At 72.2% G+C, this 54,751-nt stretch carries 55 protein-coding genes and 5 pseudogenes (1 of these 60 cut by a window edge); 34 read left to right on the plus strand and 26 right to left on the minus strand.

All coding sequences use genetic code 11. The features are described 5' to 3' along the window. Window positions 1-567 precede the first annotated feature (567 nt). The 5 genes from ABZX90_RS13120 (at window position 568) to ABZX90_RS13140 (ending at window position 6,031) form a co-directional block, all read left to right on the plus strand. Window positions 568-1,479, plus strand: coding sequence for a hypothetical protein (locus ABZX90_RS13120; protein WP_355204348.1), 912 nt, complete (start codon window positions 568-570; stop codon window positions 1,477-1,479). Window positions 1,480-1,589: 110 nt separating this feature from the next. Beyond that, on the plus strand, window positions 1,590-2,366 hold the full coding sequence (locus ABZX90_RS13125) for a calcium-binding protein (protein ID WP_355204351.1): 777 nt from the start codon (window positions 1,590-1,592) through the stop codon (window positions 2,364-2,366). A 125-nt stretch (window positions 2,367-2,491) separates the two neighbouring features. Next, on the plus strand, window positions 2,492-3,130 hold the full coding sequence (locus ABZX90_RS13130; RefSeq protein WP_351123867.1) for an SIMPL domain-containing protein: 639 nt from the start codon (window positions 2,492-2,494) through the stop codon (window positions 3,128-3,130). A gap of 358 nt (window positions 3,131-3,488) precedes the next feature. Then, on the plus strand, window positions 3,489-4,211 hold the full coding sequence (locus ABZX90_RS13135; RefSeq protein ID WP_351123869.1) for a DUF4142 domain-containing protein: 723 nt from the start codon (window positions 3,489-3,491) through the stop codon (window positions 4,209-4,211). Between the two features lie 581 nt (window positions 4,212-4,792). Then, on the plus strand, window positions 4,793-6,031 hold the full coding sequence (locus ABZX90_RS13140) for an alpha/beta fold hydrolase (protein WP_355204355.1): 1,239 nt from the start codon (window positions 4,793-4,795) through the stop codon (window positions 6,029-6,031). A gap of 19 nt (window positions 6,032-6,050) precedes the next feature. On the opposite strand, the gene ABZX90_RS13145 is transcribed toward ABZX90_RS13140, so the two are convergent. Continuing rightward, window positions 6,051-6,692 (minus strand): hypothetical protein, encoded by a 642-nt coding sequence (locus tag ABZX90_RS13145; protein ID WP_355204358.1) that lies wholly within the window; start codon window positions 6,690-6,692, stop codon window positions 6,051-6,053. A gap of 701 nt (window positions 6,693-7,393) precedes the next feature. On the opposite strand from ABZX90_RS13145, the gene ABZX90_RS13150 reads away from it, so the two are divergent. From ABZX90_RS13150 to ABZX90_RS13165, 4 genes are all read left to right on the plus strand, one after another. Beyond that, a complete protein-coding gene (locus ABZX90_RS13150) occupies window positions 7,394-7,597 on the plus strand; it encodes a cold-shock protein (RefSeq protein WP_351123878.1) in 204 nt (67 codons plus the stop codon). 490 nt (window positions 7,598-8,087) lie between these two features. Continuing rightward, window positions 8,088-9,587, plus strand: a complete 1,500-nt coding sequence (locus ABZX90_RS13155) for a DEAD/DEAH box helicase (RefSeq protein WP_351123880.1) — start codon at window positions 8,088-8,090, stop codon at window positions 9,585-9,587. A gap of 171 nt (window positions 9,588-9,758) precedes the next feature. Continuing rightward, complete coding sequence (locus ABZX90_RS13160; RefSeq protein ID WP_351123883.1) at window positions 9,759-10,061, plus strand: CBS domain-containing protein; 303 nt, start codon at window positions 9,759-9,761, stop codon at window positions 10,059-10,061. Between the two features lie 64 nt (window positions 10,062-10,125). Continuing rightward, complete coding sequence (locus ABZX90_RS13165) at window positions 10,126-10,440, plus strand: SCO5918 family protein (protein WP_351123885.1); 315 nt, start codon at window positions 10,126-10,128, stop codon at window positions 10,438-10,440. A 71-nt stretch (window positions 10,441-10,511) separates the two neighbouring features. On the opposite strand, the gene ABZX90_RS13170 is transcribed toward ABZX90_RS13165, so the two are convergent. Then, a complete protein-coding gene (locus ABZX90_RS13170; protein WP_351123888.1) occupies window positions 10,512-10,883 on the minus strand; it encodes a hypothetical protein in 372 nt (123 codons plus the stop codon). Between the two features lie 441 nt (window positions 10,884-11,324). Between ABZX90_RS13170 and ABZX90_RS13175 the strand changes: the two genes are divergently transcribed. From ABZX90_RS13175 to ABZX90_RS13185, 3 genes are all read left to right on the plus strand, one after another. Continuing rightward, on the plus strand, window positions 11,325-11,669 hold the full coding sequence (locus ABZX90_RS13175) for a MerR family transcriptional regulator (protein ID WP_351123890.1): 345 nt from the start codon (window positions 11,325-11,327) through the stop codon (window positions 11,667-11,669). A 362-nt stretch (window positions 11,670-12,031) separates the two neighbouring features. Further along, window positions 12,032-12,379 carry a hypothetical protein gene (locus ABZX90_RS13180; protein ID WP_351123892.1) on the plus strand — a complete coding sequence of 116 codons (348 nt, stop codon included), beginning with the start codon at window positions 12,032-12,034 and terminating at the stop codon, window positions 12,377-12,379. Window positions 12,380-12,467: 88 nt separating this feature from the next. Next, the gene (locus tag ABZX90_RS13185) at window positions 12,468-13,553 is read left to right on the plus strand and encodes an NAD-dependent epimerase/dehydratase family protein (RefSeq protein ID WP_355204366.1); all 1,086 of its coding nucleotides are present in this window, start codon (window positions 12,468-12,470) and stop codon (window positions 13,551-13,553) included. On the opposite strand, the gene ABZX90_RS13190 is transcribed toward ABZX90_RS13185, so the two are convergent. Both ABZX90_RS13190 and ABZX90_RS13195 read right to left on the minus strand, forming a co-directional pair. After that, window positions 13,528-14,640, minus strand: coding sequence for a HAMP domain-containing sensor histidine kinase (locus tag ABZX90_RS13190; protein ID WP_355204369.1), 1,113 nt, complete (start codon window positions 14,638-14,640; stop codon window positions 13,528-13,530). The genes ABZX90_RS13185 and ABZX90_RS13190 overlap by 26 nt on opposite strands. Continuing rightward, the gene (locus ABZX90_RS13195; RefSeq protein ID WP_355204372.1) at window positions 14,637-15,488 is read right to left on the minus strand and encodes a response regulator transcription factor; all 852 of its coding nucleotides are present in this window, start codon (window positions 15,486-15,488) and stop codon (window positions 14,637-14,639) included. Before ABZX90_RS13195 ends, ABZX90_RS13190 begins: the two co-directional genes overlap by 4 nt. A 103-nt stretch (window positions 15,489-15,591) precedes the next feature. Between ABZX90_RS13195 and ABZX90_RS13200 the strand changes: the two are divergent. The 3 genes and pseudogenes from ABZX90_RS13200 to ABZX90_RS13210 form a co-directional block, all read left to right on the plus strand. Then, window positions 15,592-16,278: pseudogene (locus ABZX90_RS13200) on the plus strand (glycosyltransferase family 2 protein); the annotation flags it as partial. Between the two features lie 224 nt (window positions 16,279-16,502). Further along, window positions 16,503-17,108 (plus strand): annotated as a pseudogene (locus ABZX90_RS13205) (DUF2064 domain-containing protein); the annotation flags it as partial. A gap of 299 nt (window positions 17,109-17,407) precedes the next feature. Further along, the gene (locus ABZX90_RS13210) at window positions 17,408-18,328 is read left to right on the plus strand and encodes a class I SAM-dependent methyltransferase (protein ID WP_355204375.1); all 921 of its coding nucleotides are present in this window, start codon (window positions 17,408-17,410) and stop codon (window positions 18,326-18,328) included. Here ABZX90_RS13210 and ABZX90_RS13215 read toward each other — a convergent pair. Next, a pseudogene (locus ABZX90_RS13215) lies at window positions 18,226-18,753 on the minus strand (hypothetical protein); the annotation flags it as partial. The gene ABZX90_RS13210 and the pseudogene ABZX90_RS13215 overlap by 103 nt on opposite strands. Then, window positions 18,720-20,003, minus strand: coding sequence for a molybdopterin-dependent oxidoreductase (locus ABZX90_RS13220; protein WP_351123905.1), 1,284 nt, complete (start codon window positions 20,001-20,003; stop codon window positions 18,720-18,722). The gene ABZX90_RS13220 and the pseudogene ABZX90_RS13215, both read right to left, overlap by 34 nt. Window positions 20,004-20,293: 290 nt before the next feature. On the opposite strand from ABZX90_RS13220, the gene ABZX90_RS13225 reads away from it, so the two are divergent. Then, window positions 20,294-21,712 carry a hypothetical protein gene (locus ABZX90_RS13225; RefSeq protein WP_355204605.1) on the plus strand — a complete coding sequence of 473 codons (1,419 nt, stop codon included), beginning with the start codon at window positions 20,294-20,296 and terminating at the stop codon, window positions 21,710-21,712. Between the two features lie 70 nt (window positions 21,713-21,782). Here the strand turns inward: ABZX90_RS13225 and ABZX90_RS13230 are convergent, their stop codons facing one another. Next, on the minus strand, window positions 21,783-22,238 hold the full coding sequence (locus tag ABZX90_RS13230; RefSeq protein WP_355204378.1) for a (2Fe-2S)-binding protein: 456 nt from the start codon (window positions 22,236-22,238) through the stop codon (window positions 21,783-21,785). 39 nt (window positions 22,239-22,277) lie between these two features. After that, entirely contained in the window at window positions 22,278-24,362 is a 2,085-nt protein-coding gene (locus ABZX90_RS13235) for a molybdopterin cofactor-binding domain-containing protein (protein WP_351124298.1), read from the minus strand. A 162-nt stretch (window positions 24,363-24,524) separates the two neighbouring features. On the opposite strand from ABZX90_RS13235, the gene ABZX90_RS13240 reads away from it, so the two are divergent. Together ABZX90_RS13240 and ABZX90_RS13245 are read left to right on the plus strand one after the other, a co-directional pair. Further along, window positions 24,525-25,118 (plus strand): hypothetical protein, encoded by a 594-nt coding sequence (locus tag ABZX90_RS13240; protein WP_355204381.1) that lies wholly within the window; start codon window positions 24,525-24,527, stop codon window positions 25,116-25,118. A gap of 107 nt (window positions 25,119-25,225) precedes the next feature. Next, window positions 25,226-25,621 (plus strand): helix-turn-helix transcriptional regulator, encoded by a 396-nt coding sequence (locus ABZX90_RS13245; protein ID WP_351123912.1) that lies wholly within the window; start codon window positions 25,226-25,228, stop codon window positions 25,619-25,621. A 48-nt stretch (window positions 25,622-25,669) separates the two neighbouring features. Here ABZX90_RS13245 and ABZX90_RS13250 read toward each other — a convergent pair. The 3 genes and pseudogenes from ABZX90_RS13250 to ABZX90_RS13260 all read right to left on the minus strand — a co-directional run. After that, window positions 25,670-26,350 (minus strand): annotated as a pseudogene (locus ABZX90_RS13250) (NAD-dependent formate dehydrogenase); the annotation flags it as partial. Window positions 26,351-26,361: 11 nt separating this feature from the next. After that, a pseudogene (locus ABZX90_RS13255) lies at window positions 26,362-26,712 on the minus strand (LysR family transcriptional regulator); the annotation flags it as partial. A gap of 123 nt (window positions 26,713-26,835) precedes the next feature. Continuing rightward, window positions 26,836-27,309, minus strand: coding sequence for a molybdopterin-dependent oxidoreductase (locus tag ABZX90_RS13260; protein ID WP_351124300.1), 474 nt, complete (start codon window positions 27,307-27,309; stop codon window positions 26,836-26,838). 244 nt (window positions 27,310-27,553) lie between these two features. On the opposite strand from ABZX90_RS13260, the gene modA reads away from it, so the two are divergent. The 3 genes from modA (at window position 27,554) to ABZX90_RS13275 (ending at window position 30,500) form a co-directional block, all read left to right on the plus strand. Continuing rightward, on the plus strand, window positions 27,554-28,396 hold the full coding sequence (gene modA / locus ABZX90_RS13265; RefSeq protein ID WP_351123915.1) for a molybdate ABC transporter substrate-binding protein: 843 nt from the start codon (window positions 27,554-27,556) through the stop codon (window positions 28,394-28,396). An 88-nt stretch (window positions 28,397-28,484) separates the two neighbouring features. Beyond that, window positions 28,485-29,378, plus strand: coding sequence for a molybdate ABC transporter permease subunit (modB, locus tag ABZX90_RS13270; RefSeq protein ID WP_355204385.1), 894 nt, complete (start codon window positions 28,485-28,487; stop codon window positions 29,376-29,378). A 33-nt stretch (window positions 29,379-29,411) separates the two neighbouring features. Continuing rightward, on the plus strand, window positions 29,412-30,500 hold the full coding sequence (locus ABZX90_RS13275; RefSeq protein WP_351123921.1) for an ATP-binding cassette domain-containing protein: 1,089 nt from the start codon (window positions 29,412-29,414) through the stop codon (window positions 30,498-30,500). A gap of 31 nt (window positions 30,501-30,531) precedes the next feature. Here ABZX90_RS13275 and ABZX90_RS13280 read toward each other — a convergent pair whose 3' ends face one another. Next, window positions 30,532-31,464 (minus strand): FkbM family methyltransferase, encoded by a 933-nt coding sequence (locus ABZX90_RS13280; protein ID WP_355204388.1) that lies wholly within the window; start codon window positions 31,462-31,464, stop codon window positions 30,532-30,534. 81 nt (window positions 31,465-31,545) lie between these two features. Here ABZX90_RS13280 and ABZX90_RS13285 point away from each other — a divergent pair, with 81 nt between their 5' ends. Together ABZX90_RS13285 and ABZX90_RS13290 are read left to right on the plus strand one after the other, a co-directional pair. Continuing rightward, window positions 31,546-32,004, plus strand: a complete 459-nt coding sequence (locus ABZX90_RS13285) for a cupin domain-containing protein (protein ID WP_351123927.1) — start codon at window positions 31,546-31,548, stop codon at window positions 32,002-32,004. A 237-nt stretch (window positions 32,005-32,241) separates the two neighbouring features. Further along, entirely contained in the window at window positions 32,242-32,661 is a 420-nt protein-coding gene (locus tag ABZX90_RS13290) for an ATP-binding protein (RefSeq protein ID WP_351123930.1), read from the plus strand. Window positions 32,662-32,816: 155 nt separating this feature from the next. Here ABZX90_RS13290 and ABZX90_RS13295 read toward each other — a convergent pair whose 3' ends face one another. Beyond that, complete coding sequence (locus ABZX90_RS13295; protein WP_020871138.1) at window positions 32,817-33,020, minus strand: cold-shock protein; 204 nt, start codon at window positions 33,018-33,020, stop codon at window positions 32,817-32,819. A 283-nt stretch (window positions 33,021-33,303) separates the two neighbouring features. Further along, window positions 33,304-33,618, minus strand: a complete 315-nt coding sequence (locus tag ABZX90_RS13300; RefSeq protein WP_351123935.1) for a MerR family transcriptional regulator — start codon at window positions 33,616-33,618, stop codon at window positions 33,304-33,306. 198 nt (window positions 33,619-33,816) lie between these two features. Here ABZX90_RS13300 and ABZX90_RS13305 point away from each other — a divergent pair, with 198 nt between their 5' ends. Both ABZX90_RS13305 and ABZX90_RS13310 read left to right on the plus strand, forming a co-directional pair. After that, complete coding sequence (locus ABZX90_RS13305) at window positions 33,817-34,662, plus strand: hypothetical protein (RefSeq protein ID WP_355204395.1); 846 nt, start codon at window positions 33,817-33,819, stop codon at window positions 34,660-34,662. Window positions 34,663-34,891: 229 nt separating this feature from the next. Further along, entirely contained in the window at window positions 34,892-36,919 is a 2,028-nt protein-coding gene (locus ABZX90_RS13310) for a TerD family protein (RefSeq protein WP_355204398.1), read from the plus strand. 39 nt (window positions 36,920-36,958) lie between these two features. Here ABZX90_RS13310 and ABZX90_RS13315 read toward each other — a convergent pair whose 3' ends face one another. The 5 genes from ABZX90_RS13315 to ABZX90_RS13335 form a co-directional block, all read right to left on the minus strand. Next, window positions 36,959-37,180 carry a hypothetical protein gene (locus tag ABZX90_RS13315; RefSeq protein ID WP_037614735.1) on the minus strand — a complete coding sequence of 74 codons (222 nt, stop codon included), beginning with the start codon at window positions 37,178-37,180 and terminating at the stop codon, window positions 36,959-36,961. Window positions 37,181-37,472: 292 nt separating this feature from the next. After that, complete coding sequence (locus ABZX90_RS13320) at window positions 37,473-39,314, minus strand: transglycosylase domain-containing protein (protein WP_355204403.1); 1,842 nt, start codon at window positions 39,312-39,314, stop codon at window positions 37,473-37,475. Continuing rightward, a complete protein-coding gene (locus ABZX90_RS13325; protein WP_351123945.1) occupies window positions 39,311-40,048 on the minus strand; it encodes a hypothetical protein in 738 nt (245 codons plus the stop codon). Before ABZX90_RS13325 ends, ABZX90_RS13320 begins: the two co-directional genes overlap by 4 nt. Further along, on the minus strand, window positions 40,045-40,596 hold the full coding sequence (locus ABZX90_RS13330; protein ID WP_351123948.1) for a SigE family RNA polymerase sigma factor: 552 nt from the start codon (window positions 40,594-40,596) through the stop codon (window positions 40,045-40,047). The genes ABZX90_RS13325 and ABZX90_RS13330 overlap by 4 nt, the downstream gene beginning before the upstream one ends. 328 nt (window positions 40,597-40,924) lie before the next feature. After that, window positions 40,925-41,881, minus strand: a complete 957-nt coding sequence (locus tag ABZX90_RS13335) for a L,D-transpeptidase (RefSeq protein WP_351123950.1) — start codon at window positions 41,879-41,881, stop codon at window positions 40,925-40,927. A gap of 111 nt (window positions 41,882-41,992) precedes the next feature. Here ABZX90_RS13335 and ABZX90_RS13340 point away from each other — a divergent pair, with 111 nt between their 5' ends. Then, a complete protein-coding gene (locus ABZX90_RS13340; protein ID WP_355204408.1) occupies window positions 41,993-42,550 on the plus strand; it encodes a SigE family RNA polymerase sigma factor in 558 nt (185 codons plus the stop codon). Further along, complete coding sequence (locus ABZX90_RS13345) at window positions 42,540-43,253, plus strand: L,D-transpeptidase (RefSeq protein ID WP_355204411.1); 714 nt, start codon at window positions 42,540-42,542, stop codon at window positions 43,251-43,253. Before ABZX90_RS13340 ends, ABZX90_RS13345 begins: the two co-directional genes overlap by 11 nt. On the opposite strand, the gene ABZX90_RS13350 is transcribed toward ABZX90_RS13345, so the two are convergent. Further along, window positions 43,250-44,131, minus strand: coding sequence for an alpha/beta fold hydrolase (locus tag ABZX90_RS13350; RefSeq protein ID WP_355204414.1), 882 nt, complete (start codon window positions 44,129-44,131; stop codon window positions 43,250-43,252). The genes ABZX90_RS13345 and ABZX90_RS13350 overlap by 4 nt on opposite strands. A 62-nt stretch (window positions 44,132-44,193) precedes the next feature. On the opposite strand from ABZX90_RS13350, the gene ABZX90_RS13355 reads away from it, so the two are divergent. Continuing rightward, window positions 44,194-44,676, plus strand: a complete 483-nt coding sequence (locus tag ABZX90_RS13355; RefSeq protein ID WP_351123961.1) for a MarR family winged helix-turn-helix transcriptional regulator — start codon at window positions 44,194-44,196, stop codon at window positions 44,674-44,676. A gap of 11 nt (window positions 44,677-44,687) precedes the next feature. Next, window positions 44,688-44,966 carry a ribosomal protein L7/L12 gene (locus ABZX90_RS13360; protein WP_355204609.1) on the plus strand — a complete coding sequence of 93 codons (279 nt, stop codon included), beginning with the start codon at window positions 44,688-44,690 and terminating at the stop codon, window positions 44,964-44,966. A gap of 12 nt (window positions 44,967-44,978) precedes the next feature. Here ABZX90_RS13360 and ABZX90_RS13365 read toward each other — a convergent pair whose 3' ends face one another. The 3 genes from ABZX90_RS13365 to ABZX90_RS13375 form a co-directional block, all read right to left on the minus strand. Further along, complete coding sequence (locus ABZX90_RS13365) at window positions 44,979-46,322, minus strand: helix-turn-helix domain-containing protein (RefSeq protein ID WP_351123964.1); 1,344 nt, start codon at window positions 46,320-46,322, stop codon at window positions 44,979-44,981. A 355-nt stretch (window positions 46,323-46,677) separates the two neighbouring features. Further along, on the minus strand, window positions 46,678-46,881 hold the full coding sequence (locus tag ABZX90_RS13370; RefSeq protein ID WP_355204418.1) for a DUF397 domain-containing protein: 204 nt from the start codon (window positions 46,879-46,881) through the stop codon (window positions 46,678-46,680). After that, on the minus strand, window positions 46,841-47,689 hold the full coding sequence (locus ABZX90_RS13375) for a helix-turn-helix transcriptional regulator (RefSeq protein ID WP_355204421.1): 849 nt from the start codon (window positions 47,687-47,689) through the stop codon (window positions 46,841-46,843). The genes ABZX90_RS13370 and ABZX90_RS13375 overlap by 41 nt, the downstream gene beginning before the upstream one ends. A gap of 85 nt (window positions 47,690-47,774) precedes the next feature. Between ABZX90_RS13375 and ABZX90_RS13380 the strand changes: the two genes are divergently transcribed. Further along, window positions 47,775-48,194, plus strand: coding sequence for an ATP-binding protein (locus ABZX90_RS13380; protein WP_355204424.1), 420 nt, complete (start codon window positions 47,775-47,777; stop codon window positions 48,192-48,194). 195 nt (window positions 48,195-48,389) lie between these two features. After that, a complete protein-coding gene (locus ABZX90_RS13385; RefSeq protein WP_355204427.1) occupies window positions 48,390-49,637 on the plus strand; it encodes an amidohydrolase in 1,248 nt (415 codons plus the stop codon). A gap of 37 nt (window positions 49,638-49,674) precedes the next feature. Here ABZX90_RS13385 and ABZX90_RS13390 read toward each other — a convergent pair whose 3' ends face one another. Both ABZX90_RS13390 and ABZX90_RS13395 read right to left on the minus strand, forming a co-directional pair. Next, on the minus strand, window positions 49,675-51,045 hold the full coding sequence (locus tag ABZX90_RS13390) for a hypothetical protein (RefSeq protein WP_355204430.1): 1,371 nt from the start codon (window positions 51,043-51,045) through the stop codon (window positions 49,675-49,677). A gap of 171 nt (window positions 51,046-51,216) precedes the next feature. After that, the gene (locus tag ABZX90_RS13395) at window positions 51,217-51,855 is read right to left on the minus strand and encodes an NAD(P)H-binding protein (protein ID WP_351123981.1); all 639 of its coding nucleotides are present in this window, start codon (window positions 51,853-51,855) and stop codon (window positions 51,217-51,219) included. Window positions 51,856-52,075: 220 nt separating this feature from the next. Between ABZX90_RS13395 and ABZX90_RS13400 the strand changes: the two genes are divergently transcribed. Beyond that, window positions 52,076-52,510, plus strand: a complete 435-nt coding sequence (locus ABZX90_RS13400; RefSeq protein ID WP_351123984.1) for a hypothetical protein — start codon at window positions 52,076-52,078, stop codon at window positions 52,508-52,510. Between the two features lie 115 nt (window positions 52,511-52,625). On the opposite strand, the gene ABZX90_RS13405 is transcribed toward ABZX90_RS13400, so the two are convergent. Further along, a complete protein-coding gene (locus ABZX90_RS13405) occupies window positions 52,626-53,183 on the minus strand; it encodes an SH3 domain-containing protein (RefSeq protein ID WP_355204434.1) in 558 nt (185 codons plus the stop codon). 257 nt (window positions 53,184-53,440) lie between these two features. Here ABZX90_RS13405 and ABZX90_RS13410 point away from each other — a divergent pair, with 257 nt between their 5' ends. Together ABZX90_RS13410 and ABZX90_RS13415 are read left to right on the plus strand one after the other, a co-directional pair. Next, window positions 53,441-54,343: a hypothetical protein gene (locus ABZX90_RS13410; RefSeq protein WP_355204437.1), complete on the plus strand. Its 903-nt coding sequence runs from the start codon at window positions 53,441-53,443 to the stop codon at window positions 54,341-54,343. 150 nt (window positions 54,344-54,493) lie between these two features. After that, window positions 54,494-54,751 carry the 5' portion of an endonuclease/exonuclease/phosphatase family protein gene (locus tag ABZX90_RS13415; protein WP_351123992.1) on the plus strand. It continues 729 nt past the right edge of the window, so 258 of the gene's 987 nt are visible here — the first part of the coding sequence; its start codon is at window positions 54,494-54,496; the stop codon falls past the right edge of the window.

Genomic DNA, 54,751 nt, shown 5'->3' on the forward strand with positions numbered 1-54,751 from the left:
CTTTTTCTGGTCCGTGTGTGGTTGCTCTGGGCCGGTTCTGGCTTTGGTGCCGAAAGCGCCTGGCGACTTGGCCGCCACCTCCGCCGCGTCCGATTCGAGGCCGCACCTCGGTGCTCGGGCACAGAGGCGCCCCGGTACACAGGCGCAGGGTGGGTGTCGTTGCGATGCTGCTGCCGGGGCAGTTGTTCCGCCTCGGCCGGTGCGACACCCAGAGCTTCGAGGACGCCGGGGATCCACGACAACGGCTGCCGCCACACCTGCAACGGTGGAACCGTCCCACCCCTGCTGAACTGCGGAAACAGGGAGTGCCTAGGATGCTCCCCTGGGATGCGGAGACGACTCGTGGCGGTCGGCAGGCCAGACCGGCACGGTGTACGAGGCATGTGGCGAGCGGGACTTCTGAGGTCACTGTGATGTTTGCCAGAGCGTCTGCGCTCCTCCAGTGAGGCTCGACGGCCTCACCAATGGTCATGTTTCATCCGACTTGGTCCTCCATGACGCATGAGTCGCGCGTCTGATCGGCCAAGATCGGAATACTCCCTTGGGGCAACCTTGACGAGAAGTGTCATGCCGAAACGCGTACTGGCCCGGACAGTGGGAGCTGTCGCGGCGATGACGGTCGCGCTCACAGCCGCACCCCTGGCGGACACTGCGCAGGCCTACAGCTCGACGTCGGGAACGCTGAGCTTCAGCGGCGATGCGGGTGAGCCCGTTTCAGGCGGTCAGTCGTATGCGTACACGGCCGGAGCGATCCAGATGTTCGACGTCCAGGGCAGCACGGACCAGAACGGTCTCACCGTTGCGATAGACGCGGAAGAGGGAACGCTCTGGCGTCTCATCGTCGCCGCGCCCGATGGTCAGAAGCTGACCGAGGGCACCACGTACACCGGGGCGAAGCAATGGCCCAACGCCGGGCCGGGGGATCCGGAACTGGTGTTCAGCGGGATCGACAACGGGACCGAGAAGGGCTGCAACACCAACTCCGGCTCCTTCACCATCGAGCACATCGCGTTCGGCCCCTACGGCTACGTCCATGAGCTCGACGCAACCTTCGAGCAGTACTGCAACGGATCGACGGTGCCTCTCCGCGGTGCGGTTCACGCGGTCATGCCCGAACCTCCGGTCGAGCTCGCGATGGGGATGAACGTCGCCCCCGAGGGCACGGTGGACGTCCCCGAGGGCCAGATCGCCGTCGGTGGCACCGTGACGTGCAACAAGCCCGCGAGCGTCTCGCTCGTCGGCCAGGTCTTCCAGATCCAGAAGAAGGGGACGCCGGCCGCGACCTATCAGACGACCGTGGCCTGCACCCCGGGCGCGCCCGTGCCCTGGTCTGTCAGCCTCACCAGCCAGGAACCCGGCACCTCCTTCCAGCCCGGCCCCGCGACGATGCGCAGCAGGGCGCGGGCAGACGACAGGGACTACCCGGTGACCGCCGACACCGGACAGCAGGAGTCCGAGGTCACGCTCTCCAAGTCCTGACCCAGGACGACCGCGGGATCAGCTGACTTCGCTGGTTCGCGATCGGCCCCTCATCCCGCCCGCCGTGTCATGTGTCCGGCGGACCCACCCTCTTCACTCCGGGGAGACTCATGCGCAGACGCGCGACCTTCACCGTGCTCGCCGCCGCCTCCGTGCTGGCCGGACTCACCGGCCCCGCCGCGTACGCGGACGAGACCGTCGGCGACATCCAGATCACCGCCCTCTCCGTCAACGGCGGTAAGAGCATCGCTGTCGGCCTCACCGACAAGACGGTCACGGTTTCGGTGACCGCCGCCGATCCCTCGGGCATCTGGGACGCGGACTTCTACCTGTGGCGCGGAACGGATCCCGACAACCCCGACGGCTACATCACGCCGAACGAGGACACCACACCCGCGGACTGCGTGGCCTCCAGCGCCACCACATCCACCTGCTCGAAGACCTTCACCTTCGAACCGGACTGGTGGCTCACCAACGCCGACGCCGGGACCTGGAAGGTCGGAGTCGACGTATGGGCCAACGACGACAGCTGGACCCAGCGGGACGCCTATACGACCACCCGCCTCCAGCGGTACTCGAAGCTGACCGTCAACGCCGGCCCGGAACCGATTGCCAAGGGCAAGACCCTCAAGGTCACCGGCAAGCTCACCCGGGCGAACTGGGACACCGACGTCTACGCGGGCTACACCGCACAGCCGGTCAAGCTCCAGTTCCGCAAGGCGGGCACCAGCACCTACACCACCGTCAAGACGGTGAACACCTCCAGCACGGGTGACCTGCAGACCACGACCACCGCGTCCGTGGACGGCTACTGGCGCTGGAACTTCGCCGGTACCTCGACCACTCCGGCCGTTTCGGCGACCGGCGACTACGTCGACGTGCAGTAGCACTCGACGGCCAGGCAGAGGGAGGAGCCGGTCCGGCCTTGTGCCGGGCCGTCTCCGTTTCCACCCCACCTTTCCCGGGCTTCAAGTCCGTTGTGGCGGCGGGGTGTTGCTGGTTCGATCTTCGTATGGCAGAGATCAAGGAGCCCTGGGGGCTCAGCGTGATGGGTACGGGGCACGTGTCGGCGGAGCCGCGGCTCGCCCAGGTGAAGCTCGCCGTCGAACTCCTGGCACCGACGCCCAAGGAGGCCTTCGACCAGGCCGGCGCGGCGGTTGTCAGGCTCCGGACCGTGCTGCGGGAGCACGGCATACCCGACTCCGAGGTGTCCGCGTCGCGGCTCGCCCTCCAGTCGGCGTTCAACGGCTACGGCGCCGAGCGGGTGTTCTCCGGCTATCGCTGCGAGGCGGCGTACACCGTGCAGACCGGCGCTCTCGATCGGCTTGAGCTCCTCATCGAGGACGCCGTCCAGGCCGGCGCGAACCGGGTCGACGAGGTGCACTTCGACGTGCTCGACAAGCCCGCGCTCCGGGACGAGGCCCGCCGCAAGGCGGTCGCGGCCGCACGGCGTAAGGCAGAGGTGTACGCGGAGGCCTGCGGTGTGCGGCTCGGCCCCGTGGTGCACATCCAGGACGTCGACCCGGAATCGGTCGGGCTGCGCAGTCATGGGAGTCGTATCGGGGGCGATCCCGAGTCCGACGGTGCCTTCGCTCCGGGAACGGTGCGCGTCGACGCCGCCGTACTGCTCGGTTTCGGCCTGCTCGCCTGAGCGGGACCAACGCCCTGATCAGGCACGTTCGATTCTCGTCGCCCGCTCCGTGACGAAGGCCCGGGTCATCGGCCCGGGCCTTCCCGCGACCTCGGAGGATCGGTACGTCCCGGCACGCGGTGAACGCTCCGGCGTCCGTCCGGCCCTGGCACGCGGGGCCGTTCGGCCCTATCCGGGCCGGCCCGCGCGGTGATCTTCTGGCCCGGCGGCCGGGTGCTCCGCCTCGGCAACTCCCGTTCCCCCGTACGGGAATGGGGTTGGAGCACTCGGCACGCGCCATGAACGGCTCTGACCGACGCCGGGCGATACCGGAGACCTCCAGGTTTCCACCGATCAGTCGGTCATCAGGGAGGCTCAGTTGCGGCGTAGCTTCGGCACGATCTTCATGGTGTTGGCGATCGCCGGCACGATCGGCTCACTCGCGTACCCGGTGTTCTACTCCTATCCGCACCGCTTCGACGCCGCGAAGGCCGACGCGCCCGCCCCCGCCGACACGGTGAACACCCGCTGGGGACCGCTGACCGCCGCCGACCGCGACTTCGTGGTGCGGGTGCGGCTCGCCGGGCTGTGGGAGATACCCGCGGGTCAGCAGGCGATCGAACGCGCCCCCACGAAGGCGATCAAGGAGGCGGGCGACCATCTGGTGGCCGGCCACACCGACCTCGACAAGCGCGTCCGCGTCGTCGCGGCCGACCTCGGCATCGCACTGCCGTCCCAGCCGAACGCCCGGCAGCAGGGCTGGCTCCAGGAGCTGTCGGTGGCCCAGGGCGAGGACTACGACCGGAAGTTCGCGAATCTGCTGCGCTCCGCGCACGGCAAGGTCTTCCAATTGCTCGCGCAGGTGCGCAGCACCACCGGCAACTCACTGGTACGGCAACTCGCCTCGGACGCCGATCGGACCGTGCTCGACCACATCACGGTGCTGGAGAAGACCGGTTACGTCGACTTCGACGCGATCGCGAACGCGGCGGCTGCCGCTCTGACCGTCGGCCCGACCGGGCCTCCACCGCCGTCGCCGGGAGGGTCGGCGCCCTCGGCGCGGCCCGTGCGGCCGACCGGCGGCCTCGTTCCGCCGCGTTAGGCCCGGGCCCGGCGCATCCCTCGGCGCTTCGCTTGCTGCAGCCCTGGCGCAGCCCGCCAGGTGCGGCCGGTCACCTGTTCAGCCTTGGCGCGTTGCCCGTGGTCCGGGCGGCCTGTCGGATGAGCAGTGCGCTCGGCTGTGCCGATGTCCGACGCGCCGTCACCATCCGGAAGGTTCGCTCATGCCGGCAGTCACGATGAAGTGGAGGCGTCGCGGCGTCCTGTGCGCCGCGGGGTCCGTACTGCTCTCCGGTGTCGTGACCGGCAGCGTCGCGGCGGACCCGCTTCGCGAAGCCCCGGTCGGCGGTCCGGGTCCGGCGTCGGGCCTGGGCTGGCGGCCCTGCACCGGCGAGGCGCAGCGGGGCTTCGAATGCGCCACCGAACGAGTGCCGCTGGACTACTCCGACCGTGGCAAGGGCCCCACCATCGAGCTCGCGGTGATCAGGGCCCGGGCGACCGTTCCGGGGCGCCGTATCGGGTCGTTGTTCTTCAACCCCGGCGGGCCGGGAGGCGCCGGAACCGTGGGGCTTCCGGCGCAGTACGACAAGTTCCCCGAGACACTGCGGCAGCGCCTTCGACATCGTGAGCTGGGACCCCCGCGGTATCGGAGAGAGCACCGCGGTGCGGTGCTTCGCCGACACCGCGGAAGCCGAGCGCCGGCACGCCGATGTCCCGCCGTTCCCCGTCGGCAGGCGACAGCGCGAGGAGTTCATCGCCGCCTATGCCGACCTCGGGCGCCGCTGCGAGCGCCGGGTGCCGGAGCTGCTGCGCCATGTCTCGACGGCCGACACCGCGCGTGACCTCGACCGGCTGCGGCGGGCCGTCGGCGAGAGGCAGTTGCGCTACTGGGGTGTCTCGTACGGCACCTTCCTGGGCGCCACGTACGCGAACCTGTTCCCGTCCCGGGCCGGACGCCTGCTCCTGGACGGCAACGTCGACCCCGAGGCCTGGGCGGCCGACGGTTCACGGAAGGAACCGAAGCTCAGCACGTTCCTCCGCCTGGAGTCGGATCTCGGCTCGTCCGCGACGCTGGGACAGTTCCTGGATCTGTGCGGGCGCGCACCGACGAGCCGTTGTGGCTTCTCCGCCGGCGGCGCGGCGAGGACCCGCGCCAAGTTCGAGGAACTGATGCGGCGCCTGGCACGGCAGCCCCAGGGAACGTGGACCTACGCGAAGACCGTGAGCGAGGTCCGCGGCGGGCTCTACACCGTTCACCCCGGCTGGAACGAGACCGCCGACACGCTGCAGGCACTGTGGGAGCGCCGCACCCCCGAGGTGCCGGAGGCGCCGCCCGGGCCCCCGCCGTACCCCGGCTTCGAGCAGCCCCTCGCGGTGCTCTGCGCGGAGAGCCCCAACCCGCGCGATCCGCGGCGCTACACCGAGCTCGACCGGTTCAGCACCCGGCGTGCCGGGGACCTCGGGCACTGGTGGGCCTGGGCCAACGAGCCCTGCTCGACCTGGCCGGCCGAGGCGGCCGACAAGTACCTCGGGCCCTGGAACAGGCCCACCGCGCATCCGGTCCTCGTGGTCAACCCGACCTACGACCCCGCCACTCCCTATCAGGGAGGCGTGGCCATGGCGAGAGAGCTGGCCGACGCGCGACTGCTCACCCTGAAGGGATACGGCCACACCGCGCTGGACAATCCGAGCGGCTGCGTCGGCGACCACGCGGTCCGCTACTTCCTCAGCGGGGCGCTCCCGCCCGTCGGCGCCACCTGCGAACAGGACACCCCGCCCTTCGCCGCGCCGAAGGCTACGACGCCTACGACGGTCACGCCGACCCGGACCAGCGCGGCCCCCGCGATCCCCGGGCGCCTGTAGCGACGGCCGCACGGGCTGCTCAGTGCGCGACCGAGCAGCCTCCCCAGGCGGCGGCCAGAGCCTCGGGAACCGCCGGGATGTCACCGCACCCGTGCGGCCCGGCGGGGAAGCCGTCGGTTCCGACGTAGACCCAGCCGCCGCCGGAGGAGCGGAAGTACTTGGTGGCGCTGCCCTCGTCCTGCATGCCCACGAGTTCCTCCTGCGTGGCACCTGCGGAGAGCCCGAAACGGGTGGCGGCGTACCTGACGGTGCCGCACTGCCCGTAGAAGAAGCCGTGCGGCACCGGGTCGATGTGCGTGAAGTGGACCCGATTCCGGTACGCCCGGGTCACGGCGGCCTTCACCTCGTCGCCGGCGGCCAGGTTGCGGCAGCCGGGGACGGCCGTGGCCGGATGACCCGTCGGGGCGGAAGCGGCGTCCGTGGCCCGCTCCGGGTCCCGGGTGGCGGAGACATGCGACGGCGTGGGCGTGCCGACGGGAGGCGACGGGGCCGGCGTGACCGAATCCGAGACGTCCGACCGTACGGCTGCCGCGGCGGTGGTGTCCGGAGAGGAACCGGTGGTGCCCACGGCGGAACCGGCGCCCGCCGAGTCCTGGCACCCCGTCAGCAGCATGATCCCGCCTGCCAGCGCTATCACCGACGTACGTCTGAGACCGGGCATGGCCCATCCTTTTCTCGACCGACGAAGTCACCGTCACGACCTGTGTGACCACGGCGAACGGCCGTCGCGCACCAGCCCGCGAGCTCTTGCCCCACAGGACAGCACGGGACCGCCCGGCAGTTGCAGGGAAGGGAACGCGGGACGGTCTCGATTGCGTATACATGCCACACCGTTCCCGACCGGGTCGCTCACGGCACCGGTGGGGACGCCGCTCCCCGACGCGGACAGGTCGGTCCGGCCCGTCGACCTCGACAGGAACGGCGGGGCCGACCTCGTCACCGGCGCCGGGTACGAGAACGGGTACGGTGCCGTCACCGTGCCGCGCGCGCCCCTGGCCGGGCGCCGTGGGCGCGGGTTCGATTTTCGTCACATATTCTGAATCCGCCGCACGGTCCCGGGGCAGAAACGCTGCGACCCGGGCGAGCCAATATCTGTGGCGGCGACGTAAGAAATCGACGCCAGGCGCGATGAGAATTTCTTGATCGACAGGCGGAGTGACCTATTCGACCGCACGCTATCGATCGTCCCGTGCTACTGTCGATAGCAGTTGCAGTTGTGGTTCCCAAAAACTTGTGAGCATCCACCCTGTTCTTGCAGGGTGGTGTTCTTTTGTATCCGGTCATTTCCGGCGGGGTAATCATCACGGCGACGCGGAGTCCGCACAGTGCGGATCCCGAGCACCGTCCCGAAGGAGATTTGACATGGCTACAGGCACCGTGAAGTGGTTCAACGCCGAAAAGGGTTTCGGCTTCATCGAGCAGGACGGCGGCGGCGCTGACGTCTTCGCCCACTACTCGAACATCGCCGCGCAGGGCTTCCGTGAGCTTCAGGAAGGCCAGAAGGTGTCCTTCGACATCGCGCAGGGCCAGAAGGGCCCGACGGCCGAGAACATCGTCTCCGTCTGACACCCTCACGCACGCGCAGCTGGGGCCCGCACCTTGGGGTGCGGGCCCCAGCTCGGCGCGTTTCTGGCGCAGGCGTCCCGGCGGTCTGCGGTGAGTTCGACCCGCGACCGCGCTTCCGGGGGTTCAGGCTCTGCTCCTGCCCCCTGGCTCGCTCCCGCCCCCCGGCTCGCTCCCGCGTCCGCGCACGGTCCACGTCCGGTTCGCTCCTGGTCCGCTGTCCGCTTCCGGTCCGCTCCTGGTCCGCTCCCGGTTCTGTCACCCGACGCCCGGCGCTTCCGCTTAGCTTCCCGATCGCTCCACTTCTTTTCGCTCCACCGCTCCATTTCTCTCGTTTCCGGGATCCCGCCGTTCTCTCGGCATCACATCCCGTGAGAATTCAACACCGATCCGATTCGGTGCTGAATTTCATTCGGCTCGTTCTCGCGATTCTCTGCGCTGCTCATTCGCTGCGGGAATTCCTTGATACGCGCCCGGTCAAGGAAGGTTTCGCATGAATCGCACGCGCACAAACGATCGCTTCGCCCGCACCCGCACGGAGGGCGCCGGCGCCAAGAGGGGCGGCAGCCGCTTCGGGGGCGCGTCCGCCGGCCGTTCCGGCGCTCCCAGCAGGTCGAAGAGCTACGGACGCCAACAGTCTTCGCCGCGCGGAGAGTTCGCGGTGCCGGTGACGATCAACCCCGGCCTGCCGGCCGTCGAAGCGTTCGCCGAGCTCGACCTGCCCGCGCCGTTGCTGGAAGCGCTCGGCCACGAAGGCGTGACCGTCCCCTTCCCGATCCAGGCGGCGACCCTGCCGAACTCCATCGCGGGCCGCGACGTACTCGGCCGCGGCCGCACCGGCTCGGGCAAGACCCTGGCCTTCGGCCTCGCGCTGCTGGCCCGTACCGCCGGGCAGCGCGCCGAGCCGCGGCAGCCGCTGGCCCTGGTCCTCGTCCCCACCCGGGAACTGGCCCAGCAGGTCACCGACGCGCTCACCCCGTACGCCCGTTCCTTGCGGCTGCGGATGACCACCGTCGTCGGCGGGATGTCGATCGGCCGCCAGGCCGGTGCCCTGCGCGGCGGAGCCGAGGTCGTCGTCGCGACGCCGGGCAGGCTCAAGGACCTCATCGAGCGGGGCGACTGCCGGCTGAACCAGGTCGCCATCACCGTCCTCGACGAGGCCGACCAGATGGCCGACATGGGCTTCATGCCGCAGGTCACGGCGCTGCTCGACCAGGTACGTCCGGAAGGGCAGCGGATGCTCTTCTCCGCCACCCTGGACCGCAACGTCGATCTGCTGGTCCGCCGCTACCTGTCCGACCCGGTGGTCCATTCCGTCGACCCGTCCGCGGGCGCGGTCACGACGATGGAGCACCACGTCCTGCACGTGCAGGCCTCGGACAAGGCCCGGACGACCACCGAGATCGCGGCGCGAGACGGCCGGGTGATCATGTTCCTGGACACCAAGCACGCGGTGGACCGGCTGACCGAGCACCTGCTGAGCAGCGGTGTCCGCGCCGCGGCCCTGCACGGCGGCAAGTCCCAGCCGCAGCGCACACGGACCCTGGCCCAGTTCAAGACCGGGCATGTGACGGTCCTGGTGGCGACCAATGTCGCGGCGCGCGGCATCCATGTCGACCAGCTGGACCTCGTGGTCAACGTCGATCCCCCGACCGACCCCAAGGACTATCTGCACCGCGGCGGCCGTACGGCCCGTGCCGGCGAGTCCGGCAGCGTCGTGACCCTGGTCATGCCCAACCAGCGCCGTGAGATGAGCCGACTGATGGTCGCCGCCGGCATCACCCCGCAGACCAGCCAAGTGCGTTCGGGTGAAGAGGAGTTGAGCCGCATCACGGGCGCCCAGGCCCCCTCGGGCGTGCCGGTCGTCATCCGCGCGCCGGTGACCGAGCGTCCCCGCCGTGGCAGCTCCACCTCCTCCCGGGGCCGGCGTGGCCGCTCCGGCGGCCAGGGCCGGTCCACCGGTACCACCGCGCATCGCACGGCCCAGCAGTAGTCCTGCCACCGCCCGACAGCTCAGGCACCCGACGCGCCGTTCGCCGGTCACCCTTCGCGGTGACCGGCGACCCGGCCGCCGGTCACCGTTCGCCGGTCTCTGGTCACCTGCCACCGGTTGCCGGTCACCGGCCGCCATGCGCACCCCGCACGAACCCGCAGGAGGCACCCCTTGACGCTCGTCCAGACGCAGCCGCGTTCCGCGGGACCCGTCCCGATCGTCGTCGCCCGTCCGAGCGACGCTTCCGGGCCGCGGGTGCGGGGCGACATGACCGTCGAGGTGGCTCTCTCCGTCATGGCCGGCGCCCGTGTGGGGTATCTCCTCGTCTGCGACGAGGACGACCAGTGCACGGGCTCGGTCACCGAGGCCCAGCTCGCCCTCGTCCGCGACGGCTCCGCGTACACGGACCGGGTCCGCGTACGGGATGTCCTCGGCCCCCGCCACACCCCGGGCGCTCTCGCCCGCTCCAACTGAACGTCCTGCCGCCCCGGCTCACCCGGCCCCGCCCGGCCCGTTCTCCCGCTACCTGTGAGGCATCATGCGCTGTGTCATCGCCCGCTTCCCGTTCGACCTCACCAAGAGTGGGGTGCTGGAATCGATGAAGGGGATCAAGCCCGAGCCGATCACGGGTGAGTCCGTGATCATCGGCCGCTGTCACTATCCCGTCAAGCAGGTGGGCGAGGTCATCACCCGCCAGGACCGCCGCGACTTCACGGCCGGCGAAGTGACCCGGGCCATGGCCCGCCTCGGCTTCACCTGCCGCACTCCTGAGGTCCCCGCGCCCGCGCGCGCCCTCAGCCCGCTCCAGAACGCCTCGGCCCTGCTCGGCAGCCCCGCCCCGCTCGAACCCTGAGGACGTCCCGCCGACATCAGCACAGCCATGAGGGCCCCGCCGACACAGTCGGCGGGGCCCTCATCGCGTTCTCACTGGTCGGAGTACCTGAAGTCGCCCACCGTCCAGGCGCTGACGGACTCGATCGCGACGCGGTACATTCCGCCGGTCTCGGGAATCCCGACGCTGCCCTGAAGGATGCGGGCGAGATGGAAGTGCAGATGGGTCGGCGCCCCCGTGCCGCCACCTCGGCCCACCGTCCGGCCGGCGAACACCTCGGCGAAGGGGCCGAGACGGTCCGAGTCCGTCAGTACCTCCGACACCCGCTCCCGCCACACGGCCTCGGGAGCCAGCCGGCCGGTGATGACGGCACCGCCGACGATCACGGTCAACGACATCTGAGTGCTGTGCCCGGACTCCACCATGGCGGAGATGTCAACGAGCAGCTCATCAGGGTTCGACACAGGACCCATTCTATTCAGCGGGCCCACCGGTCGCTGTGTGCCGCAGAATATCTACGCCTCAAACCACTCGAAATCTGTGTTTGCCACGGTAGACATCGCACGATGGCGTGATTAGGGTTTGCTGTACAGACATCGTCGAGCCGGAGGAGTTCGGTGCCGGCTCGGCAGGTACTCGCTCCAGAGGAAGGACTGCGGAGGCAGACGCCATCAGGATCGCCCGGCCCGCGAGACATCCCGGCCCGGGTACCGCAAGAACCCGGAATGGACGGTGGTTCCCGGTCACGCACACACGATCCCCGCTCACCCGCCCCTCGCTCGGGCCCGGTAGCGGAAACAGAAGGTCGGCTCCGCAGTAGAGCCGGCAGATGGTGTTCAATTTCCTTCGGGGCCCTGGTGCCGTACGGCATCGGGGCCCCTCGACGCGTGCCACAACGAGGTGAAATGACAGCGGACACTCCACTCAGTGGTCGTCTCGACGACGACGACTACCCCGCGTACACGATGGGCAGGGCCGCCGAGATGCTCGGCACCACGCCGGGCTTCCTCCGCGCCATCGGTGAGGCCCGCCTGATCACCCCGCTCCGCTCGGAGGGCGGACACCGGCGCTACTCCCGCTACCAGCTGCGGATCGCCGCCCGCGCGCGGGAGCTCGTCGACAAGGGAACCCCCATCGAGGCCGCTTGCCGCATCGTCATCCTCGAGGACCAGCTCGAAGACGCTCAGCGCATCAACGCCGAGTACCGGCGCGCCGCACGGGCGGCATCGGACGGATCCGGCGCGGGCTGACCACGTCCACGGGCGGACCGGCCGTCCCGACCGCACGGAGACGACACCGCACGACGACGGCACGCACGGAAACGGCACCGCACGGAGACGACAGCCCCCGATCGACACACGCGGGTCGCGCGCGCCCGCGGCCGGGGGCGGGGGACCGCGTTGACACGGGAGGTCACCCGGCGTTGACTGACAGCCCGGTGTACAGCCCATGCCTCTCCGGTGACCGTGGCGGCCGGGATCATCGCGGTGACGACCCTTCCGGAACCCCACCCGATTGTCACGACACGATCGACACGATCGACACGACACGATCGTCGCCCCCTGATCGCCCTACGCGCCCGGCCGGTACGACGTACAGGAAGTGGCCCACGATGATGTACGACCAGACACGCGCCCAGCAGCCCCCGGACAGGCAACCCGGCTCCGGCGAGCGTCGCACGCCGGGCCCGGAGCCGCTGCTCGGGTCGACCGAGCGGGCCGAACTCACCCAGCGGCTCAACCACGCTCTCAACACGTTCGCGAACAACCCGCGTGAAGCGCTGGAAGAGGCCGAGACCGCGTTCGACGAAGCCGCGGCCCAGCTCATGAGCGCCCTCACCGAACGACGACGCGCCCTCCACGACGGCTGGCACGGCCAGGACCCCGTGACCCAGGCCGACGAACTCCGCCACGCGCTGCGGCAGTACCGCGAGATCACCCAGCGGCTGCTGCGCATGTGAGCACGCGCCGCTCCCGGGTCTTACGGAGCCGTGACGTGGTGGGCGCGGTGCTGCCGCGGGACGGGGTGGCGGTTCTAGCGTTCGTGTCATGCGTGTACTGGTTACCGGCGGAGCCGGGTTCATCGGAGGTCATGTCGTCGCGGCGCTGCGCGCGCGGGGGCACGAGGCGGTCGTGTTCGACCTGCGGGACGGACTCGATGTGCGGGACGCCGAGGCGGTCGCGGGCGCGCTGAACGGCGTCGACGCGGTGTGCCATCAGGCCGCGATGGTCGGCCTCGGCGTCGGGTTCGGCGACGCGGCCGAATACGTCTCGCGCAATGACCTGGGTACGGCCGTGCTGCTCGCCGCGATGGCGGACGCGGGGGTACGACGGCTCGTGCTCGCCGGGTCGATGGTCGTGTACGGGGAGGGGCGGTACGCGTGCGAGTGGCACGGGGTGGTGCGGCCGGGGCCGCGGGCCGTCGCCGATCTGGACGGCGGGCGCTTCGAGCCGCGGTGCCCGCGCTGTGGTGAGGAGTTGACGCCGGGACTTGTGGGCGAGGACGCGCCCGTCGACCCGCGCAATGTGTACGCGACGACCAAGCTGGCCCAGGAGCATCTCGCGGCGGCGTGGGCCCGGTCGACGGCCGGCACCGCGGTGTCGCTGCGCTATCACAACGTCTACGGCCCCGGAATGCCCCGCGACACCCCGTACGCGGGCGTCGCCTCCTTCTTCCGGTCCGCACTCGCCCGCGGTGAGGCCCCGCGCGTCTTCGAGGACGGCGGACAGCGGCGGGACTTCGTCCATGTGGGAGATGTGGCCGCCGCCAACGTGGCCGCCCTGGAGGCGACTTCGCAGGACGGCGCCCTCAGCGTCTACAACACCGGCAGCGGTGAGCCTCGTACGGTGGGCGAGATGGCCCGGGCGCTGGCCGACGCGTACGGAGGGCCCGATCCGGTCGTGACCGGGGAGTACCGGCTGGGGGACGTGCGGCACATCACCGCGGACTCGGCCCGGCTGCGGGCCGAGCTGGGCTGGAAGGCGGAGATCGGATTCGCCGAAGGGATGCGGGAGTTCGCGGCGGCGCCGCTGCGCGGGGAGCAGGACCGGGACGCCGAGAGCGGACGCCCCGGCCGGGCGTACAGGGGCCGGGCGGACAGGGCGTCCCTCACACCCCCGCCATCGGCAGGGTGACCTCGAAGCGGCAGCCGCCGGGGACGTTGCGGACGGCGGCGATGCCGCGGTGGGCCTCGACGATCCCCCGGACGATGGCGAGGCCGAGGCCGGCACCGGCGGGTGGCGTACGGGCGTGAGTACCGCGCCAGCCGGTGTCGAAGACGCGCGGGAGGTCCTCCTCCGGGATGCCTCCGCAGCCGTCCGTGACGGACAGGACGACACCCACCGCCGAGCGTTCGGCGGCGACCGCGACCGTGCCGTCGGCGGGCGTACGGCGGATCGCGTTGACGAGGAGGTTGCCGAGCACGCGGCTCATCTCCTTGCCGTCCACCTCGACCGGCACCTGCTCGACGCGGTCGCCGATCAGCCGTACGCCGTGCTCGCGGGCCAGCGGGTCCGCTCCCGCGAGGGCGTCACCGACCAGGTCGTACACGGAGACGCGGGAGGGGGACAGGGCGAGGGCGCCCGCGTGGATCCGGGAGAGTTCGAAGAGGTCGCCGACCATGCCGTTGAGGCGCTCGACCTCCGTACGGATCTGGCGCAGGTAGCGGTTCGGGTCCGCCGCCACGCCGTCCTCCAAGGCCTCGGACATCGCGCGCAGCCCGGCGAGCGGCGTGCGCAGATCGTGCGAGATCCAGGCGACGAGCTCGCGGCGCGAGGTCTCCAGGGCACGCTCACGGTCACGGGACTCGGCCAGCTTGCGGCTGGTGGCCGCCAACTCACGGCTGAGCGCCGAGAGTTCGGCGGTCGACGGGCCCTCGGGGGCCGCGAAGTCGCCGCCGTCACCGAAGGAGCGGGCGGCGAGCGTCAGCGCCCTGCTGCGGGCCACGACCGAGCGGCCCAGCAGGAGCGCGGTGGCCAGGGAGACGACGGCCGCCATGGCGACGACCGTCGTGACCACGCTCAGATCGTGCGGGGACAGGAACATCGCCCACGCCACCGCCAGCGTTCCCGCGAGCATCGCGCCGACGGCCACGGCGGCGACGACCGCGACGGAGGCGGTGAGCGAGCGGCGCCGGAGCAGCCGGAGCGCGCCCGCGCCGAGCAGGCCGGCCGCGGCGGCGCCCAGGAAGGCGAACAGGGCCATGACCAGTATGTCGTTCATGGGCGGGCCTCTTCCTCGGGTGCGGGGTGGGTCGGTCCGGTGGCTGCGGGACGGGCGACCGCTTCCGTGTCGTCGAAGCGATAGCCCACGCCCCACACCGTCTGGATCAGACGCGGCCGGGCCGGGTCGTCCTCGACCTTGCCCCGCAGCCGGCGCACATGGACGGTGACCGTCGACAGATCGCCGAAGTCCCAGCCCCACACCTCACGCATCAGGTCCTCGCGGGCGTACGCCCGGCCGGGGTGCCGGAGGAAGAAGGCGAGGAGGTCGAACTCACGCAGGGTGAGGGCGAGTTCGGCACCGTTCTTGGTGGCACGGCGGGCCGACGGGTCGATGGTGAGACCGGCGGCGTGCAGCGGGCGCGCGGTGGCGGCCGGCCGTGTCCTGCGCAGGACGGACTCGACACGCAGGACCAGTTCCCGCGGGCTGAACGGCTTGGTGACGTAGTCGTCGGCCCCGACCTCCAGGCCGAGGATCCGGTCGTCCTCGTCGCCGCGCGCGGTGAGCATGATGACCGGCACGGGCCCGTGTGCGCGCAGTCGGCGGCAGACCTCCAGGCCGTCCATGCCCGGCAGCATCAGGTCGAGCACCACCAGGTCGGGCCGGTGCGCGGCGGCACGGGCCAGCGCCGCGGGACCGTCCGCGGCACGGTCCACGAGGTAACCGGCGCGGTCGAGGTACCCGGAGACGACCTCGGCCACGGTCGGATCGTCGTCCACGACGAGGACACGGGTGGCCTCCGCGCGAGGAGGAGCGGCGGTCTCCGTGTGCGGGCTCGCGACGGACCCCGGTACCCCGTTCACGCTCGGGTCAGGTCCGGCACCTGGGGATTCGTGCGGTCGATGCATGCGTCCAGCGTCCCACCCGGTCCGGTCCGGTGCGGGTCGCCGACGCCGACGTCCGAGTTTCGTAAGGACATGAAGTCCGGTATATCCCTTTCGCGTTCGTAAGGTGAAGGCCGTGACGACCTTTCCCGTACCGGACCCGGACGTCGACCTGGTCCTTCCCTGTCTGAACGAGGCCGGCGCCCTGCCCTGGGTGCTCTCCCGGATCCCGCCCGGCTGGCGCGCGCTGGTCGTGGACAACGGTTCCACGGACGGCTCCGCGGAACTGGCCCGCGGGCTCGGCGCGACCGTCGTGCGCGAGGAGCGCCGCGGGTTCGGCGCCGCCTGCCACGCCGGGCTGACCGCCGCCACCGCGGACATCGTCTGCTTCTGCGACTGCGACGGTTCGCTCGACCCGGCCCGGCTCCTGCCGTTCGTCGCCGAGGTCCGGGCCGGTGAGGCGGACCTGGTGCTGGGCCGGCGCCGCCCGCAGGGGCACGGCGCCTGGCCCGCGCACGCCCGTGCGGGCAACATCGCGCTGGCCCGGATGCTCCGGCGCCGCACCGGCCTGCGCCTGCACGACCTCGGTCCGCTGCGCGCGGCCCGCCGTGAGGCGCTGCTCGGCCTCGGGCTCACCGACCGTCGCAGCGGCTATCCGCTCCAGATGGTCGTCCGCGCCGCCGACGCGGGCTGGCACGTCGCCGAGCACGACGTGCCGTATCTGCCGCGCACCGGCGTCTCCAAGGTCACCGGCACCTGGCGCGGCACCTGGCAGGCGGTACGGGACATGCGCCGCGTCCTGGCCGAGCCGCCCAGGCCCACCCGGGCGCAACCCCACGCCCACGCCGACGCCGACGCAGGGGCCGACACCGACACCCGGACCGCAGCCCCGACCGAAACCCCGGCCGAAACCCCAGCCGCTGCCCAGGTCCCGACCCCGACGTCGGCCCCTGCGTCGGCCCCGACATCTGCCCCACCATCGGCCCCGGGATCGGCGCCGACGTCGGCCCTCGCACCGTCCCGAGGAGGAACCGTCCAGTGAGCGTCACCCTGCTCGTCATCGCCAAGGAACCGCTGCCGGGCCGGGTGAAGACCCGGCTCACGCCGCCGTTCACCCCCCGGGAAGCGGCGACGCTCGCCGAGGCGTCCCTCGTGGACACCCTGCGCACGGTGGCGGCGACGCCCGCGCGGCGCCGGGTCCTCGTGCTCGACGGAACGCCCGGCCCCTGGCTTCCGGCCGGCTTCGACGTCGTACGACAGTGCGCCGGCACGCTGGACGAGCGGCTGGCCGCGGCGTTCGCGGGCTGCGGCGGGCCCGCGCTGCTGATCGGCATGGACACACCCCAGGTGACGCCCGCCCTCCTCACCGTGGACTTCGCCGACTGCGACGCGTATTTCGGGCCGGCGGAGGACGGCGGCTTCTGGGCGCTGGGTCTCGCCGAACCCGACCCCGAACTCCTGCGGGGCGTGCCGATGTCGACGCACACGACGGGTGCCGTGCAACGGGAACGTCTCGTCGGGGCCGGGCTGCGGGTACGGGATCTGCCCCGCCTGCGGGACGTCGACACGGCAGCGGACGCGGCGGCGGTCGCCGACACGGCACCCGAGGGGTTCTTCGCGGCGGAGCTGGGACGGCTCGGGGCGCCTGCCGGACAGGGTGCCGGACAAGTTCCCCGACCGTCCGAGGGCGAGACGGCCGGCCCGGTCCCGGAGCAGGTCCCCGGACAGACCGCGGGACAGACCGCAGGACAGACCGCGGGGCGGACCTTGAGGTCGGCGTCCGGGCAGCCCTCCGGATTCGTCGGCGGACTCAGGGCCGCGCAAGCCGCCGGACTCGGCACCGGCCCGGACCGCGGCCCGGCCGCCGGGCCGCGGGGTGCCGGGCGGTGAGCGACGCACGGGTCAAGACGGGGACGGGGACAGGTGCAGGTGCAGGAACAGGGATGGGGATGGGGATGGGGACGGGAACAGGAGGGGGGACGGGGACTGGGAGCAGGGCCGGAAGTGGCGGCGGAGCCGGGAAAGGGACCTTGTCCGGGCGGGCCGCGCGTTCCTGGGCCGCCGATCCCTACGCCGACGCCCTGGGCGCCGGCCGGGGGCCGCTGTTTCTGCGGCGGACGGACGGCTGGCTGCTCCCCCTGGAGGTGGAGCGCTGGTGCGCCCGCGCCGACGCGGTGGACCTGCAGGTGCTGGCGTACTGCGAGGGCGCCGTGCTCGACGTGGGGTGCGGGCCGGGCCGACTGGTCGCGGAACTCGCGGCGCGGGGACGGCCCGCCCTCGGCATCGACGTCAGCGAGGCCGCCGTCGCCCGCACCGTGCGGCTCGGCGGACAGGCGCTGCACCGGTCGGTCTTCGAGCAGCTCCCCGGTGAGGGCCGCTGGGGCACCGCCCTCCTCGTCGACGGCAACATCGGCATCGGCGGCGACCCGGCCGCCCTCCTCCGCCGCACGGCCGAGCTGCTCGCTCCGGGCGGTCTGCTGATCGCCGAGACCGTCGCGGGCGCGGACGTCGACGAACGCGTCGACGTCCGCATCGTCCGCGCCGCGCACACCGACGACGACGGTGCGGCCGGGGCCGGCGGCGAGGACGGCGCCCAGGGCCGGCCGGCCGACCGGGCCGCCTTTCCGTGGGCCCGGCTCGGCACCCCCGCGCTGCTCCGGCACGCGGCGCGCGCCGGATGGCGCGCGGACGCTCAGTGGGCGGCGGGCGGGCGTTCGTTCGTGGCCCTGCGCAGTGGGCCGGAGCGGGACGCCCGGAAGGACCGCAGGACGAGCACCAGCGCGGACCCGGCGAACAGCACCGCCGTGATCAGCAGCCAGCGGGCCAGGAAGCTATCGCCGGGCAGGGCGGTCGCCGACCGGTAGTGGTCGGCGACCTGGCCGCTGATCAGCGGAAACCACACCAGCAGCAGGAGGCCGGAGAGGGCCGCCGGCACCCGGACGTAGATCGTCCGGTCCCGGTGGCCGGCCGCGTCCAGCGACACCGCGACGGCCCGGTCCGCGCCGGCGTACAACGGCACCAGCACCAGGTCGTGCAGCACCGCCGCGCCCACGAACCAGAGCGCCACCTCGAACCAGTCGTCGGCGAGCAGCCGCACACCCGCGTAGGCGGCGAGGGCGAACGAGCAGGCCAGCAGCAGGAGTTGGAAGGGACTGCCGATCAGATCCCGGCCGCTCGGCGGGCGCCTCGGGTGCCGTCGCGGCTCAGGCGTGCGTCCCGTCTCCAGCAGTCGTCGCATCGCTCGTGGTCGTCGCATCACAGGTCTCCGAACGTCATCCGGGCCACCCATTTGGTGTTCAGCACGCCGGGCGCGGCCGGGACGATGATCCGCGCCGGGTAGCCGTGATCGGGGGTGAGGGCCTCGCCGTTGACGAACAGGGCGAGCAGGGACCGCGGATCACGCACCTGGTTGTCGCGCAGGGCGGCCGCCCTGAACGCCCCGCGCCGCTGCAACGACTCCACGAGTACGTCGGGGGCCGCGTCCTCCTCGTACCCGACGAGCCCCGCCAGGTCCCGCAGCCGCACGCCCCGCCACCACTGGTCCGCCGTCGACCAGCCCTCCACGCAGGCGATGGGCAACGCGGCGCTGTGCAGGGGGAGTTGCCGGAGCTCGGCGCGGCTCAGCCGGACCGTCCGGCCCTTCCCCGCGACGACCAGGCGCCAGGCCTCGTCGCTCGTCTCCGTGGCGGTGATGCCGCGTGACGCGGCGGTCTTGTTGATCTGGAAGCCGTTGGGTCCGGAGCCCGGTTCGGCGCCGCCGTGCGGAGTCAGCAGCGCCGTCTCGCGCAGCGGCCCGTCGAAGCTCCGGCCCGCGGAGGTGGCGACCAGGAGCAGGGACCCGCCTCCGACGAATCCGAGGGCCCCGCGCCGCGAGACGGTGGGCGGCAGGGGGTCCGGGGACACCAACTCGTCCTCGGGGCGCACCGGTTCATCCGTTCCGGGCGGGGAGCTCGTCCGGTCCGGCGGCGGGCTCGGACGGCGGACGTGGCGCAGGTTGCGCAGCGCCGTGGGCACGCGCAGGACCGCGTGCGTCACGAAGGCCGCGATGAACACCCAGGCTCCGTAGAAGTGCAGCGTGTAGAAGGAGCCGGGGAAGATGTAGTCGAGCTGGATGTTGAGCACGCCGGTGACGAACTCGAAGAGGGCGCCCCCGACCAGGAGCAGCAGCGAGAGCCGTTCCAGGGCGTGCGCGAGCGAGCGGGCCGGCGGCAGGGCGAACAGTTTCGGTACGACCGACCACAGCTTCGCCAGCAGGACGGGGATCAGCGCGATGCCGAGCGTGACGTGCACACCCTGGGTGAGGCGGTACAGCCAGGGCGGATCGGTCGGCCAGGAGAACAGGTAGAACCCGAGGACCCCCTTGTCGGGGGTCTTGTCGTTCACCGCCGAGAGGTTCGGGTTGTACGCGGCGTACGACAGGAGCCCGGTCACGAACAGCACCGTGATCCCGGCGAGCAGCACCACGCCGAGCACGGAGGTGAACCAGGGGCCGCGCAGCGGACTGCGCCAGAACGCGGGTGACGAGGGAGACCGTGGCATGCCCCGACCGTAGGCCGGGGGCACCCCCCGAACGGGTTCTCAAACCATGACGAAACTCTGACGTCCACCTCAGGGGCGGCGCCTGGCGGAGCCTCCCGGCCTAGCGTGCGAGGGTGAACCGCGATCTCCCCCGCGATCTGCCTCGCGACCGCCCCAGCGACCCTTCCCGGGCTCCCTCCCGGGCCGCCCCTTCCCAGGCTCCCTCCCGGACCCGGCGCCTTCCCCGGGCCCTGTCACCGTTCCTGTCCCGGGCCCGTTCCCACGCCCGTTCCCCCGACCTTTCCCGCTCGCTGCTGAGCGACCGGCCCAAGGACGTCCGCCGCGACCTGTCCGCGGCCCTGGCCGCCGCGCTGCTCGTCCTGACGGCGGCGGTCGTCGGCTACGTCATCGAGCACCGCGACGGCACGCTGTTCGTCAGCGCCGCGCCGCTGTACGGGCACTGGGGGCCGCACGTGGGTCCCGGTACCGCGGCCGCGATCGCCGTGGCCGCCGCCGTCGTGGCGTACGGGCCGCTCCTCGCCGCCCGGCTGTCCTGGCGGTGGCTGCTGTCCGCCGTGTGGGGCACGGCGACGGTGTGGACGTTCTCCCTGGCGCTGGTCGACGGCTGGGAGCGGGGCGTGGCCCGGCGCCTCACCACGCGGTACGAATATCTCCAGGTCATCTCGCCGGTCAACCGCTTCCACGACATCCCGGCCGCGCTGCGGGACTTCACCCACCACATCCTGCTGCACTCCCCCGACCACTGGCCCGCGCACATCGCCGGGCATCCGCCGGCCGCCACGCTCACCTTCGTCCTCCTCGACCGGATCGGGCTGGGCGGCGGGGCCTGGGCGGGCGTCTGGTGCGTCACCGTCGGCGCGACGGCGGCGGTGGCGGTGCTCGTCACCGTGCGCGTCCTGGCCGGTGAGGCCCTCGCCCGGCGCGCCGCCCCCTTCCTCGTCCTCGCCCCGGCGGCGGTGTGGATGGGCACCTCCGCGGACGGCTACTTCGCGGCCGTCGCCGCCTGGGCCCTCGCCCTGCTCGCCCTCGCGGTCACGGGCCACCGGCCGCGGACGACCGGCCTCGCCTCCGGTCTCCTCCTCGGCCTCACCGCGTATCTCTCCTACGGGCTGACGCTGATCGCCGTGATCGCCTGCGCGGTGCTGCTGCTCGGCTCGCGCTCCCGGTTCCGCCCGCTCCCGTACACCCTGGCCGGACTCACCGTCGTGCCGCTGATGTTCACCTTTCTCGGGTTCAACTGGTGGGAGGCGTACCGCCTGTTGGTCACCCGCTACTTCGAAGGGGCGGGCGGCATCCGGCCGTACGGCTACTGGGTGTGGGCGAATCTCGCCTGCACGGTGCTGATCGTGGGACCGGCGACGGTGGCGGGGCTGCGGAGGGCGGGGGCGGCGGTCCTGCGGACGGCGGCCGCGCCGGTGCGGGGCCGGGCGACTCCCGCACCGGTGGGCCGGGCCGCCGCGCCCGGGGCCCCGACTCCGGCCCACAAGTCCGCGGCACCCCGCCTGGCCGTCCTCGTCATCGGGGCCCTGCTCGCCCTCCTCGTCGCGGATCTCTCCGGGATGAGCAAGGCGGAGACGGAACGCATCTGGCTGCCGTTCGCGCTGTGGATGCTCCCGGCGGCGGCGTTCCTCCCCCGGCCCCGCGCCTGGCTCCTCGCCCAGGCCACGCTGGCCCTGCTCCTCAACCATCTGCTGCTGACGGGCTGGTGAGCGTCGGCGGGCCGGCCCGGGTGCTCCGGGCCGGCCGACGGCCGCGGCCACTGACGGTGCGGGCGGGCCGTCAGCCCTGCGCGGAAGCCTTCTTGATCGCCTCGCGGATGCGGGAGTAGGTGCCGCAGCGGCAGACGTTCTCGATGCGGTCGATGTCCGCGTCCGTGGGGTTGGCGGTCTTCTTGAGCAGGGCTGCGGCGGCCATGATCTGGCCCGGCTGGCAGAAGCCGCACTGGGACACGTCACAGTCGAGCCAGGCCTGCTGGACGGGGTGCAGGCGGGCGCCGTCGGCGAGGCCCTCGATGGTGGTGACCTCACGGTTCACGCAGTCCGCGACCGGGACGACACAGGGCTGGATCTCCGCGCCGTCGAGATGGCTGGTGCAGGCCCGGCAGACACCGACACCGCAACCGTACTTGGGTCCGGTCACGTCCAGCAGGTCGCGCAGCACCCACAGCAGGGGCATGTCCGCCGGTGCCTCGACGGTGACCTGTTTCCCGTTGAGGACGAAGGAGTAGGACGGCATCAGCACTCTCGTCTCGGAAGGACGTCTCGGAAGGGGGTCTCAGAAAGTGATCGGGAAACGGCGGGGGCGGGTCCCCGTCGCACGGGCGTAGGCGTTGGCCACCGCGCCGGCCGCCGCGGGAACACCGAGTTCGCCGGCCCCTCCGGGCTCTCCTCCGGAGGGCATGATGTGCGCCTCGAAGTGCAGCGGGGCGTGCCGCTGACGGGCCCAGTGGAAGTCGGCGAAGCTGCCCTCGCGGACGGCGCCCCGGTCGAGGTGCAGACCGGCCGTGAGCACGGTGGAGATGCCGTCGACCGCGGTGCCCATGAGCTGGGCCTCCAGTCCGCGCGGGTTGACGGCCGTTCCGACGTCGGCCGCCATCACCACCTTGGTGACCCGCGGGTGCTTCGGGTCACGGGCGTCGATCTCGACCAGACAGGCCACGCAGGAGCCGTACTCCTCGTGCACGGCCACGCCCTGGGCCTGCCCGTCCGGCATGCTCCGGCCCCAGTGCCCGGCGTCCGCCACCCGGTCGAGCACGGCCCTGACCGCCTTGCCGCGCAGTGTCGTACGCCGGAACGCGACCGGGTCCCGGCCGAGGCTCCGGGCGATGTCGTCGACGACGATCTCCTCCGCGGTCCGCATGGTCCCGGAATCCACGGACCGCCAGGCACCCAGCGGCATCGCGAGGCCCACCGAGCCCGAATCGCCGGAGACAGAGCCGAAGTTGTAGAGGCCGCTGTCGCTGGGCAGCGGGCCGCCGGCCCGCGCGCCCGTGGTGGTGACTCCGCCCCGCGCGGTGCCGCCCTGCTTCTCGTACGACTCGCTCACCGACGCCGTCATGTGTGTGAACGCCACCACCCGGCCGCCCGCGTGGCTGGCCCGGATGCGGTGGTGACTGGCCGGGCGCATCCGGCCGTGCCGCATGTCGTCGTTACGGCTCCACATCAGCTTCACCGGGCGGCGGGCCGCCTTGGAGACGAGGGCCGCCTCGACGGCGGCGTCGTAGGTGAGCCGCCGTCCGAACGAGCCGCCGCCGCGCAGGACATGGACCCGGACCTTCGAGGCGGGCAGCCCGGTCGCCGAGGCGATCGTGTCGCGCGCGTCCATCGGCGTCTGGGAGGAGAACCAGATCTCGGCGCTGTGCTCCCGTACGTCCGCGACCGCGGTCAGCACCTCCATCGGGGCGTGTCCGACGAACGCGAACTCGAACTCGCCGCCCACCTGCCGGGTGCCCAGCGGCGGGGTGCCCAGCGGCGGGACGGCGGCGCGCAGCCGGGCCCGTACGTCCGCGTCGGACAGTGCGGCGAGCGGGCCCGGCGACCAGGTGATCCGCAGGGCGTCCCGAGCCTTGAAGGCATGGTGGAAGGTGTCGGCCACGACGGCGACACCGCCCTCGATCCTGACGACCGCGCGGACGCCGGGCAGCGCGCGGGCGGCCCGGTCGTCGAGCGAGCGGACCTTCCCGCCGAGCGTCGGCGGCCGGGCCACCACGGTCGGCTTCGCCCCGGCCACCGCCAGGTCGCCGGTGTACTTCGCCCTGCCGGTGACGATGTCCCGCGCGTCGATCCGGGACGTCGGCCGCCCGATCACCCGGTGCCGGGAGGCCGGCTTGGGGTCGGTGGACACGGCGGGCCGGTGGATCCGGGCGGCGGCCGCGGTCAGCGATCCGAACGTGGCCGTACGGCCGTCGGGCGCGACGACCATGGTGTCCCGCGTGTGCAGCGTCTTCGGGGGTATGTGCCAGCGCCGGGAGGCGGCGGTCACCAGTTTGGCGCGGGCGGTGGCGGCCAGCGCGCGGGCGGGCCCGTACAGCGAACCGACCGAGTTCGAGCCGCCGGTGAACTGGTTGCCGCGGGTCCGGGCCTCGGCGAGCGGGATCTCGACGTCGGCGAGCCGGGCGTCCAGCTCCTCGGCGATCATCATGGCGACCGCGGTGGTGATGCCCTGGCCGACCTCGACCCGCGGCAGCCGGACGACGATCTTGTTGGCCGCGGTGACCTCCAGGACCAGCATCTCGTCGTCGGTGCCGGTCACCAGGACGTCGGAGGGCCCCGAGGCGGACTCGGCGCCCTCCGCCGGGGAGGCGTCGCAGCCGAGCGGGGCGGCGACGGTCAACGTGGACGCGGCCAGTGTGTGGACGATGAACCTGCGGCGGGACAGCTGACGGGCCAACAGAGGCTCCTCTCCGAGCCGTCCGGGGGCGTACGACTGGTAGGAGGGGCGGATCGGCCGTGAGGTTCCCGCTGAACGTATGCGGCGTCTGCCGCGTCCCCGTACCACCGGATGGCGGACGGGGAGGATTACATGAACAAGCGAAGCGGGATCAGGGCGACCGGCGGCGTCGTGGCGGCAACTGCCGTGGCGCTCATGGCGGTTCAGGGGTCGAGCGCCGACGCGGGAGGCAGGGAGACGCCCGTCGCGGAGCACACGACCGTGTGCGCCGGCACCCAGTCGGCGCACAGCCTGCCCGGCAGGGAGACCTCGTCGGCGCTCCGGCTGGCGATCTACACCGACAAGAGGGGCGGGACACGCCACAAGAGCGTCTTCACCAGCGTGTCGGTCGACGAGCGCGGGAACTCCGTGAGCGTGTACCGCATCCCGTCCAAGGCGTTCGACGCGGACATCTGCGGCCACGCGGAGAAGGGGGTGAAGGTGCGGATCCACGACTCGGACGTCACCCGGCGGCAGCTCAGCGCCATGGTCGACCGGGTCGGCGACGACATGGACCGCTGGGACGGCCGGTTCGCGCTGTACACGGTCGGCCTCGACGGCAGTGGCCATGTGGTCTTCGGCGTCGACGACCGGGCGACGGCCGAACCGATACTCAAGAAGGCCTTCGGGAAGTTCTGGGCGAAGCACATCCTGGTCGAGCACACGGGGGAGCCGAGGCTCGACTGACGGCGGCGACGGTCCTGGGCGGGGTCCTTCGCCGTGCCCGGGGCGGCCGGCGCCCCTCCCGGGGTTCGGCTTGCAGGTGCGAGTACCGCCTGCCTATCGTCGCGCGTATGCAGTCCTACACGATCGGCCAGGCCGCCCGGCTCCTCGGGGTGAGCCCCGACACCGCCCGGCGCTGGGCGGACGCCGGGCGGGTGACCACGCATCGGGACGAGGGCGGACGGCGGCTCATCGACGGGCGCGACCTCGCGGCGTTCTCGGTGGAACTGGCCGGAGCCGGTGGTGAGGAGGGCGTCACCTCCTACACGTCCGTCCGCAACGCCTTCCCCGGGATCGTCACCGCCGTCAAACTCGGCGATGTCGCGGCCCAGGTGGAGATCCAGGCGGGACCGCACCGGCTGGTCTCCCTGCTGACCCGCGAGGCCGTGGAGGAACTGGGCCTGGAGGTCGGCGTGGAGGCAACGGCCAGGGTCAAGTCGACCAACGTGCACATCGACCGGGCCTGAGCGGGCGCCGCTTCAAGAACCCGTCGTCGAGGACCGGCGTCCGCCGGTTCAGGAGCCCGTCGTCGAGTACGAGTGGGCTCCCGTCCCCGCCAGCGCGCCCCCGTCAACGATCAGGTACTCGTCACGGACCGGGGTGCCGTCCAGCCAGCACTCCAGGATCTCCCGGGTGCCCGCCGCGTAGCGGGCCTGCGCGGAGAGCGAGGAACCCGAGATGTGCGGGGTCATCCCGTGGTGCGGCATGGTGCGCCAGGGGTGGTCGGAGGGCGCCGGCTGCGGATACCAGACGTCACCCGCGTACCCCGCCAACTGCCCGCTGACCAGGGCGCGTTCGACAGCGTCCCGGTCCACGATCCGGGCCCGTGCCGTGTTGATGAGATACGCCCCGCGCTTCATCGTGGCGAACAGCTCGTCGCCGAACAGGCCCTCGGTCTCGGGGTGCAGCGGCGCGTTGATGGTGACGACGTCGCAGTGCGGGGCCATGTCGGCGGCACTCGGGTGGAAGGTGAGCCCGAGCTCCCGCTCGACGGCCTCCGGCAGCCGGTGGCGGTCGGTGTAGTGGAGCTTCACGTCGAAGGGGGCGAGCCGCCGCAGCACCGCGAGGCCGATCCGTCCGGCGGCGACCGTGCCGACGTGCATGCCCTCCAGGTCGTACGAACGGGCCACGCAGTCCGCGATGTTCCAGCCGCCGTCGAGCACCACCCGGTGCGAGGGCAGGTAGTTGCGGACGAGACCCGGGCCCGCGGGTGGCGCTCGCAGAACGGGGTGGTGAGCAGGGACGCGGCGGGCAGCGCGGTGGGCACGATGCCGAGGCGCAGGGTGCCGGTCAGGCCGCCGCGCAGCGCCGACAGCTCCTGGCGCAGAGCGTCCCGCTCGGCGAGGATCCGGTGCGCCCAGGCCAGCACGACCTCGCCCTCCGGGGTCAGCCCCTCGTACCGTCTGCCGCGCCGCACGATCGGCACGTCCAGTTCGTGTTCGAGCCGGCGGATCGCGGCGGACAGCGACGGCTGCGACACGAAGCAGGCCGCCGCCGCCCGCGCGAAGTGCCGCTCCCGGGCGAGCGCGACCAGATACTCCAGCTGACGCAGCAGCACGCGCCACCTCCCGTCGGCGGGCCAGGGTCGCAGACACCGGGCGGACCTGTCACGGCCCCGGCATGCCCCACCCGGGCCGCCCCGCACAGCACCGCACGGACACACCGGGCCGGCGCGGACCGGTCAGCCGGGGTCTTCGCCGGACCAGGACGGGTATCGGCCGTCGACCCGGATGGCGTTGATACCGCTGATGTGCCGTGCCCCGCACCGGTCCTGCGGGAGGACCAGCTGCGGGCCCGCCCGGTCCAGCGGGGTGCCGTCGACGGCGACCGCGAGCAGCACCGGGGCGTCCGCGAAGTCGGGGTCGATCTCGGCCCAGGTGAGCAGCGCGTGGTGGCCGTCCGCGCCCGTCACCGCGATGAGGAAGCGCAGCCGGTCCTTGCGGCGGCGCGGGTCGAAGCGGGGTTCCGCGTCCCGGAGCACGTCGTGCAGCAGCGGGCCCTCGAAACCGTGGCGCTGTACGCCGCTGGTGGCGCACTCGAAGCTGACCTCGACCCGGCGCCGGGGCCAGGCGAACAGGTCGGGCACGGTCAGCCGGGCCGGCCGGGCGAGGTCGCCGGTCAGGGCGAGCACCGCGAGCGAGGGAGCCGGCGGCATCGGCTGTGTCAGGGACTGGCTCACTGGGCAGCACCTCCCGGAGGACCGTACCCAGGCGACGGTCCCGTACAAACGCACATGCGTACATCCCAAGGCCTGATGCACAGCTTATGCGATGCGACAGGAGACTTACGGGTCGCATATGCGGAAGTATGATCGGCGCACAGCAGAACGTGAGCTCACGACTGAAGAGCACGACGGAGGCTTCAGCGAGCTTCTCAGTTTCCGAGGGAGTAGATCCGTGATGACCCGATCCGCGCGCCGGACCCGCCGCACCACCCGGACCCTGCACGTGGCGGGCGTCGGTGCCGCCGCGCTGCTGGCCCTGAGCGCCTGCTCCTCCTCCGACGACGCCTCCGGCTCCTCGGGCGAGCAGAAGTCCTCGGCGTCCTCCTCGCCGAAGCTCTCCGGCACGGTGACCGTCTTCGCCGCCGCCTCCCTCAAGGAGAGCTTCACGACGCTCGGCAAGGACTTCGAGAAGGCCCATCCGGGCACCAAGGTCACCTTCAACTTCGGCGGCAGCGACACCCTCGCCGCGAGCATCACGGGCGGCGCCCCGGCGGACGTCTTCGCCGCGGCCAGCCCGAAGACGATGGCGATCGTGACCGACAAGAACGACGCGGCGACGGCCCCCGCCACCTTCGTACGCAACCAGCTGGAGATCGCCACCCTGCCCGGCAACCCGGACAAGGTCGCCTCCCTGAAGGACCTCACCAAGTCCGGTCTCAAGGTCGTCCTGTGCGACAAGACGGTGCCGTGCGGCGCCGCCGCCCAGAAGGCGCTGGACGCGAGCAAACTGAAGCTCACCCCCGTCTCCTACGAGCAGGACGTCAAGAGCGCCCTCACCAAGGTGGAGCTCAAGGAGGCCGACGCGGCGGTCGTGTACAAGACCGACGTGAAGGCCGCGGGTGACAAGGTGGAGGGCGTGGAGTTCCCCGAGTCGGCCGACGCCATCAACGAGTACCCGATCGCCCTGCTCAAGGACGCGCCCAACGCGGCCGCGGCCAAGGCGTTCATCGAACTGGTGCGGTCCGCGGAGGGCCAGAAGGTGCTGACGGCGGCCGGGTTCCTGCAGCCCACGTCCTGACACCCGACTCACGGCGGCCGCGTCCCGGTCCACACCTCGTGACGCCCGCCCCTTGAAGCCGACGCCCCGGAACCCGTCTCCTGAAGCCATGAGTGATCCCGTGACCGCGTTCGACAAGACCGACGCCCCGGCCGACACCCTGACGGGTGGGCCGTGGCGCGGACGCGGGCGGTCACGGGTGCGGCCGCGCGGCCGGGTACGGGGCGGGGCGCCGCTTCCCCTCCTGCTGCCGGCCCTCGTCGGGCTCGTCTTCCTGCTGCTCCCGCTGGTCTCGCTGCTCGTCCGGGCGCCCTGGCGCAGCCTGCCGGAACAGCTGACCAAGCCCGAGGTCTGGCAGGCCCTCCAGCTGTCCCTGTTCTCGGCCACGGCGGCCACCGCGGTGAGCCTGGTGCTCGGTGTGCCGCTCGCCTGGCTGCTGGCGCGTACGGACTTCCCCGGGCGCGGGCTCGTCCGGGCCCTGGTCACGCTGCCGCTCGTCCTGCCCCCGGTGGTCGGCGGTGTCGCGCTGCTGCTGGCCCTCGGCCGCAACGGCGTCGTCGGGAAGCTGCTGGACTCGTGGTTCGGGATCACGCTGCCCTTCACCACGGCCGGGGTGGTCGTGGCCGAGGCCTTCGTCGCGATGCCCTTCCTGGTGATCAGCGTGGAAGGCACCCTGCGGGCGGCCGACCCGCGCTACGAGGAGGCCGCCATGACCCTCGGCGCCTCCCGCTTCACCGCGTTCCGCCGGGTCACCCTGCCCCTCATCGCGCCGGGCATCGCCGCCGGTTCCGTACTGGCCTGGGCCCGCGCACTCGGCGAGTTCGGCGCGACGATCACGTTCGCGGGCAACTTCCCGGGACGCACCCAGACCATGCCGCTGGCCGTCTACCTGGCCCTGCAGAGCGACCCCGCCGCCGCGATCGCCCTGAGCCTCGTCCTGCTCGCGGTGTCGATCGCGGTGCTCGCCGGACTGCGGGACCGCTGGATGACGGCGGTGTCATGACAGACGTCTGTACGAGGGTGAGGTGATCGCGTCATGACGGACGCGACCCGGGCGGCGGCGGCCACGGCCGAGCCGTCCGACAAGGGCCTCGACGCCCGTCTCGTCGTCCGGCGCGGCTCGTTCCGGCTCGACATCGAGCTCGCCGCCGCCCCCGGCGACGTCGTCGCGCTGCTCGGGCCGAACGGCGCGGGCAAGACCACCGCGCTGCGCGCGCTGGCCGGGCTCACCCCGCTGTCCGAGGGCGGCCGGCTGCGGCTGGACGGCGCCTCCCTGGACGGCACGCCGCCCGAGTCCCGGCCCGTCGGGGTGGTCTTCCAGGACTATCTGCTCTTCCCGCACCTCTCCGCGCTCGACAACGTCGCCTTCGGGCCGCGCTGCCAGGGCGTGCCCAAGGCGGAGGCGCGGGCGCAGGCCGCCGTGTGGCTGGAGCGCATGGGCCTCACCGAGCACGCCGGGGCCAAGCCGCGGCGGCTGTCCGGCGGGCAGGCGCAGCGGGTCGCCGTCGCCCGCGCCCTCGCCACCCACCCCCGGCTCCTGCTGCTCGACGAGCCGCTCGCCGCCCTTGACGCCCGTACCCGGCTGGAGGTGCGCGCCCAACTCCGGCACCACCTGGCCGACTTCGAGGCCGTCGCCGTCCTCGTGACGCACGACCCGCTGGACGCGATGGTGCTGGCCGACCGGCTCGTGGTCGTCGAGGACGGCCGGATCGTCCAGGAGGGCAGCCCCTCGGACATCGCCCGCAGGCCGCGCACCGACTACATCGCCCAGTTGGTCGGCCTCAACCTCTACCGGGGCGAGGCCGAGGGCCACACCGTACGGCTGAACGCGGGCCCGGCGATCACCACGACCGAGCATCTCGACGGACCCGTCTTCGTGGCGTTCCCGCCGAGCGCCGTCACGCTCTACCGCGACCGCCCCACCGGCTCCAGCGCCCGCAACCTGTGGCAGTGCCGCGTGGGCGGTCTGGAGGCCCACGGCGACCAGATCCGCGCGGACCTCACCGGCGAACTCCCGCTCGCCGCCGACCTGACGACGGTCGCCGCCGCGGAACTCGACCTGCATCCCGGCGCCGCCGTCTGGGCGGCGGTGAAGGCGGCCCAGACCCACGCCTATCCGGCGTAGCGGCCCACGAGGGCCCCGGGGACCACCGGCGCTACTCCCCGGGCGGGACAGCCGCCGCGCGCACCATCACACAGTCGAACTCCACCACCCGCCCGGTCGCCGGCTCCCGCGTCACCGGGTACATGCCGGTGATCTCGAACCCGTTCTCCTCGTACAGCGCGATGGCCTCGTCCATCCGGGGACTGCCCTCGTACAGCCGCAGCGCCGCGACCTCCGACTGCATCCCGACGAACTCCGCGACGCGGTCTCCGGCACCCGCGAACACCTCCAGGTCGTAGCCCTGGGTGTCCATCTTCAGATAGGGGCGGGGGTCGGTGATCCCGGCGAGTGCCTTGTCCATCATCCCGTCGAGGCGGCGGACCTCGATGTCCTCGGTACGGGTCTTCGCGAAGCGCTTGTAACGGCCCTTGCCGTAATCGCTGGGCGGGAGAAGGGAGTTCATGCTGTTCCAGCCCACGTGGATGGACCGGGCCGTGTCCTCCCGGCCGAGACCGACCTGGTGGACGTGCCAGTCGGGGTCGCCCTCGGCCGTCTTCCGGAGCTTGCCGAAGGCCTCCGAGGTCGGCTCGAAGGAGACGATCCGGCCGGTGTAGCCGAGGCGGCGCAACTGGCGGCCGTACTGGCCGGAGTTGGCGCCCACGTCGAACACGCAGTTCACCGCGCACCGGTCGAGCAGGGCGGTGACGTGCTGGCCGCAGAGATAGGCCGCGGCCGCCAGTTGGAACGTGCGTTCGTCGGCCGCGGTCTCCTTCTCGTCGAGCAGGATCCGCGCACCGGTCCCACCGAGCGGCACGTGCCTCCAGGCCGCGGTCCGTCCGCGCAGCACCAGATCGGCGCCCTGGCCCAGTGCGACGCGTCTGCGCACACCGCGCCGGTAGACCACCGCGGCACCCGATCCGAGATCCAGCACCTGCACCCCTATGCGGGGAAGCAGACCGAGCAGCTTTCTGTGAAGGGTCGCCATGGCCCACACCCTTTCAGACAAGCGCGCGTGTCCACCGGGAGTTGGTTGAACCCCCTTTCGATCGCGTGATAGAGGCAGGGGGTGACCTCTCCTGAGACCGGGATTCCGGAACTGGCCGCCGCCCTGGACATGCAACCCCACCCGGAGGGCGGCTGGTTCGTCGAGACCTGGACCGCGCCACAGGCCTTCCGCCCCGACGGCTACCCCGGCCCCCGCGCCGCCGCCTCCGCCATCTACTTCCTTCTCGCCCCCGGTGACACCTCCGCCTGGCACACCGTCCGCTCCGACGAACTCTGGCTGTGGCACCGCGGCGGCCCCCTCGACGTGCTGCTCGGCGGCGACGGCACCAGCCCCCAGTCCACCCCCAAGGTCGTCCGTCTCGGTCCCCGCATCGAGGCAGGGGAGCGCCCCCAGGTCCTCGTCCCCGGCGGTGTCTGGCAGGCCGCCCGCCCGGCCGGCGACCAGGAGGTTCTGGTCAGCTGTGTGGTGGCGCCCGGTTTCGACTACGACGACTTCCACCTGCTGGACTCGGGACGCTGACCGGCGGCTCCCCTGTGGGCGGCCGCTGCGGGGTCCCCCGTACAGGCCCTGCGCCAGGCCCTGTAGGCGGCCCTGTGGCGCCTTTGTGACGTAGGTCGTTGGTTGCGGATCGCCCGGGTGGGGCATCACCCGAAGGCAGGACCGGCCGCGCACCGTTTCGCGCGGGGTCCCGGCCGACGGAAGGGAGTCGTCGGCCGGGTACTCGTTGTCCTGGGAGGGGGAAGAGAGGTGTCAGTCATGCGTGCGCACCAGCGCACCGTCCGGCCGACCGCCCGCGTGGAGTACACACTGCCGCGTACGGCCGTCTCGGCGGGCAGGGCCCGCAAGCTGACGACGGCGTTTCTGACCCGGCCACGGCCACGGCTCGCGTCGCCGACCGCCGACCAGGTGGACGACGCCACACTGATCGCCTCCGAGCTCGTCGCCAACGCCGTACGGCACGGCCGCAGCGGCTGCAGGCTGCGCCTGCAACTGGGGCACGGGCGGGTGACGGTCGAGGTCCATGACGACAGTCCCGGACAGCCGCGGGTCGGCGACCTGGACGCGGAATCGGAAAGCGGCAGGGGGCTGGCGATGGTCCAGCAACTCGCCCACAGCCTGGAGGTCGTGAGTACGGGCCTCGGTGGCAAGACCGTCCGCGCGGTCCTCGCGGTGTAACGGGCTTACGCGCGATCGAACCGGTGAGCCCAGTTTGGCGCCGCGGAAAGTGGGTAGCGGCGCCGAAAAGTTCATCGCAAATTCAATGACCGCAAAAAACAGATGGCCGACGCCCGCACCTTACGGTGCGGAGGCCGGCCATCCGGTGTCCCTGACTAGGCGGGGACGATGTTCTCCGCCTGCGGGCCCTTCTGGCCCTGCGTGACGTCGAAGGTCACCTTCTGGCCTTCCTGGAGCTCACGGAAGCCAGAGGTGGCAATGTTGGAGTAGTGAGCGAAGACGTCAGCGCCGCCGCCGTCCTGCTCGATGAAGCCGAAGCCCTTTTCCGCGTTGAACCACTTCACGGTGCCAGTAGCCATGTCAAATCTCCTTCGGGGCAAAGCTCGAAGGTCCACACTGTGTGGACCTGCGTCGCCGCAATGATTGCCCCAACCGGAATGCACCGGAAAAACTTTGGGAACCACAACTGCAACTGAAATCGACAGTAGCACGCTACGGGCCTCGAAGGGGGCGCACTATCTCACCCCGGCGTGGGGAATAACAAAACCTCGCGGGCCCGTGCACCAAATTCTGTATCGGCCGAAGCAGATATCCCCGGGACCGGCGGAGAGGCGACCCCTGAGCGCGCGCTGCGCCCCGCTCTCACGCGTCCTGCGGCGTCGACCCGCGCAGTTCCTCGTTGATCCGCAGGGCTTCATCGAGGCAGTCCTCCAGCGTGACGATGCGACACGCGGCCTCGACGGGAGTGCCCTGGTCGACGAGATCCCGGGCGCGGGCCGCGACCCGGAGCTGGTTGCGGGAGTATCGCCGGTGGCCACCCTCGGAGCGCAGCGGCGTGATCAGCCCCGCCTCCCCGACGGCCCGCAGGAACGCGGGGGTGGCGCCGATCAGCTCGGCGGCGCGGCCCATCGTGTAGGCGGGGTAGTCGTCGTCGTCGAACCGGTCGGTGGGGCTCATGGTGCTTCCCTGGGGCGCGTGCATCACCTTCCACTTTGGCAGATCCCGGTCCGGTACCGGCGGGAGCACCCGGCATCGGCCGGTGACATCCGCGCGCCGCACTCACCCGGACGGCCCGGTGCGCTGGTGGGAGGCGGTGGCCGGTGATGGCGTGGGGGACACAGCCCGACCTCGGGACCGTCCTCGGGAGGCCCTCGCATGAACCGTCCGTCCTGTCTCATCGCCTCCGCCCTGAGCGCGGGGATGCTGCTCTCGACGGCCGCCTGCTCCAGCGGCACAGGTGACGGCGGAGACTCCGGCCGTACGGACGTCTCCGCATCCCCCTCCGCCTCCCCCGTCTCCGCCTCCCCGGTCGCCGAGGAGCCCCGCGCCGCGTCGCCGTCCCCCTCCGTCCGTACGCTCACCAAGGACGAGGCCCACACCGCGCTGATCACCAACTCCGACCTGGGCTCGCAGTGGGACGAGTCGAAGGGCGTGGCGGCCTGGCACGACGCGCTGCTCAAGAGCACGGTCGACCCGGCGGACTTCATCACCGACAAGGCGAACGCCGAGCAGTGCCAGAAGCTGCTGGACGGTCTGTACGCCGAGGACCTGCTGGGCAAGCCGGAGGGCGCCAGTGCCGTCACCGGCTTCGACGACAGCGACAACGACGCCCAGATGCGCTACGAGGTCGCCTCGTACGGGAAGAGCGCGCTGGACGCACAACTGAAGTGGCTGAAGACGCTGCCGGACACGTGCGACCAGTTCACGGCCGTCAACAGCAAGGGGGACCGGCAGACGGTCCAGGTCATCTCGACCGATCTGCCCGACGTGGGGGACGCCCGCCAGGGACTCCGGGTGACGATGAGCGGCAAGCTGGAGGGCGACCCCGAGACCCTGACGCTCGACTTCGCCACCGTGCGCGTCGGCGACAGCGCCCTCTCGCTCACCAACGGCGGCCTCGACGGCACCGAGCACGACTCCACCGAGCAGGCGGTCGAAGCGGGCACCAAGCGCCTGAAGGACGTACTGGCGGGAAAGTCACCCGCACCGACCCAGGGCTGACGCCGGGGCCGGGGGCCGTCTGCGGGGGGCATGCGGTGTGGGCCGTTCGGGGCGGGAAGTGGATGGGGAGTGGGCCGGGAGCAATGGGGATGAACCCATGCCGGTGCCACGGGTGGGCGATATAGGGTTCCCTGACGCGCCGGGTGTGGGGTGCGTCACACATGACAACGGAAACAGGCCGCTGCGGCATGCCCGCTCGGCTGTGCATCTGGGGGGCCTAGTGCACGAGATGATCAAGGGTGCCAACGTCGGTCTGTCGTCGTTGAGCGCGGACGTCGGCTCGGTGATGGTGAGTCTGGGCTGGAGCAGCCCGACGGGGGAGGGCGACGCGGACGTCTCCGTGCTCCTGCTGACCTCCGACGGCAAGGTACGCAGTGACGCGGACTTCTTCTTCTACAACAACCCGGTCGCCCCGGACGGGAGCGTGCAGCTCCTGGGCAAGGCTCCGACGGCCGACGGCGACGAGGACCGCATCACCTTCGACCTGACCGCTGTCCCGTCGGAGGTCGAGCGGATCGTCGTGGCGGCGAGCCGCTACCAGGGGGCCGGGTTCGGCGATCTCGACGACCTGCGGCTGACCCTCGCGGACACCTCCGGTGAGGGCCTGCTGCGGTACTCCGTCGAGGACGCCGGAGCGGTCGGCGCCCTGCTCTTCGGCGAGCTCTACCGGCGGGCCGGCGACTGGAAGTTCCGTGCCATCGGGCAGGGCTACGGGTCAGGTCTCGCCGGCCTGGCCACCGATTTCGGCGTCGACGTCGACGACTCGGCGGAGACCGAGCCGGAGGAGACCGTCGAGGCGGAGGAGCTCGTCGAGGCGGCGGTCATCGGCGCCTCGGCGGTCATCGGGGCGGTGACCGCCGAAGCCGTCGTCGAAACGGCGGTCCCCGAGCCCGCGCCGGCCGTCCCGCCCAGGACCGACGCGCGCCCCAGCACGGCGAAGAAAAAGGTCACGCTGCCCAAGGTGGCCAAGAAGTCGCTGGCCGAGAACGACGCCTGGCGCACGGCCCGGCTCTTCCCCGCCTCCGCCCTGAAGAGCGACCGTGAACGGGAGACCCGGGCGACCTCCGTCCTGCTGTCGGTGATGGCGCAGGTGCCGGAGTTCGGCCGACGGCTGACCGCGGGTTTCGGCGCACCCGCCGGGCGCATGGAGACGTTCACCGAGGTCACGCTGCCGAACGGGGACTCGCCCCGGCGCCCGGACGGCGTCGTCCGCGTCGAGCGGGCGGGCAAGCTGTGGACCGCGCTCGTCGAGACCAAGACGAACGGCAACCCCCTCAAGCAGGACCAGGTGCAGGCGTACGTCGACATCGCGGCCCGGCGCGGCTACGAGGCCGTGATCACCCTGTCCAACGACGTCGAGCTGGAGGGCAGCCCGCTCGTCCAGGTCAAGACGGACGGACGGCGCAAGAACAAGGTGGCCCTCTGGCACCTGTCCTGGGCCGAGGTGACCCATCAGGCGCAGATGCTGATCCGCCACGAGGGCGTCGCCCATGCCGCGCACGCCTGGCTGCTCCAGGAGCTCCTGCACTACCTCCAGCACGAGAACTCCGGCTGTCACGGCTTCCAGAACATGGGCCCGGCCTGGGTGCCCGTGCGCAACGGGATCGACGACGAGACCCTGTGCCAGGGCGACGCGCGGGCCGTGCACGTCGTGGAGAGCTGGGAACGGCTCGTGCGGCAGGTGTGTCTGCGGCTCGGCGGCGAACTGGGCCAGAAGGTGCTGCCCGTCCAGCGGGCCAGACGCGGCACGGATCCCCGGGACCGGCGCGCCGCCCTCGCGGACCGGCTGTGCCTGGACGGAAAGCTGGACGCCGAACTGCGCATCGAGGGAACGCCCGGCGTCCTGGCGCTCTGCGCGGATCTGCGCACCGGCAAGCTGCGGACGTCCATCGAGATCCCGGTGCCCGATCAGGGCTACCCGCTCACGTGGGCCAAGCGGCTCGTGCGGCAGCTCGACGAGGCCCCGGCCGATCTGCACGTGGAGACCCTGGTCGACGGGGAGACGGGCGGGCCGCGCGGCACCCTGGAGCGGCTGCGTCCCGAACCGGCGGACATCCTGCCCGGGAACGGCGACCGGATCACCGGCTTCCGGCTGTCCCTCTTCCGGGGTATGGGGAACACCCGGGGGAACGCCGAATCGGGCTTCATCCGCAGCGTCGACGACTCCGTCGACCGTTTCCACACCCTGGTGGTGGCCAACCTGGAGCGCCGCGCACCGCGGCCCCGGCAACCTGTGGTGGGGGCTGCCGCGGGCTGAGGTGGCGGGCCGGGATGCGGTTACTTGACTGTGTGCGAGCTAGAGCCGGTCCATCCGGGTGTAGGGGCTCAGGACGCGGACCTGGCGGGCGCCGAAGTCGACGAGCATCGCGATGCCCTCTTCGACGCCGACGATCGTGCCCAGGCCGTACTGATCGTGGGAGACGCGGTCTCCGAGGCTGAACTCCTTGGCCACGGGGACGACGGGTGCGGCGAAGGGGCTGGTGGGCAGGTGGCGCCGGGGCGCAGAGGATTTACTCATCGTGATTCCAGTATGGGCCCTATTCCGGCGGGCGGTAGGGCTTGATGGTCTCGATACCGCTCCGACTCGACGTCCCGGACCGCTCCGGAACGCGGTGGGCCGGGACCCCGGTCCGGGGTCCCGGCCCGGTCCGCCGCGCGTTCCCTGAGGTCAGCCGTCGGGGTGGGCGCTCCGCGATCATCCCGGTGCGCGGAGCCGTCGCGGAACCGTTCCCCGGGCGAGCCTGTCGCGGGCCGGACGGATCGCGGCGGCGGGGGTCCGGAACCGACCGGACCCCGACCGGGACGCCCTCTCATCCACCCCCGGATGCCGGGCTGAGGACCTGGACCGGCCACGGGGCGACGGGATCCAGCCGGTTCATCACGCCCGACACGACACGGGCGGCCAGGTCCGCGGCCGTGGCGGGGAGCTGGGCGGTGCGGGCCGGGTGCCGGCCGTGCGCGGGATGCTCGGCGAAGAGGGCGACCGTGGTGGACAGCTTCGTGTCGTACGTGGTCCGCCACAGGGTGCGGGTTCCGGCGCCGCCGGTGAACGCGCCCCGGGGCCCGGGGACGGAGGACAGAAGCTTGGTGACGAGCTGGGCGGAGAGCGGGTCCATCGCCGTACGGGTGTGCGGGCGGGCCGTGTAGAGGGTGCGGCCGGCCCGGGTGATCTTCTGGACGGTGTACGGCTCGGCGTATCTGCCGCCGGCCGCGGCCGTGGCGTACGCGGCCGACAGCGCGAGCGGCGAGGGCGCGGCGCGCTTGGGGAGCGCGGCCAGCGGAGGGCCGAGCTTCGCCCGCGTGAACGGCTCCATCGCCGTGCCCGCCTCCACCGCTCCGGCCAGCGCGTTGTTGAACGGCTGGCGGGCGTAGTCCGCGCCGCCGTACAGCACGCGGACCGCGCCGTCGCCCGGCACCAACGCGACCACCGCGGAGTGGAGGAGGATGCCCTTGACCCCCGCCGGTTCGGCGACCGGTTCCGCCGCCGCGTCCTGGGCGGTGAGGTCGAAGGTGGTGCGGACGGTGTAACCCCCGCGGGCCAGTTCGTCCTGGGTGATGCCGAGCCGGTCGGCGGCCTCCGTGGCGGCCGCGTCGATCAGATACTGGCGCTGGCCGTCCGTGGCCCCGGGCGGATAGAAACGGAACGCCGGGAAGCGGGCGGCGGCGCGCTCGGCCCGCGTGATCGCCCCGCTGTCGGCCATCGCGTCCAGCACCCACTCCCAGCGGTGCGTCAGCTTCGCCGTCACCGCGGCGTCCGAGCCCGCCTTCTCGTAGTACGAGGGGATGTTGATGACGGCGGCGAGGGCGGCGCCCTGCCCGACCGACAGACCGGCCGCGTCGACGCCGAAGTAGTTGCGCGCGGCGGCCTGGATGCCCGCGGCGCCGCGGCCGAAGTAGACCGTGTTGAGGTAGCCCTCCAGGATCTCGTCCTTGGACCGGGTGCGGTCCAGTTTGACCGCGATCAGCGCCTCGCGCGCCTTGCGGGACAGCGACTGCTGGGGACTGAGCAGGGCGTTCTTCACGTACTGCTGGGTGATGGTGGAGCCGCCCTGCCGGCCGCCGCCGCTCACCGTCGACCAGGCCGCCCGGGCGATCGCGGTCGGCGAGATCCCGGTGTCCGTGCGGAAGGATCGATTCTCTGCCGCGATGACCGCCTCCTGGACATACCGCGGCACCTGGGTGAGCGGGACCGCCTGCCGGTCCACCGGGCCGCGCCGCCCCACGTAGTCGCCCCGGGTGTCGACGAAGACCGTGCTCTGCATGGCCGTCTCCGGGTGCGGCTCGGGAATCACGGTGAGCCGGTACCCGACCACCGCCGCGCCGACGAGCACGAGCACGAGGACCAGCAGGACGATCAGCGCACGGCGCAGCCGCCGGCCCCGGGTGCGGCGGGCCTTCACGCGCCGTTCGCGCAGGAACCGGCCGAGGCCGGCCCGGACCCGTGCGCCCGAGCCTCCGTGCTCCGCGTGGGCGGCTGTCGCCCTCCCCTCCCGGGTGCGGGACCGCGGCTGGGAGGCCGCCCTGCCCGCCCTGCCCGCCCTGCCCGTCAGGGTTCGCGTGCGTCGGCCCGGCAGGTCCTGCGGGCGCCGGCCGGTCGAGCCCGGCGTGCGCCGCGGGGCCGCCCCGCACGTCGGAGCGTTTCTCGCCTTCACGGCCGGTACCCCTGACGTGCGATCGCCCTGCCCGCGAGGTCGTACACCGTGACTCTCCACGGATCGCCGGTCGGGGTCGCGTGCGGGGCCGGGGAGGCCGGCACCGTCGTCACCGCGTACCAGGCACCCCAGCCGGGCTTGCCCGCCAGGGTCAGGGCGGCGGCGTGCACCGTGCCCGCGGGACTCGTGACCTCGACGCGGGCCGGTTCGCCCGTTCCGTGGAAGACCCCGGAGAGGAACGTGCGGCCGTCGCCCCGGGTGGACAGCTGGAACGAGACGCCGGGGCCGTTCATGTCGAGGTGGCCGTCCACGACGCTGAGGGACTGGGCGGGCATGCCGCGTTCCGTCCAGTGCATGCCGTCCTTCGTCAGCCACAGCTCGGTGCCGGTCGTCACCCGCACCCGCTCCCCGGGTGCCACGACCCGCAGTCTCACGGCGCCCGCCGAGGGCGAGGGGCTCGTGCTGGAGCCGCGGGCGGCGGGCGTCGTGACCGACCCCGCGGAACCGGAGGCCACGCCGTCGCGGAGCCCGACGACGGCGAGCGGCACCAGCAGTGCCCCGCAGGCGGCCCCCAGCACGGTGGTCCTGCGGCGCCGCCGGAGCCGCCTGCCCTCACGTTCGATGGCACCCAGCGGCACTGCGGAGGGCGTGACGTCGCACGCGGCCTCGGCGAACACCTCGCGCAGCCGCTCGGCCTCGGCCGACGTGCGTGCGGAACGGGACGAGTGGTTCATGGGCGGGCTCCGGAGACGGGGTGACGGCCGGCGAACAAGGGATGGGCCCGCAGCGCTTCCAGGCCGCGCCGGGCATGGGTCTTGACGGTGCCGACCGAGCAGCCGAGCAACTGGGCCGTCTCGGCCTCGCCCAGGTCCTCCCAGTAGCGCAGCACCAGCACCGCGCGCTGGCGTGCCGACAGCGCGGCCAACGCCGTGTCCAGGGCGGCCCGTTGGGTGACGGCCTCCGCGTGTCCCGGCTCGCGCTGGTGCGCCCGCTCGGGAACGAACGGCATCAGGAGTTGGACGACCCGTCTCTTGCGCGTCCTGCTGATGTTGTTGTTGACCAGCGACCGGCGCACGTAGAAGTCGATGTCGTCGCTGGGGATGCGCCGCCAGCGGGCGTACACCTTGGCCAGCGTCGTCTGGACGAGGTCCTCGGCCTCGTGGAAGTCGCCGGTGAGCATGTGCGCGGTGCGCACCAGGCGGGGCCAGGCCGCGGTGGCGTACGCGGCGAAGTCCCCCCTGTCCGGTTGGGCTCGGGAGGTGTCGGTGAGGTTGTGCGGCACGACCTGCGTTCCCTCGGGTCGGGTGCGTGGGGGGCGGAGGGAGGCGGGGGAGCCGGGACCTGAACGGCCCGTCGCCCCCGCCCACATGCTCAGTTCAGGTCCAGCCGGGAGTACACCGTGCCCTCGGTGGCGTACACCGTGGGCGGCCCGTCCGGAGCGGGGACGACCGCCGCGACGGCCACGTACTTCTGCGTTCCTGCCATGGACGGACAACTCCTCGTGATGTACCCGGCGTTCGGACGGCGGGAGGGCACCCTCCCCTCCTACAAACTCCCGGCGCCCGTGGGCCGGATGACACCGGCCGGAGACTTTTTCGCGCGGGTGTACGTCAGTCGAGGGCGCTCGTCGCCCGCCACTGGTCCCAGGTCGGATTCCAGTCGCCGTAGCCGTTGCCGACGGCGACCGTGTCGCGGGAGCCGACGACCTTGACGACGTCGCCGGGGATGACCTCGTCGTAGAACCTCTTCGCGGTGCCGTCGGTGGCGAGTCCGACGCAGCCGTGCGTGACGTTCTGGTGCCCGCCGTAGGTGTTCGCCTTCGGGTTCTGGTGGAGGTAGGTGCCCGAGGTCGTGAGGTGGACGGCGTAGTAGTAATAGCCCGCGTACGCGTCGCCGTAGCCGACGGACCGCGAGTTCATGAAGACCCTGGTGGCCTTGTCGGAGACGACCATCGTGCCGTTCCAGGTGTCCATGCCCGGCGCACCGGCCGTGATCGGCACACGGCGCGACGAACCGGCCTTCTCGACCGTCATGAAGTGTGAACGGACATCCACCGTGGCGACGAGGGAGCGGCCCACCGTGAAATGCCGAGTGATTCCGGCCCCGGCCCGGACGGTGACCGCCGTGCCGGGCTTCCAGTACGCGTGCGGCCGGAAGTCGACGCGCTGTCCGTCGAGGAGGTTGTGGCCCCTGACCCAGCCCCAGGACCCCTCGACATCGGCGGTGACCTTCAACTGCCGTTCCACATCGGCCCGTTCGGCCTGGGGTATCGGGCGGTCGAAGGTGACCGATATCGGCATGCCGACGCCCACGGTCTGCCCGTCGGCGATGTTGATGTGGGCCCCGGGCAGGGACTTGGGCGGTGTGACGGAGGGCTTCGGCCGGGCCCTTCCCGTGGGGTCCGCGGTCCCGGTGGCCGTCGGCCTGCCGTCCGGCCCGGCTCCCGTACCCCCGTCGCCGTCGGCCAGCGCCTGCGCCGAACACCCGGTGAGCGCGAGCGCGCACACGGCCGCCGCGCTCCAGGCGCGGGTGAACCGGCCGCGGCCGCCTCTCAGTCCCGTGGTCATGGTGATCCCCCTGTGGTGTGTTTCGATGTGCGGCGTACGGGACTTGTACGCATGGCAGGGACGGCCGGGTTGCACACGGCCGACGAAACTCCGGACATTCCGGCGGGGGGCATGACCGAGGAAGAGTTCGACGCGTTCTACGCGACCGCGTTTCCCCGACTGACCGGCCAGCTCTACGCGTTCACCGGGGACCACGGCGAGGCGCAGGACGTCGTCCAGGAGGCGTTCGTGCGCGCCTGGGACCGACGGCGGGAGTTCCTCGCCGACGGGGCGCCCGAAGCGTGGATACGGACCGTGGCCATGCGGCTCGCGGTGAGCCGCTGGCGCCGTGCGCGCCGCTGGCTGGAGCTGGTGCGGCGCACACCGCCGCCCGAGCACACCCCGGGCCCCGGGCCCGAGCGCACCACGCTGATCGCCGCGCTGCGCGCGCTGCCCGAGGCACAGCGGATGGCGATCGTTCTGCACCATCTGTGCGACTTGAGTGTCGAGCAGGTAGCCTCCGAAACCGGTGCCCCCGTCGGCACCGTCAAGGCCCGGTTGTCCCGGGGCCGGGCGGCGCTGGCGAGGATGCTCTCGGAGGATTCGGCGGACTCGACCGGCTCCGCGCGTCCGACGGACTCCGCGGGCGCGTCGGGCGAGGGGGAGAGGGAGGACGACCGTGTCCGATGAACTCACCTCCGACCTGCTGGAGTTGGCTGCCGAGAGTGAGCAGCAGCCGACGCTGGCCGGTGCGGACATCCGCGGCCGGGCGGTACGCCGCCGACGCCGCCGCCGTACGGCACTGACCGCGGCCGGCGCCTCCGTCGCGGGAGCGCTCGCCCTGGTCGTCGCGGTGAGCCTGGGCGGTGACACGGACCGGAAGCCGCCTCCGGCCGCGAGTCCCACCGCCACCCCGAGCCTGCCGGCGGTGCCGGACGCCACCGTCGACCTGGGCAGGCGCGTGGTCTCGGTCGCCGGCCGCCGGCTGACGCTCACCTCCGACAACCTGACGGGGTCCACGCCGATCGTCCGGATGACGGTCACCGCGAAGGAAGCCACCAAGGTGATCCCCGGCAGGAACATCGGCTTCAGCGGCACGTACGAGCTCAAGGCCCCCTGGGCGATCGAACTCACCGCCCCCGACGGCACAACGGACTACATCGCCGCCCTGGCGTACACCGAGAAGGCACCGGTCATCCACGACGCGTCGCACGGCTGGATCGGCGTGCGCCTGGCCGACGCCAAGTGGCTGTACGAGCAGCTCACGCTGGGCGCGGTGGTCGACATCAAGGCCTCGACCAGCACCGCTTCACCCACTCCGACAGGGGTGGACGGGGGCTCGGTGACGGCGGGCTCGGGCACGGAGACCCGCTCGGGGACCTCGGGGGGCTAACGCTCCTGGGCGGGGGCGGCCGCCGGTCGGTCGGCGGGCACGCTCGCTGCCCCGACGTGGGCGTCGAGGTGCGCGTCGGCATGGGCGTCGAGATGCGCGTCGAGCGCCGCGAACGTCGCCTCGGGCCGCTCGATGTGCGGCAGGTGACCGGCCTCGGCGATCGGCTCGAACCGCCCCCGCGCGAACGCCTTCGCGTAGGCCCGACCGTAGGCGGGCGTGACGATGCGGTCGCTCTCGCCCCACAGCACGAGGGCCGGGATCCGCACCCGGCCGAGCCGGTTCAGGAGCTTCGGGTCGTGCATGTACGGGTCACCGGCCAGCACGCGCATGGTGGCCATGTTGGCGCGCTGGGCCGCGATCCGCTCCTCGGTGAGGGTGGCGGGGTCCACCGCGAACCGGGCCGGATCGTGGAACGAGTACGTGGCGATCTCGTCCGGCCGCAGCCCGAAGATGTCGCGGACCGGCTCTCCCGGGATGGCCACGCCCGCCGCGTTGACCAGCACCAGCGAGCTGATCACCACGCCGTCGTCGCGGAAGGCCATCTCGGCTCCGGTCCAGCCGCCGAGCGAGGAGCCGACGACGAGGACATCGTGGTGGCCCTCGTCCCTGAGCCAGTGCAGATACGCGATCGCCAGGTCGTCGACGCCGGTGAACCAGTCGGGCCGCTCGGTCCCGTTCCAGCCCGGGTGCGTGGGAACGACGGCGCGCATGCCGTGCCGGCCCGCCAGATGCGCGGCGATGCCCTGGACGGTGGCGGGCCCTCCACCGCCGTGCAGGACGAGCGCGAGGCGGCCGTCGGCGGGGCCGGTCTCGGTGAGGGCGAGGGGGAGGTCGGGTCGCGGGAACACGGTACGGGTGCGCATCTCGGTGTCGGTCATGCGCTCACGGTATCTACGCATACGTATATACGCAACCTTAGATTCTGGATTAGGATGCGGACATGACCGCGCACCCCGAGGAACCCGGGACCCGTACCGCCGCCCGCCCGGACTCGCCTCCCGGCCCCGTCGAGCTCGAAGAGCTGGGGCGTGCCGTGAAAGAGGCGCAGTACCGGCATCACCGCACGCTCGACACCCGCCTCGCGGCGGTCGGCACGACGCTGGCGCAGTGGGACGCGCTGCGGGCGATCTCCCGTACGCCCGGAGCGTCCGCGCACGAACTGGCGGTGGCGACCTTCCAGGGCGACCAGGCCTTCGGCACCCTGGCCTCCCGGCTCGCGGCGCAGCACCTCATCGAGCGCCGCGCCGGCCGCGGACGCCGTATCGAGCACCGTCTGACGGAGGCCGGCGAGCGCGTCCTGACCGCGGGCCGTGCCGTCGCACGCGACGTCCTCACCGCGTCCTTCGGCCCGCTCGACGAGGGTGAACGGGCCACACTGCTCGGCCTGTTGCGCCGCATCGGCTCCCCGGGCGAGGCACCCTAGGATCAGTGACCATGGAAATAACGGGTCTCTTCGTCCTCGCCGCGCTCATGATCGCGAGCTTCGCCGGTCTGGAGGGCAAGCTCGCCCGCACCGACCGCAGGATCGCCCACGTCGAGCACCAGCTCGACCAGATCCTCGACCACCTCGGCATCCGCGAGGATCCCCCGCACCTGCCCCAGGTCACCGCCCTCCTGCGCGACGGCAAGAAGATCCAGGCGATCAAGGCCTACCGAGAGGCCACGGGCGCGGGCCTGAAGGAGGCGAAGGACGCGGTGGAAGGCATGAGCTGACGCGTCCCTCGGTCAGAGGGGCGGTTGCGCCGGGGCCGGGCCGAGGGTCGTCGTGCCCGGGGCGGTGCGGTGGCCGAGGCCCGTCCGGTAGGCGTCCAGGGCCGCTTCCACCCGGCCCGTACGCCGCAGCAGATCGCCCAGCAGCCGGCACAGATCCGCCAGGTCCCCGGCCGCACCCGCCCGCTCCAGCAGGCTCATCGCCCGCACATAGTGCTCCTCCGCCGCCTCGGTGTCCCGGGCGTCCTCCGCGATGATGCCGAGCAGGCGGTGCGCGGCGGCGGAGTGGATGGCGCCCCGCTCGGAGTGCAGGTCGCCGAGCACCCGATGCAGCAGGGCGGCGGCCTCGTCGGACTTGCCCCGCCGGTGCAGCACATCGGCCAGCTCCACCGCGACCTGGCTGGTGTAGAGCGCGGCCCGCTTGGCGGAGAGCATGGCCTGCGCCTCGCGCAACTCGGCCTCGGCGCGCTCCAGTTCGCCGTTCTGCGCGTACAGGTATCCGCGCATCCAGTGGCAGTTGGCGAGCTCGGTGCGGATCTGGAGCTGCCGGTAGAGCTCGGCGGCCTTGGCGAGGGAGGCGTCGGCCTCGACGATCCGCCCCTCGGCGATCATCGTCCGCGCCACCGACCGGTGCATCCGCGCCACCAGGGCCGGGTCGCCGACCTGCGGCGCGAGGGCGAGCGCGAACTCGGCGGCCTGGGCGGCGCGGGCATGCGCGCCCATGTCCATGTAGGGCGCTATGACCCCTGTATAGAGGAGGAGCAGCGCCTCGGGGTCGTGCAGACCGGTGCGGTTGAGCTCGTCGAGGGTGGACTCGAACAGGTAGCAGGAGTAACGGAGTTCACCGGCGAGGTAGTGGGAGACCGCCCGGCCGCGCACGGCGGGCACCCGCTGCGGCAGCGGCGCGTCCCCCATCCGCTGCTCGGACTCCTCGAAGCGCCGCTGCGCCGTCTCCAGGTCCCCGATGTCCAGGGCGCATTCGCCGAGTCCGAGGAGCGCCGCAGCCTGCTCGGCGACCAGCCCGTGCGTCTCCGCCTCCGCGAGCAGCGCGGCGTAGACCTCGGCGGCCACCTCGGCCTCTCCGGTGGCGAGCGTGCGCTGCGCGTCGGTCAGCCGCAGCCGCAGATCGGTGGCGAGGTGGGCGGGCCGCCCGGTCGCCAGCTCCTCGTACGCGACCCCGAGCCGGCCCGCGATGTGCCGCAGCGCGGGTTCGGAGGCCCGTACCCGTCCGGCCTCCAGGGTGGAGATGTACGCGGGTGTGTACGCGGGCTCCGCCAACTGCTTCTGCGTCAGACCGCGTTCCGTACGCAGCTGTTGCACCCTGCGCCCGATGATCTCCGGGTCGTCCCGCTCAGCCATGGGTTAAGCATGCCATTAAGCCGAGTTAAGTCGGTCAAGCTTTTGACTATCGTCCAACTGCCTGGGCCCTCTTGCGATGTGAGCCCGGGAGCCTCTACGTTAAGCCGCGGATTAAGCATGCTTAATACGCCGCTGTTGTTGTGAGGTCACCGTGCTCCGACGTATTTCCGCGCGCTACTCCAGGGGGCTCCTCGCCGCCGTCATCGCGGTCGCCGCGCTGGTCACGGCGGCGAACGCCGGCCCGGCGAGAGCGGTCGAACCGGCCCCCGCCGCGCATACCGCGTCACACGGCGCTCGGTAGACGGCGACCGGGGCACGCCGACGTTCACGTGACCTGCCCCGGGCCCGAACCCCGTCAGAGGGTGCCGGCCACCGCTGCCCCGACGAACGTGGCGAAGGCGCCGGCGCCGACCGTGAGGACACCGAGGGCGGGGTCCTTCGAGTCGCGGAGGGCTACGCGGGTGGCCAGGGGGGCCACCTCGACGCACTGACCTCCGGTATCGCCGCTGTACGACGACTTACGCCATCGCGCCGTCGTCAGATCTTGGCTGGTGCCCATAACGCTCCTCCATCACACGAGCGATCACCTCGGCCGAAGCCTCAACGGACAGGGCAGCAGCCTTCAAATGATCGTATCGGAGGAAGCCTTCCTTGAGACTGGCCGGATTCGCCGTCATATGTCCCTGTACGAAGTCCTCGGTGTAGACGACGTCCGGGTCGCCTTCGAAGCGCAGAAGGTTGAAGGAACCCATCAGTCCGGGGTGGTGACCAGCCTCGAACGGCAGCACCTGAACCTGCGTCCAGCCGTCACGGGGAAGCTCCAACAGCCGACCGAGTTGGTTACGCATGACCTCCGCGCTCCCGATCTGCCGGTGCAACACGGCCTCGTCCAACACGACCCATGCCACGGGCGGTTCGACCCGGGTCAGGACCCGCTGCCGCTCCAGCCGGGCGGCCACCTTGGCCTCAAGGTCCTCTTCACTCCGGGACCCCAGCACCCCCCGCGCGTACCCCGGGGTCTGGAGAAGTCCGTCCACCAACTGCGCTTGGAACGAGTAGATGTAGGCGGCCCTCGCCTCCATCTCCGCATAGGCCTGGAACCAGGTCGGCAGCTGGCTCCGCAGGACCAGCCCCACGAGACGCGAGAACGCACCGCCCGTCAGCAGGGCCGCGTCGATGCGCTCCGCGAAGTCCCGTGTCGGCACCTTGTGGGCGGTCTCGATCTGGCCGATCAGGGAGCCGGTGCAGAAGATGACGTCGCCCAGCTCACCCTGTCTCAGCCCGGCGGCCTCTCTCAGTCGGCGCAGCTCCGAGCCGAAGTAGTCCAACGGGGACGCGCTGGGGTCCAGTTGGCGGATGTTGGGCATGGACGGTCACCCCCGAGTCCGAACACCGGGCGGCGTTCAATTCGACATGTAGCCGAGCGTAACCGGACCACTCCACGCTGGAGTCGTGAATCACGCAACTGACCTGCCCAACGGGACGATCGACGCGAGGTACGGCATCCGCTTCACCGTGGGTGAGCACTCGGCGCGGCATCTGCGCCGGATCCTGAAGGCGTATCTGGTCGCCTGGGAGATGCCGGAGCTGACGGAGGCGGCGGCGCTCGCGCTGACCGAGCTGCTCGCGAACGTCGTACGCCATGTGCCCGACCGGCGCGCGGCGCTGCTGATGCTGCGGCGCGCGAACGGTGTGCGGGTGGAGGTGACCGACACCTGTCCCCGGCCACCCCTGTCCACAGCTGTGGACGGCGAACTCACGGAGGGCGGGCGCGGGCTGCTGATCGTGGACGCGGTGGCCGACCGGTGGGGGTGGCATCCGCTGCCGGGACGCGGCAAGACCGTCTGGTTCGAGTGCCACACCGCCGCGTGACCCACCGCCGCGTGACCCACCGCCGCGTGACCCACCGCCGGGGCGTCCTCCGCACGCGCTCCGGCGGCCCGTCCGTGCGACGCGGGTGCGGTCCAGCCCGTGTCGCACGTCCAGGAGGCGGCAGCGCCCGCGCCGTCCTGGTACGACAACGCCGAATCCCCCGTACGAGGGAGACGTGCCGCCTACGCTGGCCCCGTGACCTCTGCCGCCGCCCGCACCGCGCTGGACCTCACCGCCGACCTCCCGGTCCTCGCCCTGGAGGACTTCTACCGGGACCTGCACCGACATCCCGAGATGTCGCTGCGTGAGCACCGTACGGCCGCCGCCCTCGCCGAACGGCTCCGCAAGGCCGGGTACGACACGACCGAGGGCGTGGGCGGTACGGGCGTCGTGGGCGTCCTGCGGAACGGGGACGGGCCCACCGTCCTGCTGCGCGCCGACATGGACGCGCTGCCCGTCACCGAGGAGACCGGGCTGCCGTACGCCTCGGAGACCGACGGAGTCATGCACGCCTGCGGTCACGATCTGCACGTGACCTGGCTGGCCGGTGCCGCCGACGCGCTCGCCGACGGGCGCGAGACCTGGTCCGGCACGCTCGTGCTGGTCGGGCAGCCCGCCGAGGAGACCGGAGAGGGCGCCGGCCGCATGGTCGCGGACGGGCTCCACGAACGCTTCCCACGGCCCGACGTCCTGCTCGCCCAGCACGCGGCGCCGGGCCCCGCCGGGCTGTACGCGCACTCCCCGGGTCTGATCATGTCTGCCTCGACCGACATCGACATCGTCGTGCACGGGCGGGGCGGGCACGGTTCGCGGCCCGAGGCGACGATCGACCCGGTGGTGACGGCGGCGTACATCGTGACGCGGCTCCAGACGGTCGTCAGCCGGGAGATCGCGGCCCGGGACTCCGCCGTGCTGACGGTGGGGCGGATCGAGGCCGGTACCCGGCACAACATCATCCCGTCCGAGGCCCGGATCGCCCTGAATCTGCGGACCCAGTCGCAGGACGTGCGGGAGCGGATGATCGCCGCCGTGCGGCGCGTCGCGGCGGGCGAGTGCGCGGCCGCCGGCTGCCCGAGCGAGCCGGACATCACCATCGCCGGCGACTTCCCCATGACCGTCAACGACGCCGACACCGACCGGCGGATCGCCGCCGTGCACGGCGAGGTCTTCGGCGCCGGGGCGATCCTCGACCCCGGTCCGGCCATGGGCAGCGAGGACTTCCCGCGGCTCGCGGCCGGCGGAATCCCCTACTCCTACTGGTTCGTGACCAGCACCCCGGCCGATGTCTGGAACGCGGCCCCGGGCGCCGACGACCTCATGACCAGGCTCGCGGCCGTGCCCAGCAACCACAGTCCGCACTTCGCGCCCGACCTGTGCACGGTCGCGCCGGGCGTACGGACCCTGGTGTCGGGGGCACTGGCCTCGCTGTCGGTCGGCGGCTGAACTCTCCGGACACAGGCTTACGGCTCACGCCCGCGGCTCAGGCCTGCGTCTGCAACTGGCGCAGCTGTTGCTGGACGTGGTCCAGCGCGCCCTCCCGGCGTCCGGGCACGCGCCGTCTCAACCGAGCCAGTTCCGCGCCGAGTTCGCGGGCCGCCGCCGGATCGTCGACGCGGCCCCACTGGTGGTGCGCCCGGTCCACGGCCGACTCCACCTCCGGGGTGTCCGGGGCCTGCGCCGCGTCCAGCCGGGCCGCCGCGACCGCCAGCCAGGTACGGCAGCTCCGCTCCGGATCCCCCGCGAACATCGCCAGATCGGCCCGCACCTCCATCCAGTGCAGCACCTGCTCGGAGCCGGGCCCGTCCGCGCGCAGAGCCTCTTCCTCCCGCAGCCCCGCCAACGCGAGGGCCTCGTCGTGGCGACCGGCCCGGACGGCGGCGGTGATCGCCCCATGGGGATCGGAGGGCGGCGCCATCAGCTTCTGAGCAGCCCGGTCGGGGAGAGCCGCGGGCATCTGCCGCGGCAGGGAGGGTGGTTGGGGGCCCGGTGCGGCGGACGGTCCGGGGCCCACGGGCTCATTCCGGGGAGGCTCGGGCAGCGTGAGCGGTACGAGCGAGGCGGGCGGCATGGCCGGCACGGGCACGGGCGCCACGACCGGCACGGGCACCGGCGCTGCGGGCGGAACGGGCGGTGGGGCCTGGGGGGACGGCGGCGGAGCTGTCACGGTCGTGAATCCCGGTGCCGGGGGCCATGGTTGTCCGGCCCAGGACTGCCCGGGTGCGAACACCAGGTCCGTCACGCCCGGCCGGGCGGCCTCCTCACCCGACGTCCTCGTCAGGGCCTGCTGGTGGAGCTGGAGGAGGGGCGGGCGGTGGCCGCTGCGGAGCAGGGTGGCGACGGCTCTCATGTACGTCGGCTGTGCGACCGTACGCCGGGGCGGCGGCGGGGCGACGCGGCCGTACAGGTCGGTCGACGGACCCACCGTGAGGGGGCGCCCGGCGAGGTGCGTCCAGGTGTCCGCGTCGGCGTGCAGGTCGATGAAGACGTTCGTCGAGCCCGGTGGGCGCAGCCGGAGTTCCTCGGTGACCCAGTGCCAGGGGAAGGCCGTGTAGCGGACCGTCGCCGGGGTGGTGCGGGCAAGCGCGAGGTGGGGGAGCCGCTGGCGGCGGTCCAGTTGGAGCTGCCCGGTCACGAACATCGTCAGCGGTCCCGGAGCCGTCGCCGCCGCGCGCAGCCGGGTGAGAACGGCCTGCGGGTCCAACGGGTCCGCCAGTTCCACGACGTTCGCGGTCTCGGTGCCCGACAGCACCGACGGGGCGACCGCCGCGAGCACGGGGAGCACGGAGGCCGCGTCCACCAGACACCCCTTGCCCACCGGCGAGGCCGCGAGAAGCAGCACGGTTCCGGGCATAGGTTCCCTCCCCCATCGATCAGGTACGTCAGCACCGTAACCGCTGCGCATGCAAAGGGGGGACGCGAAGAGGGCGAACGCCCGGCCGTTGCCCCGGGTCCCGGAGTCCGCGGCCGCAGCTCCCCGGTGCCTCCGCCGCCCGCCGCCCGCCCGCCGCCGTACGGCGGGTTCTCAATAAGCGACAGACATGCGGCCGTGCGGGTGAACGGGCATCTCCAGCTGGTCGACGAAGGCCATCGCGTAGTCCTCGGCGCTGATCCGGCTCTGGCCGCCCGCGTCGGTGAGCATGCGGTCGCCGCCGATCCTGAACTCGCCCGTGCGTTCGCCGGGGGCGATCTCGGCGGCGGGCGAGATGTAGGTCCAGTCGAGGTCGTCGACGTCGCTGCGCAGGTAGGTGAGGGCGTCGCGGTGGGCGAGTGCCTCGGGCAGGTAGGCCTCGGGGAAGTCCGGCTGGTCGCAGGCGGCCTCGCCGGGCGCGACCTCCAGGGTGCCCGCGCCGCCGACGATCACGAGCCGGTGGACCCCGGCCGTACGGACGCCCTCCACCAGGGAATGGTTGAGGGCGAGGAAGGGTTCGCGGGGATCCGAGCCGTCCCGGGGCGGGACACAGGCCGACCCCACCGCGTCCGCGCCGGCCACCAGCTCGGCGACCTTCGCCGCGTCCGAGGCGTCGGCCGCTGTCGCGGCGACCCCGGGGACCGGGGACTGTCCGGACCGGCTGACCGCGACGACCTGGTGTCCGCGCGCCGACGCCTCCGTGGCGATGCGGCTGCCGACCATGCCGGTGGCACCGAAAAGTACGAGCTTCATGCACCTCAGCGAAGCACGCGACCATGATCACCGCATCCCGACGGAGCCCGCACCCGTGATCGCCGCACCCCGACGGAGCCCGGGGCTGCGATCGCCGGGGCCCACGAGGACCCGTGCGCCCCCGGCGAGAGAGCGTGTCGTGGCCGGTCCGTCCCGACTTGCCAGGGGGTCCGGCGAGGTGTGACCTGGAAGGCGGGGGCGAGCAGAGAGGAGTCCTCCCATGGCTCATGCCGCACCTGTGTCAGGGACAACACGTACATCCGGATCGACCGACGTCTTCGGGACACAGACCCACACGATCGCGAAGTGGGCAATCCCCGTCGCCGGCGGGCTCGTCTACGGCTACTGGGCCGCCGCCATCAACCGGGACGCCGGTGCCATCACGGGCTGGAACGTGCTGTTCGGCTTCGTGTGCGCCATCGCGTTCGCGGCGGCCTACATCGGCGTCCGCATGCTGGCGCCGATGATGCGACGCGAACTGCACGCGGTGCTGTGGGCCGCGTTCGCGGGCTGTGCGTTCGGTTTCCTGTACAGCCAGACCGACGCGACCATCCTGCGGTCGGTGTTCATGTCGCTGGCGGTCGCCGTGGGCGTGTTCGCGGTGGCCTTCTACCGCTACTACACGCACGAGGACGCGGAGGGAAAGGCGGGCTGACGTCGATCCGGGCCGTTCCGACTCCGACGTCGTAGTACGTCGGAGTCGGTCCGCATACGGCGCACGAGGCCCCGGCGGTCTGCCGGGGCCTCATGCGTCTCCCTCACTCACCTACTCACCTGCCACCTGGGACCCAGTCCCAGGAGTTCGGGGTGGAGCCGGACACGGTCCAGGTCCACGAGCTGGAGACGCTGAAGCTCCATGTGGAGCCGTTCGAACTCCAACCGGGGTCGTTGCGCGGGTTCCGGTCGCTGTTGTCCCAATGCGCGTTGTGCCAGGTCCCGTCCTTCTGGCCGGGGCACGGGTCCGAGCAACTCGGCACCCACTGACCGCCGGTGTCGACGAAGGCCGCACTGGCCCAGGCGTGGGCGCCGACGAGCCAGTACCAACTGGTGTCGCCGAAGACGCTCTGCCCGTTCACCGCGCACTGGACGCGGTCCTGGCTGCCCGGTGAGAGCGCGCCGACGACGGGCGAGTGCGTACTGGGCTGGAGTCGCAGGTTCAGTTCTCCACGGGAGACGACGGTGCCCCAGATGGGACTGCCGGAGCCGCCACCGCTGTTGGTGGTCGCCGACGGAGCCGCCGCCATGGAGGTGCCGGCGGCCGCGACGGTCAGTACACCGCCGCTGAGCAGGGCCGCGGCAAGAGTCCGCAGGGCCGGGGTGGTGCGCATATCGGCCTCCTTTTCCCCAGATCCAGGAAACACCCGTTCGGGTGAGGGCTCCACCGGAGCGGGCGGAGGCCTTGCGGCCACTGGGATGCACGGGGGTGAACGACGGCGCCGAGGACCTCCGGCGAGGGTCGGACGCGGGCCGAACGGAGGTCGGAACGCGCATTCCCGGGCGGGGCGGCGCCCGTTCGGCTTGCGGTCTGCGCCCATTTGCAGTCAGCCCGGTCGCGGACGGCGGCCGGGAGGCCTGTCCTGAAGACGTGTCCCCTCGTGTCCGGAGCGTTCTGTCGGCCGTGCTGATCGTCCTCGCCTGCCTCCTCGCGCCGCTCGGCGCGCTGTCGACATGGGCGATGTACGGGCTCGGCGACTCCGGCCGGTACGAGGCCACCATGGCGCCGCTCGCCGCGGACACCGACGTCCGGGACGCGATCGCGGCCGGGGTCACCGACGGCATCCTGCGCGAAGTCCACGTACGGCCAAGGCTCCAGGGGCCGGTGAGCCACTTCGTGCGGGACGCGGTGCGCTCGTTCACCGAGACCGAGGCGTACCGCACGGCGTGGGAGGCCGCCAACATGGCCGCGCACGACGCCGTGATGCGGGCACTGCGCGAGGACCGCGAGGGTGCGGTGACCGTCGACCTCGCGTCCGTCACCGAGCGGGTCAAACGCCGACTCGCCGACGACCACATGCCGTTGGCCAACCGGATCCCCGTCGAGCACACCGAGATCACCGTGCTCGAAGCCGAGGACCTGGCCCGGCTCCGGAAGGGGTTCCACGTGCTCGAAGTCGCCGGTTTCTGGCTGCCGGTGGCGTCGGTCGTCTTCGCGGCGGCCGGGATCGTCGTCGCCGTGCGCCGCCGCCGGGCGGTCCTCGCGACGGGCCTCGGCACCGCGCTGGGCGCCGCGCTGCTCGGCGCCGCGATCACCGTGGGCCGCAGCCTCACCCTCGAAGACCTGCCGCCCGACGTGTCCCGCACGGCCGCGGGCGCGGTGTACGACGCCCTCACCGAGACCCTCCGGTTCGTCAGCTGGCTGCTGCTGGCCATGGGTCTGACGGTGGCTCTGACCGCCGCGGTCGTCGGCGCGTACACGCGCTACCGGCGGGCCACCGAGACGCCCCGACAGGCCGCCCCCGCGGAGCAGTCGACACAGGTCCGCGCCTGACCCGGCCCCGAGCCCCCGGGCGGGCGCCCCGGCCCGCGGACGCCACATCGGGCAACCCTCCGCCGCCGCACCCCGTCTTAGGGGGAGGATTCGGACATCCCACGCGGACGAGCGGAAGGCGGGGAGTTGGACACTGCGGCGGCTGAGTGGATGAGTGCGGAGGAGCCGTCCCACCCGGAGCGGCGGGCCGGCGGGACCTTCGGGGTCTGGGTGGCCGGTCTGCTGCTGGCCGGGGTGAGCGTCGTCGTCGGATGCCGGGCGATCGACACCGACGGGATCACGCCCGTACCGCAACTGCTGGCGTTCCTGCCGTGGCTGCTCGTGCCGACCGGCCTCGCCCTGCTGCTCGCCCTGCTCGCGCGATGGCGGACCGGCCTGGTGTGGGGGGTCGCCGTCCTGGGGGTCGTC

Source organism: Streptomyces sp. NPDC002935 (assembly GCF_040611295.1).
Classification (GTDB): Bacteria; Actinomycetota; Actinomycetes; order Streptomycetales; family Streptomycetaceae; genus Streptomyces.

Coding starts and splice junctions, on each gene's coding strand:
- ABZX90_RS13185 (WP_355204366.1), top strand. CDS start 12,468: ATGCGTGTACTGGTTACCGGCGGAGCCGGGTTCATCGGAGGTCATGTC.
- modB (WP_355204385.1), top strand. CDS start 28,485: ATGAGTGATCCCGTGACCGCGTTCGACAAGACCGACGCCCCGGCCGAC.
- ABZX90_RS13120 (WP_355204348.1), top strand. CDS start 568: ATGCCGAAACGCGTACTGGCCCGGACAGTGGGAGCTGTCGCGGCGATG.
- ABZX90_RS13355 (WP_351123961.1), top strand. CDS start 44,194: ATGACCGCGCACCCCGAGGAACCCGGGACCCGTACCGCCGCCCGCCCG.
- ABZX90_RS13210 (WP_355204375.1), top strand. CDS start 17,408: ATGGGGATGGGGATGGGGACGGGAACAGGAGGGGGGACGGGGACTGGG.
- ABZX90_RS13260 (WP_351124300.1), bottom strand. CDS start 27,309: ATGCCGCCGGCTCCCTCGCTCGCGGTGCTCGCCCTGACCGGCGACCTC.
- ABZX90_RS13155 (WP_351123880.1), top strand. CDS start 8,088: ATGAATCGCACGCGCACAAACGATCGCTTCGCCCGCACCCGCACGGAG.
- ABZX90_RS13165 (WP_351123885.1), top strand. CDS start 10,126: ATGCGCTGTGTCATCGCCCGCTTCCCGTTCGACCTCACCAAGAGTGGG.
- ABZX90_RS13280 (WP_355204388.1), bottom strand. CDS start 31,464: ATGGCGACCCTTCACAGAAAGCTGCTCGGTCTGCTTCCCCGCATAGGG.
- ABZX90_RS13275 (WP_351123921.1), top strand. CDS start 29,412: ATGACGGACGCGACCCGGGCGGCGGCGGCCACGGCCGAGCCGTCCGAC.
- ABZX90_RS13175 (WP_351123890.1), top strand. CDS start 11,325: ATGACAGCGGACACTCCACTCAGTGGTCGTCTCGACGACGACGACTAC.
- ABZX90_RS13315 (WP_037614735.1), bottom strand. CDS start 37,180: ATGAGTAAATCCTCTGCGCCCCGGCGCCACCTGCCCACCAGCCCCTTC.
- ABZX90_RS13400 (WP_351123984.1), top strand. CDS start 52,076: ATGGCTCATGCCGCACCTGTGTCAGGGACAACACGTACATCCGGATCG.
- ABZX90_RS13405 (WP_355204434.1), bottom strand. CDS start 53,183: ATGCGCACCACCCCGGCCCTGCGGACTCTTGCCGCGGCCCTGCTCAGC.
- ABZX90_RS13310 (WP_355204398.1), top strand. CDS start 34,892: ATGATCAAGGGTGCCAACGTCGGTCTGTCGTCGTTGAGCGCGGACGTC.
- ABZX90_RS13190 (WP_355204369.1), bottom strand. CDS start 14,640: ATGAACGACATACTGGTCATGGCCCTGTTCGCCTTCCTGGGCGCCGCC.
- ABZX90_RS13305 (WP_355204395.1), top strand. CDS start 33,817: ATGAACCGTCCGTCCTGTCTCATCGCCTCCGCCCTGAGCGCGGGGATG.
- ABZX90_RS13395 (WP_351123981.1), bottom strand. CDS start 51,855: ATGAAGCTCGTACTTTTCGGTGCCACCGGCATGGTCGGCAGCCGCATC.
- ABZX90_RS13325 (WP_351123945.1), bottom strand. CDS start 40,048: ATGAACCACTCGTCCCGTTCCGCACGCACGTCGGCCGAGGCCGAGCGG.
- ABZX90_RS13350 (WP_355204414.1), bottom strand. CDS start 44,131: ATGACCGACACCGAGATGCGCACCCGTACCGTGTTCCCGCGACCCGAC.
- ABZX90_RS13360 (WP_355204609.1), top strand. CDS start 44,688: ATGGAAATAACGGGTCTCTTCGTCCTCGCCGCGCTCATGATCGCGAGC.
- ABZX90_RS13375 (WP_355204421.1), bottom strand. CDS start 47,689: ATGCCCAACATCCGCCAACTGGACCCCAGCGCGTCCCCGTTGGACTAC.
- modA (WP_351123915.1), top strand. CDS start 27,554: ATGACCCGATCCGCGCGCCGGACCCGCCGCACCACCCGGACCCTGCAC.
- ABZX90_RS13370 (WP_355204418.1), bottom strand. CDS start 46,881: ATGGGCACCAGCCAAGATCTGACGACGGCGCGATGGCGTAAGTCGTCG.
- ABZX90_RS13240 (WP_355204381.1), top strand. CDS start 24,525: ATGAACAAGCGAAGCGGGATCAGGGCGACCGGCGGCGTCGTGGCGGCA.
- ABZX90_RS13125 (WP_355204351.1), top strand. CDS start 1,590: ATGCGCAGACGCGCGACCTTCACCGTGCTCGCCGCCGCCTCCGTGCTG.
- ABZX90_RS13295 (WP_020871138.1), bottom strand. CDS start 33,020: ATGGCTACTGGCACCGTGAAGTGGTTCAACGCGGAAAAGGGCTTCGGC.
- ABZX90_RS13300 (WP_351123935.1), bottom strand. CDS start 33,618: ATGAGCCCCACCGACCGGTTCGACGACGACGACTACCCCGCCTACACG.
- ABZX90_RS13150 (WP_351123878.1), top strand. CDS start 7,394: ATGGCTACAGGCACCGTGAAGTGGTTCAACGCCGAAAAGGGTTTCGGC.
- ABZX90_RS13130 (WP_351123867.1), top strand. CDS start 2,492: ATGGCAGAGATCAAGGAGCCCTGGGGGCTCAGCGTGATGGGTACGGGG.
- ABZX90_RS13245 (WP_351123912.1), top strand. CDS start 25,226: ATGCAGTCCTACACGATCGGCCAGGCCGCCCGGCTCCTCGGGGTGAGC.
- ABZX90_RS13145 (WP_355204358.1), bottom strand. CDS start 6,692: ATGCCCGGTCTCAGACGTACGTCGGTGATAGCGCTGGCAGGCGGGATC.
- ABZX90_RS13390 (WP_355204430.1), bottom strand. CDS start 51,045: ATGCCCGGAACCGTGCTGCTTCTCGCGGCCTCGCCGGTGGGCAAGGGG.
- ABZX90_RS13195 (WP_355204372.1), bottom strand. CDS start 15,488: ATGCATCGACCGCACGAATCCCCAGGTGCCGGACCTGACCCGAGCGTG.
- ABZX90_RS13230 (WP_355204378.1), bottom strand. CDS start 22,238: ATGCCGTCCTACTCCTTCGTCCTCAACGGGAAACAGGTCACCGTCGAG.
- ABZX90_RS13180 (WP_351123892.1), top strand. CDS start 12,032: ATGATGTACGACCAGACACGCGCCCAGCAGCCCCCGGACAGGCAACCC.
- ABZX90_RS13335 (WP_351123950.1), bottom strand. CDS start 41,881: ATGACCACGGGACTGAGAGGCGGCCGCGGCCGGTTCACCCGCGCCTGG.
- ABZX90_RS13340 (WP_355204408.1), top strand. CDS start 41,993: ATGACCGAGGAAGAGTTCGACGCGTTCTACGCGACCGCGTTTCCCCGA.
- ABZX90_RS13220 (WP_351123905.1), bottom strand. CDS start 20,003: ATGCCACGGTCTCCCTCGTCACCCGCGTTCTGGCGCAGTCCGCTGCGC.
- ABZX90_RS13290 (WP_351123930.1), top strand. CDS start 32,242: ATGCGTGCGCACCAGCGCACCGTCCGGCCGACCGCCCGCGTGGAGTAC.
- ABZX90_RS13365 (WP_351123964.1), bottom strand. CDS start 46,322: ATGGCTGAGCGGGACGACCCGGAGATCATCGGGCGCAGGGTGCAACAG.